Source organism: Sulfurospirillum halorespirans DSM 13726 (genome assembly GCF_001723605.1).
GTDB lineage: Bacteria > Campylobacterota > Campylobacteria > Campylobacterales > Sulfurospirillaceae > Sulfurospirillum > Sulfurospirillum halorespirans.
On record NZ_CP017111.1, the window covers coordinates 1,035,489 to 1,093,159 of the forward strand.

The following is a 57,671-nucleotide window of genomic DNA, read 5'->3' on the forward strand; positions in this document are numbered from 1 at the left end:
TCAAACTCTTTGAATGCTTCTACGTGGTCCTTCATGGTTTTTCCTTTTGGGTTGTAACCCTTTAACCTAATACCTCTAAACTAGTGCTCTATAGGTATTTTTCGCTGTAACCCTTTAACGTAATACCTGCTAACTAGTCACCTAAAAAGCAGATCGTAACCTTCTAAACATTTACGTTCTACGTATACATACCAAACTAGTAACCTTGTTTGGTACTTTTTGTTCTTGGATGGTTTAGGAAGTGGTGAAGTAAATAGTCATAAAAACTCCTTGTAATTTTGGTGTATATGACTATTCGTTTTATTTTGGAGGTGTTTTAAAAAAATGAGGGGGATTTACTTTTCAAGAGTGATTTTTTACGTTCTAAAACCGCCATTCGACTAAACCTGAATTTGAAAGTGACGGTGATTGAGAAAATGAAAACGGTGATGTTTTACTGAAGGGCTGATTGTGAGTTTATTCCTAGAGCAAGAGTCATCTGAATTTGAGAGTTTATATGCGACTTTAAATAACTTATCGTTTTGCTAGGCAAAGATAAATTACAAAATACGTGTGATAAATAGGAATTATTAAAATAAAACTCTCATTTTTAATAATCAATATTTGTCCCTAATATTGATTATTTGTCCCAATGTGGGTATAATTTATTATCAAATAGAAGAAGAATGTAAAAATTAAAAGTCGTAACATTTGATTAACAAGTAGAGTGCTTTAAAGCTAGGTTATTTATTTAATTAAAGACCTAAGAAGGGATAAATATTATGAAGAAAAAAAATGTTTTAAATTTAATAAAATATTATGCAGAAAAAAATGATGCTGGATTTAGAACCGAAGCTTATGAAATAGCTCGCTATTTCGATAGTATTGGAAATTACCAGCTTTCAGAGTATATCATGGCACTATTATCTGATGCCAATACGTTTTCACCACAAATGAATGAAGAGGAATCAGCTTTTTTTAAAAAAGTAGAAATATCCAATGAGTCATTACCTCTTCCCGAAAAAATAAAAGACAATATTATTGGAATTGTCAATGCGGTTGGACACAATGCAGGTGTAAACAAATTCTTGTTCGAGGGTCCACCAGGAACAGGAAAAACGGAAAGTGTTAAGCAAATTGCACGAATACTTGAACGTGAACTTTTCATGGTTGAATTTAGTGCGATTGTCGATAGTAAGCTTGGACAGACATCAAAGAACATATCAATTCTATTTGATGAAATACGCAATTTAAGAAACCCAAAAAAGGCTATTATTCTATTTGATGAAATTGATGCTATTGCCATTGATAGGATTAATTCTAATGATTTAAGAGAAATGGGAAGAGCAACATCTGCAGTGTTAAAAGGCTTGGATAACCTTAACGATAATGTCATCTTGATAGCTACTACAAATTTATATAATGCCTTTGATAAGGCACTTGTTCGCAGATTCGATTCTATTATTGATTTTAGTCAATACACAAAAGAAGATTTACTCGAGATTGGCGAAATTATATTGAACGAATTTCTAAACAAATTTCACTTTGCAGGTAGAAATATGCGGTTATTTAAAAAAATACTTGGACTTTTAGATCCTATTCCTTATCCCGGAGAACTGAAAAATCTAATTAAATCTTCGTTGGCTTTTAGCGACCCTAATAGTGAGTACAACTATTTAAAAAGGTTGTATAAAACAGTAACAAAAAATCTTAATGAAAATAATTTAAAAGAGATACAAGATAAAGGGTTCACTGTTAGAGAGCTGGAAATATTAACTGGCATCTCAAAAAGCCAAATATCGAGAGAATTAAAGGGAGGATTGTCAAATGAATAGCCTTTTACAATTAAAAGGGACTTTTGAGCAAGAAAATAGAAGTCCTAGCTTTAGGAAGGCAATTCTTCCGGCAAATGGAATTGTTACCAGTTCACATTTGGAAAGTTTAAAGAAAAATTTGACTAATTTAAAGCAATTTTGGATAAAAGAAACTATATGCAACGGAGCATTAGTAAGTGCATATTATAATAAAGTTGCTGCGAAAAGCAATCGCATTAGTTGGTTGCTTTCAGATGGAAAAAATAAAGCCAATAAAACCATTGTAGGTGCTAGATTTACTGATGATGGTTCCAAACATATTATTACACATTATGTACAGCATGAAGTTTTAAATACATCCATATCCCAACTTGACTTATGTATAAATGTACTCAACCGCGATTTTGATGGTATTATGACAAAAGAGAAAAATGAAAGTATTAACGCACAAGAAAGTAAATATGAACCGGATGGAATTCTCAAATCTAACTTTACTCAAATAATTGTAGATGCGTACTATATTGAAAAATTTGATACTTTTGTCGCAAATGATGAATCTATTGGCAATGCAATTATTACCTTATTCAAAACAGATAATGAAGCAATAACTTTATTAAAAAAAATTGGAATAGATTTACAATACACTAGTGTATTAGACGAGACTACGATCTTATTGCAACCCGATGATCTTGAATTACTCAAAAAGAAAGCTCCTTATTTAATATCAATGGCAGTAAGCGATTTATCATTGATAGACAGCTGTGATTTTGATTTTGTTAATGAAAAGGTTTTTTCTATTCCAAATCCAACTAATGAACCAGTTATAGGGGTGATCGATACCTTATTTGATAATAATGTTTACTTTGCTGAATGGGTTGAGTATCATGATATGTTGTCTGCCGATATACCGAAGCAACCAGTTGACTACAAGCATGGAACAGCAATTTCTTCAATAATCGTAGATGGGCATAATTCGAATCCTAAGTTGGATGACGGTTGTGGGAGATTTCGAGTACGCCACTTTGGTGTTGCAAGTGCAAGGCAATTCAGCTCATTTTCTATTATGAAAAATATCGAAGAGATTATTATAAAAAATAAAGATATAAAAGTTTGGAACTTATCACTAGGATCAAAACTTGAGGTTAATAAAAATTTTATTTCTCCTGAAGCTGCTATCCTTGATAGAATCCAATATGAAAATAATATAATATTTATCATTGCAGGCACTAATAGAACAGTAAGTGATCCTAAAATAATGAGAATAGGCACTCCCGCTGATTCGATTAACTCTATTGTCGTTAACTCAGTATCAAATGACAACAAACCGACAGAATATTCAAGATGTGGTCCTGTATTATCTTTTTTTACAAAGCCAGATATTAGTTTTTATGGTGGCGATGATAAGTCTCCAGTACGAGTTTGTACTTCTACTGGTGAAGGGCTTGTAAGTGGGACATCCTATGCTGCACCTTGGATTGCGCGAAAAATGTGTTATCTGATCAATATATTAGGATTAAGTCGAGAAGTTGCGAAAGCTCTAATAATACATGCATCAACAGGCTGGGAAAAGCAAAAAATAAGTTCTACATTAATTGGCCATGGCATCGTTCCAAAGAGAATTGAAGATATTGTTCAATCACCAGATGATGAAATACAATTTATTTTGTCAGGTGTTTCAGAAAAATACAATACTTACAATTACAATATTCCTGTACCAATAAATAAAGAACAACATCCTTTTATAGCCAAAGCAACACTATGCTATTTTCCTTATTGTTCTAGAACCCAAGGAGTCGATTACACAAATACTGAACTTGATATTTCACTTGGACGAATCAATGGTACAAAAATAAAAACGATCAACAATAATTACCAAATTGATGCTGCTGATCATTTTACATCAGAAGAAGAAGCAAGAAAAAATTTTAGGAAATGGGATAATATTAAACATATCCGTGAAGTCTCTACAAAAGGAGTTCGTGACAAAAAAGCTTATGATACTAAAGGATTATGGGGCGTTAGTTTAAAAACAAAAGAGCGTCTTGATGAAAAATATGGTGAAGGAATAAATTTTGGCTTAATTGTAAGCCTAAAAGAAATACATGGCATAAATAGAATTGAAGAATTTATCAGACACTGTTCTTTGCGTGGTTGGTTAGTGAATAAAATTGAAATTAATACCCGAATTGATATTTATAATATTTCAGAGGAAACAATCGATTTTGATGACAAGTTTTAATTAAATTGAAGGGCAACTAAAGCTGTATTTTACTTGGTGCTAATGGAGAAGCGCCTAATAAATGAAGAAAAGCTTCTCGGGAAACGACATCTTCATTGAAAAGCTCATTGAGATCGCGCTCTTCACATTCACGAACAATTTTTGCAAATGCAACTCTCTCACGTGCTGTTAATTTGGCATAGCTTTTTTTAGAGAAGAGTTTAAAAATTTCATTGTCATTGAAATGCTCTTCTTGTTTGATATTACGGTTAAGAATAACCATAATTCGTTTAGGTGCTTTTTGGGTAATATTGGACTCTGCAAACTTTGCATCGATATGTTTCAAAAGTAAATAGAGCTTATGCTTCTTATGTGAAGGATTGCTCCACTCTTTGAATGTACTACGAGGGATATCTAAAAGATTCAGTACTTGTGTTTCATGCATGGCAAACTCCTCAGTGAAATTATAGCCGAATATCGTCTATAAAGTAAAGAATTTTAATATAACTTTGCATTTGCATTCTCCAGCGCCTTATCCAACTCTTGATTAGAATATTTCAAATAGATCAAAGTGCTCTTAATACTCTTATGACCAAGGGCATTGCTAACCAAAACGATATTAGCGCCTGAGTCCAAAAGGTGAATGGCACGAGAGTGACGTAAGGTATGTGGATGCGCTCGCTCTCTTTCGATATTTGCTTGAGTGGCATATCTGATAAACGCATAGTTGTAGGTTGTTCTATCACGATTTTTGAGGATAAAGTTATCTTTGTTGGCATTACGTGAGAGTTGCTCTTGTAATATCAAAGACTTCAGCCTATCGCTGATTTTAATGAGGCGAAAGCTGTTTTTCTTGCGCTGCTTGAGGTTGATAACTTTCAATCGATTGGTCTCTAAATTGAGATCACCAAACGTAAGCTTGAGTGCTTCAGAGATACGGCTTGCTGTTTCATAACATACAAGCCATGCTAAGCGGTAGGATGAATCACTGATGGATAGCAAAGTGTTTAACTCTGCAACGGAGAGGTATTTGATGTCATCTTCAGCATCCTCTTGCTGAATAGGTACAATCTCTTGTTTGCCTCTTTTGATAGGCAACGTCTCAATAATTTCTGCTTCAATAAGTTCGTGTGTCATAGTTTGCTCCAAAACAAATAGATTTAATACTATTCGTTTTAGAATTGCTCTAATATGACATTATTTAGTTCAAAGCAAATGAAGTTACTAATGTTAAAAGTGTTATATCTTCCACCTAGTTGTTATACTGACGCCTAGGCTTTCCCTCATATTGTTTCAAATGTCATTGCTTTAATTTTATCTGCCAATATTTTAATATCTTCATGATTTTGAATTTCCAAAATTGGCTTGTATCTTATCTTCGCTTTGATAAAATAATTTTCCCATGCTGGGTAATCTCTTTTTTCTTCAATTTCTTTGGTCCACTCTTTGGATTCGACTAAAATTTCAATATTTTTCTCAATTTTTTGAATATCAAAATTAGTCCAATCATACTCTTCATCTTCATCCGAAGTTAACCCAATACAAGCGCTCATCATAGATACAGTATTATCTAAACTTTGACTGATACTTACAACAGGCATAAAACATCCATACACAAGAAGAAGCGGAATGTTTTTATCAATGTCCAGTTTTTCCGTTATATCTTGATAACGCCCGCACCCATCTATCTCCTCAGCAGCGACTATTAGTCTAAATCCAATAATGGTATTATTGTTTGATGCAACATAAAATTCATAATCTAATGCACCTTTATTTTTATCAAAAAAGAAATTTTCACGAATGGAGTCATCGTATTTTAAAAGATTTTTACTCTCAAACTCTAAACAAAGGTCTTCAAAGATATGCTTGGCATCACGAGAAAAATTTGCTGCTTCTTTGAGCATAGTAACAATATTAGCTGTGTTTATTTCATTTTCCACTATAAAATCCTCCATATGGATAATTTATTTTTCCAAGATTCTTGCTCCACCCATCCCAAATAGAACCAAATTTATATTCAAGATAGTGTAATAGATGTGAAATGAGTGCTGATTCAATCACTGAGTTTGATTTTGGGATATCTCGCAGTAAACTATAAAATTCTCTCCATGTAAGTAAATATATTTTCTCATGATACAAGTACTTCTCTTTGGCTCTTTTATGATGCTCATGAAAAAAAGTTAAATAGATGAGATAATCACAATGTTCGGCATAATCTATGAGTTGATTCTCATCACTTTCGCCACTTAGATATTTGACTTCAACGATAATTTTTTTACCATTGTCGAGCTCAAAATAGACATCGGGTTCATCTCTGTTTTTGTCTGTTTTTTCATTTTTATTTTGAAATATTTTCCATAATTCAAAACTATTGGAAGTGATTGACAATTCGCTTATTTGAGTTAATTTTTCATTTTCTCTAATATGCTTTGCATTAGCAAGAATTTTTATAAGATGATGAGGGATCATACGCATTAATCCAAATATATTAGAGGTAAGAACATCTTCTAACTGACTAACAGCTGTACCTTGTCGAATCTTTTTTCTTATCTCTGCATCAATCATAAAATCCCTTCTTGATTAGCTTTTTAATAATAAAGAAAATTTAAAATAACTAAATCTCTAAAAATATGCTTTTCAACATTTTATACAAATGTTGAATTTTAACACAAGAAGACAATGTTTGATGGATTAATTTAGAGGCCCACGAATCAATGGATCATGTCATATTCCACAAAATGGGCTATTTTGTTGAATTGTTTACTTTAAAAAGTTTCGATAGAATATTCTTAGAATAAATTAGGATTGGTACTACAAATAATGATAAAACAAATCCTCAAATATTGTTTAATAATAAGCGTTTTTTTTCTACCATCGCTTGCAAATGAAAAAATCAATCAATGCCTAAAAAATAATAATTGTGCATTTATTGTATGGGGTGGAATGACCTCAAATACTGCAATGTCTTTTGTTGTGTTGAAACAGACTTGGATAACTTTTTCACAGCAAGATAAAGATGAGTTAAAAACTATTCTACAAGCAAAAATCATTGAAGCAAAAAACAACCCTGATAAATTTAATAATTTACCTCCTAATGCTCCAATTTATAAAAAAGTTAATGACAATATTTCAAGCATACGATCATATTCTGTTATTTTATCTGGTACAAAAAATAATAGTGGAGTTCTTATGCTCGATAATGAAATTATAAAAAATTGGTAATTAGCAAGCGCCGTGCAGAAAGAGATATACCTAATAATTTAACCCTTATAATTTAACTTTCACTTCGCTTAACATACAAAGGAGCTAATCTCTTTTTGAAATAGCTTTAATGGAAATACAAAAGGGCTATCTGCACGTGTATAGTTTTTCGTTTATGTATAAGATAGATCCAAAGTATTTACATGCAGAATTAGTCAGGTATTAAATGGCGTTCGTTTTGGTGATTTTAAAACTGAAGAAAGAAAGAAACGCTCGAACCGGGCAATCCGAGCGTTCATCTTAAAAATTGGTAGGTTATTCACAAAAAGGAGGTAGTGTCTTGGTACTGAAAGTATAGAAGAATAGATTAAATGCTTTCGTAATCCTTTGTTAATCAAAAGCCAACAAGCTCAAAAATAACGATTGAGCCAATTTTTAAGCCAAAAACTCTTTGAATATTTTCCAATAAAGCATGACAGAATCCCGATCATGACTAAAAACCAGCACAACACTGTACCTTTCCATGAAATGTCGATCACGCTGACAAGCAACGCTGCAACCAGGAGAAAAATACCATAGGTATATTTAGCAATGCTCATGAGGATTTGTTTTTCCTTTCATGGAGCAGCTTACCCAATGCCAAGAAGCCTGCGAATACCAGTAAAATCATTAAAATGTTTTCTAACGTCATTTTTTTTCTCCTCTAATCTCCATAGCTTTATCCTTCCGTTTCTGCTTGCCAACGTTTTTTAACTGCTAGGCTAATTTTTTCTTTATAGGATAATCGTTGATTTTTAATACGATTTTTTCTCACATCGTTCCCTAGTTTTGTAAGAAATAATGTCGCCATCAGACCTAAAATACTTAGTATTAATGCGATAGTTGGACCATCAATTTTCATAGCTTTATCTTTTCTTCTGTAGTATCTTGCACTGGTGATACATACTCAAGAAGTTTTTCGTATCGCTCAATTGGTATCATCACTGCTACAAGCTTATCATCCTTCATAATAGCAATTTTTTCCATTTCCTTTGATTTTAAGGCATCAAGGTACTGATTTATATTGTTTGCAATGCTATCAACGCATTTAATCTCAGCCAGCGTGAAAGGGACATGCACTTGCGCTATATCTTCACTTTGTTCTTGATTGGAATAGTCCTGAAGCGCACGTTTCGCTTGCTTTCGATCGATATACCATATTGCTATTTTGAGATTCATAGCCGTAATGAGTATGAGAACTCCAGCTAAAACAGTGAGTTGGATTGGTGACATGTAAAAACTCCTTTTTGAGACTATTCGGTTTGAATAGAGCTCTTCATTTGATTTAGATAAATGAAGTTAAGAAGTTTTTTGGAAGTTTGTTTTTGAAAGATAAAAAGCATTCTACTACTTTGGTTGAAAAAATCAAGAGATTTTGAGAAAAATAGCGTAATTTCATGAAACGATTGCCTTTTAATACTTCAGTGAAGTGCTTCTTGCTACAAAATACGTAAAATATTGCATTTCTAAATAGTTTATTACTTAAATAAACTATTTTCATGGTCATTTATTTAACTAAAGCTAGACTCCATAGTATATAATGTTCGTTGAATAAATAGTTAGGCAATAAGGAAAACAATGAAATTTGAATTTGGTGATTTATATAAATTTATAGTTTCTTTAGGTGTAGTCTTGGTTACATTATCCATAATTGTTCCATGGCTTTTTTTAAAAGAATCATTTGATCTATTTAGAACTCAACAATATTTAGAAACAATAACTGAAGTAGCAAAGATAGTTATAATTGAACGTCAAAATACAACAGCTTTTATAATTAAATATATACCATTTTTCTCAATTACTACTGCATTAATTGGTATTTTATTAATGTTATATGGATTAATAAAATGGTATCAAAATCAATTATTAATTGATGAACAAAATAGATTAGAATTAGAAATTAAAAAACAGTCATTTCGTGACGCCACAAAAGATGAAATTGAAAATCCTATTGAAAATGAATTTAAACAAAATGATAATCAATCATCTAATCTTTCCACTTTTATAAATAGATATATAGAAATTGAAAATAAAGTTTACAAACAACTTTTTGATATTTATAAAAATAATTATACTGTTGTTCAAAATAAAATAATTGCTGGAATTGAATTAGATATTCTTCTTGAAGGAAATAGTATGTTTAGCAAAGACTATTTAATAGAAGTTAAATATATTAAAAAAGGCTTTAACTATGGATGGTTAAAGGAATCTTTCCTAAAAAATATTTATGCTAAGAGTGTTTATTCTCAATTTACAAATAGATTACCTAATACATTATTACTTATTATAATCGAAGACTCAGCTTATGACAAAGAAAAATATAATAATTTAATTGAAAGAATACAAAGTGAAAGAATAGGTAGAAAAGGAAAAGATTTAATTTATATTGCTACTAAGCAAGAGTTTTTCAATTACAATAAAGATGAGATTCAAGAAAAAATAAACATAAGTGCCTAACAAAAGTTTAGAGAGAAATAAGTTACTCTAGCGGCTGAACTCTCAAGTCAACCGTTATGTAAAAGGAAACTAAATGAATGTATATGATGATTTTTTTAGACACATATCACCAGAAGATTGGGAATTTTTTGCAATAGATTTTTTAGTATCTAATGGCTTTTTAATTATTAATTATCCTTCAAGAGGATCTGATGGTGGAAGTGATGGTATTGTAGAATATAATAATATAAAGTATATAGTTAGCTGCAAGCATTACTTGAACTCAGGTAAATCTATAGGTACAGATATTGAACAATCAATTTTAGATAGGACATATCAACATGGAGCTAATGGATTTATTGGGTTTTATTCTACTCTTGTTTCAAGTTCTCTGCAAAATAGGCTGAACCAGTTAAAAGACAAAATTAATATATTAATCTATGATAGAAACATAATAAGTAATTATCTACCAAAAATCTCAAGTTCTATATTACAGAAATATGGTTTACCTAATCAATTTCAATATATTTTAAATGTTGCAAAAAAAGATTATAAACCTTTAAATTGTTTGATATGTAGTAAAGATATTCTACAAGATGAAAATATTAGTTTTTCTATGGCACTTATTACAAAAAATAAAAATGATGAATTTGAATACCTATATGGATGTAAAAATTGTATAAGAGATATTCCTGATAGGGGTTGGTGTGAAATTAATCAAGTTTTACATTTAGAACAACTTAATGGATGGTTATATTATGTTGATGAATTAGTCAAAAATGCAAACGTATCAAATCAATTTTATAAAAATAAAAATGATTTTGAAAGTAGATTACAACAAAAGCTATTTCCATCAAATTGGGGTCAATGGTTGCCACTATAAACAATTATATAATAAAATGTAGTAACTAATAAATTATCTAACGGTAATTTATTGAACATATTCAACCATTAGAGTAAAGGGGTTTAATGATTACTGATAGCTTCACAATATATGAAAGATCTTATTTTTCGATTAGTCATATTGCAACAGCATCGCTTTTTGCAAAAAAATCCCTTAATATAGAGATGAACAATGAGCAAGGGAGTTTTTTCAAGATGTACCGTTACAATATGAATACAGAGGTTACGTCGTTTCATCTATTTTACAATCTATAGCCTTTTTAGAAGCAACAATAAATGAAATTTTTTCTGATTGCGCTGAAAACTCGTTCTCAAAACTTAGGCAAGAACAGGTAGCCTTACTTGGAAGGATGTGGATGAGAGGAATACCAAGAACAGCAAAATATTCAATCATAGAAAAGTATGAAATCTTACTAGATCTCTTAAATTTAGAAAAATTCAACACTGGGACAAGCCCATATCAAGACGTTACATTACTTGTAGAATTGAGAAATGCGTTGATTCATTATGAACCTAAAAATATCATGAGTTCAAGTTCAGATAACTACAGTTTCAAAAATGCTCATAAGTTTGAAAAAAAACTTCATAATAAGTTTGACGAAAACAAGTTTTACAAAGGTACAGGTACCGCATACTTTCCAAATAAATTGCTTGGAGCACATTGTGCTGCGTGGGCTGTAAAATCTGCAGTAGCATATACTGATACATTCTTTGATAAATTAAATATAATTGCTACATATGATCATGTACGTTCTAAATTACTCTAACAAATCAAAGGAGACAAATCAAAAATCTTGGGATAGCTTTTTGATTGCTCATTTAAAACGTTAGACACTTAAAATTAAAATGAGGCTTTAATGAAGTTAGCGATATATTTAAAAAAATATGGAACTGAGTTAGAAGATTGGTGTATTTCAGGAACTGGATCACTAAACTATCAACCTCCAAATAAGTCAGATATATTTCTTGATAATGCAGAAAATGATTTAGCTGTAAATACTGACTCTGGCAATGTGAATGCACTTGCTAATGCAAAGAGAGCGATAGATTGCCAAATTGAGCAACTCATTAAGCTTTTAGGGTTAAAAAAAGCGAAACAATTCCCAAAAAAAATTGAATATATTAACGAGATTGGACTCTTCGCTCCTCGGATACTTATCAAAGTGAATCAAATCAGAAATTTATTGGAACATGAATTTATAAGCCCTGAACGTCATCAAGCAGAAGATGCTGTTGATATTGCAACCCTATTTGTAAAACTAAGCAATACAGTTTTTTATCATTTTTCCCATGATTTTCAAGCATCAGAATCAATTCAAAACTTTTCAGGAAATCATTATGAGCTAGGAACTACTGCATCTGGTTTACATATTGTATTTGCGGAAGAAAAGAATCCTTATTTTCAGGTTACCGGTTATTTAAAGGATACAATACTTATGGACTATCAATTAACTAAAGATCATAATGAATATATCCCTGTAATGAAAATGTTTGTGTCACATATCATTACTGACAATCATCCAATGGACTTATATGAAACGATGATTAGCGAAGTCTTGTCTAATAAAAATGAGGAGACCAATACTAATTCACAAGCGGTTTAGTATTCCTTGTGAAGCAAAGCGCAAATTCAGTCATATGAAATTCTCTGAAAAGCCTAGAACGCGACTATATTTTCAAAATGTATGTCTAATTTAAATGTTCGTTTGACACCTCTATTGCTTTTTTATAGGTGTCTTCAAAATCGTTCATTATAACTACTCCTCAGGTATAGTTTCAAAATGCGAACAGGTAATATTAGTGACAACAGGCAATAGTAGGAGTTCTCATATTTTTGCATTGCATTGCTCCTTTCACTTAATTTTCTGCATCTGCACATAACGATCAAAATGAGAGCAATCGAAAATATGTCTTTCTGTTTATGTCCTTCTGTTTTTGATTAGTTCCCTTGGGGTTTTTAAACATTTTTGATCCGTTCTTTCATTAAATCTATATGCTCTGTGGTGAATTTTTCATTAATGAGTTCTGCCTGCCCACGGGATAATATAAATTCATAGTTTTTCTTTGCATTATGATCTGGATTGATAATAAAAATTTTTCTTCCTTCAACACCAGAAAAATCATCAATATATGGTAAGTTTGACAAGAATAAGCTTCGTATAAAAAAATCATCAGGGGCTAGACTAAGACCAATAATATAAACGTCATGGGTAAATCCAAATGCAAACTCAGGTTTGTACCATAAGACTGCATTGGAGCGAACATCAAAGGCTTTACCATATCCTGGCAATACAAGAAATGGTTCTAGTTCACCTAAAGGTGAGAACTGATGCCATACTTTATAATCTAGAATAATTGATGTATGGAACAGTTCATTTGTCATCATCCCTTCCGTAAATCGTAGAGATTTCCACTGTATTATGTTGGTTTGCTTTCCTATATAGCGTGGTTCGTTAAGACGCCAATTTACTGACCCGTGCATTTTACATATTTTAATTGCTTGAGCATCATCCCAATTATATGTATATGTTTTACCAACCTTCAATAGTGCAATTTCTAATAAGCAATCCCAGTTAAAGGAAAGAACAATGTCATGCTCATGAAGTTGACTTGCAAAATCTAGATAGATTTTGGGAATATTCTCTATGGCAGGTGTCTTCTCTGCAATTGTTTTTGAGAGATAAAACCTTAATGCAAGTTTTTCTCTTGAACCTTCTTCTTTCCATCTTTCACCGCCCCCATATTCTCTTAACTCAATGTATTCAAGAAATGTGCATAATTCTGAAAAGTCAACTTTAGCGTAGTCAAGACAACCTTCGTCATAATCTTGAAAACATTCGTGGGCATACATATCAACTCGTTGAAATAGTTCTGGACATTCTTGAGAAAATTTCTGCATTGTTAACTTTAGAAGTTCAGCAGTTAGCGGTATTCCAGCACTTGCGGAGAATCCAGCACCTAAAATAAAAACACGATTTTTCTTAATGTATGACTCGATTTTTTTACCTTTGTATGTTTAGCTATTTATTCAACGAATATTATATATTGCAGAGCTTGGATTTAGATAAATAAACGACCATAAAATAGTTGATTTCAGTGATAGAAATATTTCAAAACATCATTTAATTTTGTAAAGTTTATGATAAAAAAACTACTTGATATAGCAAGAGGTGAAATTAGATTCCAACATTATGATCAAATGAAGTGCTTTTCATATCCATAGAATTGTGCTACATCTAACTCCTTATCGTATTATGTATTTAATACCATATTTTTTTAGCAAAATATACTATTATGTTTATAATAGTATATTGATTTTGCGGCGAAAACCTCCGATAGCTATTTAGGGTATTATATTAGGTTAGTTTTTTGATTTATGTGCTGATTAATACGTTTGGTGATGCATGGTTATCAGATCTGCAAAATCACTCTGATCTGCTTTTTTAAGTGCTTGTATGTAATCACTGCGTTTTGGATTTTCTTTTGCCAATAAATCCTCTTGCCACTTAACAGGCATAAGTCCATTTTGACGTAAATAGATATTAGCAAGCATACGACTCCATCTACCATTCCCATTAGAAAAAGGGTGAATGAAAACGGCTCTGTGATGAATACGTGCAGCAATTTCATAATGATCATACGTTTTATGTTTAACCCAAAAGGCTAAATCATCTACTAACTTTTTAAGTTCCATTGGTACGAGATAAGCTTTGATACCAATTGATAGTTCATTATGACGAAGCTTCCCTGCCCAATCCCATACATTGCAAAACATCTCCTCATGGAGCTTTAACATCCAATCATAAGAGAATGGGGCTTCTTTTTTGGAAGGTGGTGCTGATAAATACTTTAGGGTTGCAATAGCAATATTTTCAGCCTCTTTAATATAAATATCGCTTAACATATAGGTCTTATTTTTGGGGAGCTTTAATCCTGAGAGATCATGATAGGGTGTCGCATCATCAATGGGTTTTGTACTATCAATCATTAAGCTACCCACAATCTTTTTTTATATTCACCGCTCAAAAATGCTTGTTCAAACCCAGCAATCATCTTCTCAAGGACTTCTTTTTCTAACCCTTGCATTTCAAGTGCCGAGGTACTTTGAACCAGTGATGCCATGAATTGTGCTTTTTGATGAGCTCTATTTTTTTGTAGCTGTTCGAAAGGAACAACTTCATTACCTGCAAAATCAAGTCCTAAAATATTGGTAATGCTTTCAACTGTGCTTAACTTTACATCATCGCCTGCAAAGAAACGATTAACAGTTCTCATACCTAGTTGACTTAGCTTAGCAAGGTTTTCTAAACTGATTTTGAGCTGTTTGCGTCGTTGTTCAATTTTTTCAACCAGTTGATTTCTCATCATAATTCATCCTTTATAAAATTATGCCATAAATGGCATAATAAATCAAAGTATAAAGTCATTAATAATGGAGTAGGGTGTCACCTAAAGTGTCACCAAAAATGCGTAAATTAGTAGGTATTAGCGTTATTTGTCAGTGCTAAAATCCCCATAAATACGATATTGTCAATTTTCAAGCTTTCCTCATAAGCCGGAGGTCGAGGGTTCGAGCCCCTCTCTTGACACCACTTATTCTTCACAAATCCTTATACTATCGAACTTTCCAACAACTCATCTATAACTTTTAATTATTGTTTCTGGAGTCGGAGGTCTTAAATTTTGACTCATTTTTGGCTCAAAAAAGACTCAGCTTTTATTTTCACCTTTTGTTTAGCATCATTGAAGCATGTAATAGAAAACTTTTTTTAAGATTTTTGTAACCCGTCCAACCCGTGATATAGCGATAATCTTTGAGCGAAATTTTCCTACCATCATTAATCCGTTTACATAACCTCTGTGTACTATTTGAAAATAGTATAATTTGACTTTAATTTTGTGTCTACAAACTTAGATTATTCCAACAAAGGAATTTAATGAGTAGAATGAAACATCTCTTGGAGCCAGATATGGTTGAAAAAATCATTTCGCTCAATGGCTATATTGAAATTAATAATTTAAGACAGTTAAAGTTGTTGGATGCTAAGACCTTGTCTAAAAAAATGAATGACTATAAACTACCTACATTTTCTGAGTCTGACATTTATAACTTGTGGTATCTTGGCTTTATTAATGCAGAGGCAATTTATGCTAAATACTCTGTCAATATTCCCAATTTAAAATATGTTGGCGAAAATGACGATGGCTTTAAAGTATATGTTGATCAGAGAAAGCCTATTGTTTTAGAAAAATATTTGAGTGCTTTTCTCAATATTCCAAAAAATGATGAATCTCTCATGCTTTATTTTCATCCTTATAGATGCTTTGTACTATATGAACTTGCAACAAAATATTTTAGTTCAGGGGCTGTACCATCATATTTAATGCAAAATTCTGAAGGCTACATTCAAGTGATTCAAGGTCACCTAGAACGTTTTGAAAAAAATATGCAAAATAGTATTGCAAAAGATATTCTGTATTATTTAAACACTTTAGTTTCTTTGTCTGCAATTATTGAGCCTACAACACATCGCATCGTTTATGAAAAAATATCAATACGCTATCCTCATTCCTTTGAACAAATGGTAGTAGAGCTAGAAAAACTTCGAGACCGAGTGGTTGAATTACTTCTAGAGATTGGAGAAGATAGGCTTGTGTATTACAAAAATGAGTTTTGTCAAGCGGTAGATTCTCTAGATAGCAATAATAACTTGCACCTCTTAATTCGCTTAATGAGAAGTGATAGACGCAGCAAGTTAAAAGGACAGATTGCTGCAGCTATGCAATTGAAAGAAGCTTCTGAAGGTTTTAGGAGACTCATGGAATTTATGTATGAAAAAAATTTTCCAGAAGAAGATGCTTGTGGCTATGCAACAGTGAATCAAGAACATAAAAAAAAGATATATGGTAATACTAAAATTTTAGATGGCGAAAGGAACACATCAAATTTATTTATCCGTAGTTTAGGGCTGGATTTTGGACTTAAAGTCAATGTCTATGTTGAAGGTGAAACAGAGTTTGGTGCTATAAAATCTATTTTTGAAAATGAAAACCGTGTAGCGATTATCAATTTAGGTGGCAATTTTGTTGAAAAGAGAGTCGTAGCATTTAGAGAAAGTTTGCGAAAGGATATTAGCATGCAGATATATAGCTTCATTATGTTGGATGGAGACCGAAAAGATAATATTAGAGTTGTGAAAAAAGCAGCTGAAGATGGAGATTTATTTGGTGAATTTATTGTATCTGACCCTGATTTCGAGTATGGCAATTTATCAATAAATGAATTATGTGAGGTTGTTTCTATTGAAACTGGTGAGAGGCTGAATGTCATAAAAGAGGCATTCATTGATGTAGTAACAACGTGTAAGTCAGGAAAAAAATTCTTTGAAGTTTTACATGAACAATATCCCGATTTGAAAAAAATTGACAAAGGCGAAGCATGGGGAAAGGCTCTTGCGGAGTATATATTAGAATATCACTGCGAAAAAAATGAAAAACCTTTTGTTCATTTGGTTCAGATGATTCGTCGTGTATTGAATTCGAGTTCATATAAATACGATTTTGAAAGTTTAAAACCTGATAGTATTACAGGACGATTGGTTAATAAATCACAGTGAGGGATAAATTTTTAACTCTCTTAACTCAACAAAATTTCCAGTGCAACATTAGAAATCTATTTAAAATAATAATGGTGCGGACAAATAGCTATATTCAAGCCAAGTTTGATACAGTGATGTTAAAATAACCCATTTCGGAGTCGTAGTGGCATCAAGTAAACGGTAAAATTAAGCAAGTATTCTTACAAAGTATAGTTTGTTTTAGGCTTGCAACATAATCAACATAAGGAATTCAAAATGAGTGATAATACAAAAAAAATGGTTCGTTTAGCGATGGCTTTCATCTGTTTTGGCTCATCCGTTTTAGCAGAAGAGATTGGCTCGGTCAATACGGCTTTTGTGTTACTCGGGGCTAATCATAAAATTGTGATAGAAGCGTTTGATGACCCCAAAATACCAGGTGTTTCGTGTCATCTTTCGCGTGCAAAAACGGGCGGTATCAAAGGCTCTTTTGGTATCGCGGAAGATACGGCGGATGCTTCTATCGCGTGCAGGCAAACAGGCGTTATTGCATTGTCTGCGGAGATTCAGTCCAAAAAGAGTGATGGCGAACGTGTCTTTAAAGAGTCAACATCGTTACTGTTCAAGCATGTGCAAGTCGTTCGATTTTACGATGCAAAACGCAATACGCTTATCTACCTGACGTACTCCGACAAACTCATTGATGGCTCACCCAAAAATGCGATTTCAACGGTACAGATCACCAATAGTATTTTTGAAAAATAACCATATACGCGTCTAAAAAAGCGTGATTGAAGAAGAAAAAACACTCAGAATGGGGGCAATCTGAGTGTTGAAATTTAACTTTGGAAGATCATTACAAAACAAATTGGCGTTTTTGTTTTGCAATGAAAGTATAAGCACGAAGTTTGAATGGTTTGATAACCTAGTGTGAACCGAATGTTAATCACGCTTACATGTAAAGAGGTCGAATGGCTAGTTAATGGTTCTTAAAGAAGAGAAGGAGGGGTTGGTTTGCTGAAAAGATAGCCTTGGAAGTAACGACATCCCATGTCACGCAATCTTTGGTACTGTTCTTCTGTTTCGACACCTTCTGCCACGACATCTAAACCAAATCGTTTGCCAATGCCTAAAATCGTCTGTACTAAAATAACATCGGCGTGATCGGATGCTAAATCGCGTATGAAAGATTTGTCTATTTTTAATTCATGAATGGGCAGTCGTTTTAAGTAGGCTAAGGATGAATATCCCGTACCAAAGTCATCAATAGAGAGTGAAATACCAAGCTTGGTGAGTGCATAAATTTTTCGCAAGGAACTTTTCAAATCGTTGATCAAAAGGCTCTCTGTCAGTTCAAAGCGAATCTTGGTTGCATCACATTGAAACGATTGCAGTAATTCTTGAACCATAGATATAAAATCGTCTCGTTCAAATTGTTTAATGCTGATGTTAATAGAAAGTTGCCAATGGCGTTTTTGAGGGTCATCTTGCCACGATTTTAATTGCGTAAACGCCTCTTTGAGTATCCACTCCCCTAAGGGAATAATAGACCCGCTCTTTTCGGCTAAAGGGATGAATTTATCGGGTGTGATCATGCCATGCACGGGGTCAATCCAGCGAATCAGGGCTTCAGCACCTATCTCGTGAACGTCCTGAGTAAGCGGATTGAGCGCCCACTGTTTTTGATAATGAAGCGACATCTGCTGCTGATGAATCGCATGGTGCAAACGCTCTAGCATCACGGCTTCTTCTTCTAGTTTTTGTTGGAGTAGGGGACTGAAAAAATGCAGGGTATTGCGTCCTGATTTTTTTGCTTCGTATAGCGCGCTATCTGCGTATTGCACCATTTTTTCATGGGAATATTCATGTGCCAAAAAGAGCACAATTCCCATACTGGCTGTAAGCCTGATGGAATGGTGTGCCATCACAAAAGGCTCTTGCAACGCTTTTAAGATCATGTAAGCGAGCGCTTTCATCCCCTCTTTGGCGTGGTCGTAACATGAAGAAGTTGTACACAGCGTTATGGCGTATTCATCGCCCTGCAAATAGTTTACATGTAAAGGTGAAACGGTGTGGGATAAACGTTGATAGATTTGATGTAAAACTTCATTGCCAAGGGCATGACCTTTGGTGTGATTGAGCGTTTTAAAGTCATCTATATCTAGGAGTAAAAGCGCTCCGTACCGAGAGGTTTTATGGCTTTTAGCGATGATCTTATCGATCTTTTTAGATAACGACACCAAACGCTTTGAAAAGGGCGTTTGGCGAGAGTACGCTAAAGAGGTAGCATCCTCATGAAAACAGTGTGACATCGCATTAAACGGTTTTAAAGATGGCAAGGGTTGCGCTCAGTCCCTCGGAGAGCCGTGCGAGGTGTTCAGCAGCGGATGCGACCTCTTCGACACTGCGCGCATTGGTATTTGAGAGTTGGCTAATGTTTTGAATGCGCTCTATGACCTCTGAGGTTTTGACTCGGCCTGCTTTGGTGTCTTGCGCCGTTTGACTTGCCATCTCTTGAGCTTGGTTCATATTGTCCACCGTTGTGCGCATTAAGGTTTGGGTGACTTGCGCGCGCTGTCCTAGGTCTTGGATTTGATGCGCACTTGTTTTCATCATCTCTGCGGTGGTGTTGACCGACTGGACGATGACCGCAACCGTGGCATTGCTCTCTATAAGGCTTTTTTGCGTCCGCTCTGCCAGTTTACGCACTTCATCCGCAACAACGGCAAACCCTCGTCCATGTTCCCCCGCGCGTGCTGCTTCAATGGCGGCATTGAGCGCTAAAAGGTTGGTTTGCTCTGCAATATCAGCAATGACGGCTAAGATTTGTTTGACTTGTTCCACATCTTGATCCAGTTGAACCAACCTTGTTGAAAGTTCTGTTTGCTGAATCACCACCTCTTGCAAGTCTGAGGAAACAACCAAAACCTCTTCAGCAGCGCCGTTTAACTCTGTCGCAACTTGAGAAATAAGAAGACCTGATTGGTTGGAGCTCACTTCGCTTTTATGTAAAATTTCGGCAACGATTTGGGTCGTTTGGGTAGTCTCTTCAACCTCTTTGGCAGCATTTTCGATGCGAATACCAATTTGCATCGAAGTACTCGATAGCTCTTCAGAAACTGCCGCATTTTCGATGGCTGTCTTTTTAGCATCATCGAGTGCTTGTGCCAACTGGGCAAGCAGTCCGTTCATCACATGGGTGATTTGCGCGATCTCATCGTGGCTTCCTGTTTGAATGACGTAGTGCAGATCTTTATGTTCTGAGATGTATTGGCATCCGATGATGGCTTTATGAATGGCATTACGAATGGATTGGTTGATGAATATAAAGATACCAACAGCAAGGATAAAAATCACCGCTGCAAGCAGTAATCCTGTCATTTTTGCTTTTTCAAGCATCGCAAATTCATGGCTTTCCAGTGTTTCGGTAAGCGTGCTCACCAACGATTCAATTTGAAAATAATTTTTGGTGGCTTCTGCGTTTAACTGTGCTAATTTTTGACCATCGCTAGAGTTTTTAAATTCAGGCGAGACAATCGCCTCTTTGTGGTGTTTGAGTATATCAAAACGTGCAACGCTAGCAGTATGGTACGCCTCAATTTCCCTAAACGCTTGCTCCAACAAGACTCTGCTCTCTTCCGTTTTTAAAACGGGGCGTAGCTCGGTGATCAGCTTGGAGATGGTTGTGTACGTTGTAAAGTAACTCTCCAAGATGCGCGGATCAAAGAAAAGCTGATAGCCTCTTGTATGGACACCCAGTTGAGAGCTGAGTGAACGGATGTGACCTGCATTTTTAATTTGATTGGCAGCATTTTTGGCATCATTGGTGTTAATGGTGAGCAGATACCCAAGTCCTATAATGGCGAAAAGAAACACACACAATAAGAAGAGTAATTTAGCACGAATGGTCTGTAACATGAGAATCCTTTATTTGAAGCGTAGGCTGATGGTATTTTTAAATGAAAAGGCTTATTTTAAGGCTGTTGTTAACAGAGTTTCATAATCGAAACATATCGTGAGTATTTTACATGTAAGGTTAGATTTTGAAGGTCATATCCTTAGGCTTAGAATATGACTTTGATATGACCATGGCATGCTATAATTTAGTCCTTTCCTCCTATAATAACTTCACAATATTTGCCTTTAAGGACTTCAATTGAATAGTAGCCTTTTGGTTTTAAAAAGTAAGTGCATCTTGTTTGCTGAAGATGACACCATCACGCGAACGCAAATTACCAGTACGCTGAAGCTACTGTTTAAAGCGGTCTATTGTGCAAAAGACGGAGAAGAGGCGTTTAGTGTGTATGAAGATGAACATCCTGATATTATTCTCACCGATATACGCATGCCTAAAAAAGATGGCATCAAATTAACACGCCAAATTAGACAACTTGATTATGCGATACCTATTATTATCTTGACCAGTTTTGATGATAGAAATTCACTCTTAAATGCCGCGAATTTAGCGATTGATGGGTATTTGCTGAAACCCATTGAGTTTCACGCATTGGTTCAAATATTGTCCAAAGCGATTCGTAGAACCCATAGCACACCCAATTTAATTACCTTCAATAAAAACTTGGTTTTTAACTACGATACCAAAGAGTTTTACCATTACAATCAGATCAAAACCTTAGGCAATAAAGAGTTGGAGTTGATTGAGCTTTTGCTCGATAATTGCCATAAAACCATCTCAAAAGAGCTCATTGAAGCGAAATTATGGAATTATGAGATACAGTGTAATTCAGCCGTAAAAAATCTTGTGCTTCGCATTCGTAAAAAGCTTGGAGACTCGATTATCTCGTCCATCAGAGGGGTTGGGTATCGTATTAACATTGATGATCTGTCTTTAAAAAATTGCACAGGAGCTAGGGACATACCGTCACTATTACATTTGGGATAAAATAAAATGAGGTGTTTTATTTTTCTCTTCTTTTTTGCTTCTTTCTCATGTGCTGTTGACTCCTTGCGCCTTTCGCCTTCGCTTGATTCCTTTATCCTTCTTGATCAAGCCAAAGTGTTCAAAGACAGACACAGTGTAACGCTTGAGCAAGCCTACGCACTGCTAAAAGAAGGTCGTTTTGAACCTCTCTCTCCTCGCGTTAAAAGTTTTGGGGTCAGTGATGCGACGTATTGGATGGCGTTGAAGCTTCAAAATACCGCACATGAGAAGCTCTTTTTAGAATTTCAATACGATCAACTGGCTTACGTCGATTGCTATATTTTTCACAAAGATCAGCTTTTAGATGTAATGCATAATGGCAATGCGGTTGCCTTTAAAAAAAGAGAGGTAGAGCATTTTTTCGTTCGATTTGCGCTGTTACACTCCGATGAGCCGCTAACGTATCTGTTTAAAATCGTCTCCGATCGTCCTATTTTGATTGCAATGAATATAGGAACAAAATCCGAACTTGATTACGATAAGCTCATGACGATTCTACCAACTACGTTTTTTACAGGCTTCTTACTGCTTCTTTTGGTGTTGAATATGATGATTTACGGACTCTTTAAAAGTAGGGAATATCTTTATTATAGTATGTATTTAGTGAGTTTTTTTGTTTTTATTATGTATATCAATAATTACATCTTTTTTCTAACACAAGAGCATTTAGGAATCAACACCTTCATCAAAGTCGTAAGCGCGCAAGGATTTCATATTGCACTTTTACTCTTTACGCTTTCATGCTTAGAGATTCACCGTTTTTCACTGTTTTTAGTGCATTTAACCTACTGTCTCTGTGTTTGTTGCTTTGTTGCTTTTTTATGTTTAAGTCTTCACGGTGCGTATCAAACCATTGCGATTCTAGCAGGGCTGATCGTTCCTTTGTATTGCCTTTTTTTGTCGTTTTATGCGTGGAGGAAAAAAGTTGAGTATGCGAGATTATACGCTGTAGGGTTGGTGGGTTTTTGCATAGGATCGCTGCTGTTTTGGTTGATGCAATTAGGTCTTATCGATGTTCTTGATATGGGTAAAAACACCCTTTTAGTGGGAAGTTTATGGGAAATGATTCTTTTTGCAGCGATTTTACTTTTAAAAATCAAATCAATCAAAACCCAATACAGCGTGATGAAATTTCATATGGATGAGAATGAACAAGAGCGATTGCATCAGTCCAAATACATCTCAATAGGCAGAAGCATCGGAAATGTTGCACACCAATGGAAGCAGCCTCTTAACGCGCTTGGCGCCATTTTGACGCACATGAAAGGCACACTGCTTTTGGAGCAGAGAATTCGAAAGAGTAACTTGGTGAAATCTTTGGATATGAGTTTTGATATTTTAAAGCATCTCTCCGAAACCATTGATACTTTTTACAATTTTCTGTTAAAACCGTATGCGCACAAAAGTCAGTTCAATGTTATGGAGGAGTTAGAATCGATCCAAAAAATGTTAGCGTTCTCTTTCAAAAATTCTGGCATTACGCTACGGTTTTTTACGAATACTAATAGTAGCATTGTTGGAAATCCCAATGAGTTTATACAGGTTGTTTTAAATATCTTGCTCAATGCCCAAGATCAGTTCAATACATGCGATCACTCCAACGCGTTGATAGATATTTCTATCAATGAAGTCAACGATACGTGCATCATTACGATCCAAGACAATGCGGGTGGCGTTACAATAGAACCTATTGAGCAGATATTTGATTTACATGTAAGCACCAAAAGTGCAGGGGCTGGTATAGGGTTGTTTATCTGTAAAAGTATCATTGAGAAACGTTTTAATGGCACAATCGAAGTTCTAAATCAACACAATGGAGCCTGTTTTAAGATTTTTATACCTTTAAATGTGGCTTAAAGGGAAGTAGAAAAGACAAAATTAGGTAAGATAGTAACGTTTTTGTGGGCGACAAAATAGCGAAATAAGACCTAGTTTAAAAAGAGATTTAAATCATCTTTTAATAAAAATAGTGAAGAATATTACAAAAAGATTACAGCATTATTTTTATTTGCAAAAGGCTTTAAATAGGGCTTTCGGCAGAGAATTGTCACACATAAATACTTTTAAGACTTATAATCCTCATTTTCTATTGCACTTGGAAAAATAATATGATACAATTGCTCAATCGATGAATAGGGTTCTGTATTATTTTGGTAAGATCAAACAAAGGGGGAGATTATGAATCTCACAAAAGTATTATCTTTGGCAACTATTTGTTTTCCAGTGTTCGCTTTTTCTTTAACATTAGAAGAAGGCGCAACATCTATCCTTTCTTCCAACCCTACGTTTAAAGAGAGTGTTGAAGTTTATAATGGTGTACTTAAAGAGTACAATATAGCAGAAAATGGCTACCTTCCAACATTGGATTTAGTGGGTTCATACGGGTACCAAGATGTCAAGACTCCATCTACCAATCAAGATAGAGTTGATGGTGCCATGAATGAGACCTCTTTGGTGCTAACGGAGAATATCTTCAACGGGTTTTTAACGGAAAATACCATCAAACAACAAAAAAATAGACTCGATGCGGCTGCATTTGGTGTTGCTGAAAGGGCTGATCGAACCCTTTTAAAATACGTCAATGCGTATATTATGCTTCTGAAACAAAAAGAACTTCTCGTGTTATCTCAAGAAAATGTCAAAACACATGAAGCCATTTTTAAACAGATTAAAGAGCGTTCAGATTCAGGGTTCGGTAGACTTTCTGAAACGCAACAAGCAGGGAGTAGGTACACTCTAGCGCAATCAAACATGATTGCACAAGAAAACGACTATAAAGATGCGGTTTCAACGTTTGAAAAACTATACGGTCAAAAACTGGATGCTGATGATTTGGCAAAACCTCTGTTTACATCAACACTCCCTGTTAACTTTGATAAAATCAAAGACAAGAGCCTTTCATGCAATCCGTCTGTCAGAGTTCAACAAGCCAATGTGCTCTTAGCCGATGCGCTGTATGAAGGTAGTAAAGCCGCTTTTTATCCAAAAATCGACGCTGAACTTGCAGCGACAAAGGGAAATGATCTTGATGGTATTGATGGAAGAACAGAAAAATATACGGCACTTATAAAACTTCGCTATAATCTTTACAACAAAGGGTCTGACCTTTTAACCAAAGAGAAATACAGTGTTTTAAAACTTAAAGAGAATGAGACATTGGGAAATATCGAGCGTGAATTGAACGAGAGTATAAAATTCTCTTGGGAAAATTACCAATCAACCCAACAACGTATCAAGCTTTTAAAAGAGCATACGGATTACAGTAAAAAAACATTGGATTCATATCAACAAGAGTTTTCTATTGGTAAACGTGATCTAATTAACTTGCTCGATGCTGAGGGTGAATACTACTCTGCACGACAAGCGTTAGCAACAGCAGAAGCAACGTTACTGTATGCAAAATATCGTCTTTTGGATAACATGGGTGTCTTGACAGACTCTTTTGATCCTGATTTTGCGCAAAATTACCATGTTCAAACATGTTCAAGTAAAAGTGTTGAATTTTAGTTAGTTACTTTAACGTCATGAGGGATTGAGCTGAGAAGAATGCGTAAAAAAATAGTTATTTTCATAACGCTAATAGCTCTAGCTCTTTATGCTGGGCAAGAGTTTTTTACGCAGGAAATACTCAAAAAAGTTGAAACAAAGTATGGAGGAGCTGCGAAGCGAAGAGTTGAGGTATTAAATACGCTGATGCTCTCGCTTCAAACCTCTGGGGAATCTGAAAAGCTTGAAAAAGTGAATGCCTTTTTTAATCAGATGCGATTTGCCTCCGATGAAGAGATTTGGCACCAAAAAGATTATTGGGCAACGCGTATGGAGTTCATTGGTATGGGTGCTGGAGATTGTGAAGATTTTGTCATTGCAAAATATTTTACATTGAAGCAACTGGGCATTTCCACTGACAAGCTTTTTTTTACCTATGTTAAAGCGATTAAGTATCAACAGGCGCATATGGTCTTGACCTATTTTGAGACACCCACTTCTGTTCCTCTTGTTTTAGATAATATCAATTTTAAAATTTTACCAGCAACATACAGGAACGATCTCGTTCCTGTATACAGCTTTAATGGTGATGCATTGTACCTTGCCAAACAGCAAGGGCTGGGCCAAGTTGTCCCTTCGGGGATGCAGAAAAATAAAAAATGGTTTGATCTGATAGATAAAATTAGGAGAGAAGAGCAATGACGCTTTTTAAACAGATAATTATTGTTTTGTCCATTTTTCAGACAGTGATTTTTGGTGCTGTTATGTGGTTCAATTTTAACAGCTCGAATGAATATGTCAAGCAACAAGCCTACACAGATGCCCTTCACACTGCAAATTCACTGGGGTTATCTATTAGTTCTGTCGCAACGGAAGATGACACTTCTATGGCTGAAACAATGATTAATTCTGTCTTTGACAGTGGGTATTATGAAAAAATCACGCTCGAAGACATGCACAAAGAGGTTCTTGTTGAAAAAGTACAAGAGGTTGTTGTAGCAGATGTGCCTGCGTGGTTTGTTAAAAATATCAAAGTCGAAACGCCTGTTGCTAGTTCGCAAATTATGTTAGGCTGGACACCGTATGGTGTTATCTCAGTACAGCTCAACAGTGGACATGCTTACCGCCAATTATGGACGATTTTTAAAGAGGTTTTATCTGTTTTTATCGTCGCATCTTTTATCGGCTTCTTTTGTCTGCAACTCATCTTAAGTATCATTTTGCAACCCCTCAAACGGGTTAAAGAGCAAGCGGAAGCCATTTTGGAGAGTGATTTTATCATTCAGCATGACATTCCCTTTACCAAAGAGCTCAAAAACGTTGTGTTTGCGATGAACAGTATGGTGAAAAAAGTGAAAGAGATTTTTGAAAAAGAGGCGGATGCGGTTCGTCGTTACCATGAAATTCTTTACCAAGACACGGTCACGAAGATGTACAACCGTCGCTATTTTAACATCAAACTCCAAGAGTACCTCTCCAGCGAAGCTAAAAATGCGCAAGGGGCGTTGATTTTAGTCTCTTTGAATGATTTTGAACGTCTGAAAGGAAAGTTGGGCTATCAAAAAAGTGAAGCGTTTATCAAAGAAATTGCTTCGTGCATCACAACCGCCATTGATAACCAAAAAGAGTATGTCAGTGCAAAACTGAGTGACACGGACTTTGCGATTCTTGCACCCGCCACATCGCAACGCTCTTTTGAGCTTTTATGCGAAGAGATCAATGCGATGGTTAAAAGCTTGACTAAAAATTATGACCTCAATGAAAAAGAGCATTTTATCAATATCGGTTATGCCAAATATTTTGCCAAATCTGACTCCAAAGAGCTCTTTTCCAAAGCCGATTTTGCGCTTACTTCCTCTAAAGCAAAAGGTGCGTTTAGCATTAACAGCTTTGTTGAGCAAACAGGCGATTCTCAGCTTGTTCTTGGCAAAGAGGCGTGGACACAAGAGCTTAAAAATGCCATGGAGCAAAAACGTTTCAAACTTGCGTATCAAAATGTGGTCTCGATTAATGCCCTCACCTCTGAGTTTCACAGTGAACTCTTCTTGCGCTTGGAAGATTACAATGGGCATCTGCACAATGCAGGCTATTTTATGCCAATGGTCATGGAGCTTAAACTCGGTGCCCAGTTGGATCATTATGTTATCCAACGCATCATTGAAATTTTGGGTGAAAAACACTTTACATGTAAAGCGGTTTGTATCAATCTTGGAAAAGATATTTTTATGCAAAGTAACGACTGGGCGTGGTTAGAAGATAGTGTTGAAAGCTTTAAAAAACTGAGCATTGAAGGGCTTTATTTCGAGATGCCAAGTTCACTTGACATGCCGATTGAAATTCTGATCAAATTTTCTAAGTATTTGAGAAGTTTTGGATACGGCTTTGGTATTGATAATTTTGCGATCAACAGCGAGAGCTTAGCCGCAATTCAGCAGATCAATCCTGATTACATTAAAATACAAGCTTCCTATATGATTGACCTTTTTGGCGACAATGGACTGGATGCTCCAAACCGAAGCCTTGGAATTATCACCGATAGTATGGAGATCAAGATAATTGCAACCAATGTTGAAAATGGCGCGCAAAAAGAGAAGTTAGAGAAAATGGGCATTAAATACATCCAAGGCAGTTTCATTGCCGAACCTAAGATTATAGGATAATTATGCAAACAGATACGATTTATCGCTTATCGGAAGATCCACTCTTATCATGTTTGGTTCTTTTTACAAAGCTTTATAATATTCCTTACAGTGCCGAAGCCCTGGTTGCTGGACTTCCGATTGAAAAAGGAGTTGGTTCAGTAGAGCTCTTCTCCTTGAAAGGTGGATCAAAATCGCTCTTCTCGCGTGCGGCGAAACGAGCAGGATTCATTACTAAACTTTCGCACAAATCTTTGAGCGAACTCTCCCCTTTAGTCTTGCCCTGTATTATCATTCTTAAAGATCGTTCGGCGTGTATTTTGGAGAGTTTTGTGGATGATCGTAGAAAAGAAGTCAAGATTATTCACCCTGATATTCCTGATGGTGAACATATTATCACGTTAGAAGAGCTTGAAAAAGAGTACATCGGTTACTGTTTTTTACTCAAAAAAGAGTTTATCGCCGATACCAATCGAAATCAAATACTTGAAAACAGTGGTTCTAGCTGGTTTTGGGGAACGGTGAAACGCTCAAAACAGATCTATATCGATGTTATTCTTGCCTCATTGGTTGTCAATCTTTTTGTGCTTGCAAGTCCACTGTTTACGATGAATGTCTACGATCGCGTTATCCCCAATAATGCCGTTGAGACCTTATGGGTTTTAGCTCTAGGTCTTTTTGTCGTCTATGTGTTAGACATTGTGTTGAAATTTTTGCGTTCCTATTTTCTTGAAATCGCGGGTAAAAAGAGTGATGTCATTATGTCATCGATCATTTTTGAAAAAGTGATGGATCTCAAAATGGCAGTGCGCCCCAAATCTGTTGGCTCTTTTGCCAGCAATTTACGCGATTTTGACTCCATTCGCAATTTCTTGACCTCTTCGACGTTGGCAACATTGATTGATTTACCGTTTGCTTTTATTTTCTTAATCACGATACATTTTATCGCAAGCTACATGGTTTTGGTTCCCTTTGTGCTGATGCTCGCTATTTTGGCGTATACGCTCAGCATTAAAAAGTCTTTGCAAGAGAGCATTGAAAGCACCTACCAAGCCTCTGCGATTAAAAATGGTATTTTGATCGAAAGCCTTAATGCCATGGAGACGATCAAAACGCTCTCCGCAGGAGGACATGCGCAGTGGAAATGGGAAGAGGCGAGCGGTGAAATCGCCCAACGAAGTTTAAAATCGAAAATTTTATCGAACTCTATTACCACAATTACCTCTTTTTTCGTTCAACTCAATACCATTGTTGTCGTGGTTTTGGGTGTGTACATGATCAAAGAGATGGAGTTGACGATGGGTGGATTGATCGCTGCGGTCATTCTCTCTTCACGTGCGATTGCGCCTATGGGACAAGTGGCTGCGCTGATCGCGAGCTTTGAGCAGACCCGTACGGCTTACAAAGCTATCGATGATATTATGAAACTGCCCAGCGAGCGTCCTAGCGGTAAAAAATTTGTGAGGCGTGAGCACTTTTTAGGGAAAATAGAGTTTAAAAATGTCACCTTTTCTTATCCTGAGAGCAACAAAAAAGCATTGGATAATGTCTCTTTTGTCATCAAAGCAGGCGAGCGAGTCGGTGTTTTGGGACGCAATGGCTCTGGTAAAACGACCATTGAAAAACTCATCTTAGGACTTTATGCTCCCGATGATGGCTCGGTGCTCATTGATGGGATCGATATCAACCAAATTGATCCGGTGGATTTGCGTAAAAACATTGGATATGTTCCTCAAGATGTTGTACTTTTTCAAGGAAGCGTGAGAGATAACATCGTCTACAAAGCGCCGTATGTGGATGATGAAACGATTTTAAAAGCGGCTAAAATGGGAGGTGTCGACGAATTTGTTGATAGCCATCCTTTGGGCTATGATATGCCAGTACTTGAACGAGGAGATGGTGTTTCAGGTGGACAGAGGCAAAGCATTGCTATTTCGAGGGCTTTTTTGGTTGATGCGCCTATTATGCTTCTGGATGAGCCGACCAATTCTTTGGACAATACGTCAGAAAACCATATTAAAAAGCTTTTAGAAGCGAGTATTGAAGGAAGGACAACGCTTTTGGTTACGCATAAAATGTCACTTTTGGATATGGTAGAGCGCTTGCTTGTTATCGATAACGGGCGGGTTATTTTAGATGGAAAAAAAGAAGATGTTCTTGCAACATTACAAGGTGTGCGACCCCAATGAAACACAATTACACTGAAAAAGATTTAGCTTTTATGTCCAGCCTCAGTGAGGCAGTACTTCAAAAAGTTCCAAACTCATCGCGTAGAATGCTCTGGGTGATTGTTATAGCGATGTTTTGGTTGATTGTCTGGGCGAGTGTTGCCGAAATTGATGAATTAACACGCGGTGAGGGTAAAGTCATTCCTTCGCAACAGCTCCAAGTGATTCAGAATTTGGAAGGTGGCATTGTCTCTGAAATCATGGTTAAAGAGGGTGCACATGTTACAAAAGGGCAAGTACTCCTCAAAATCGATGACAAAGGGTTTGCAAGCTCTTTTGGTGAGAGCCGCCTAAGGTATATTGAGCTCAAAGCCAAATCGCTAAGACTTGCAGCAGAGTCCAGTGGACAGCCTTTTGATAGTACGGAAACCACCAACGAAGATATGAAGCGTCAAATTGTCTATGAGAAGAGTTTGCATGAATCCAATCAAGAGCAACTCAAGCAAACCCTTCAAGTGTTTCAAGAACAACTCTACCAAAAAAGCAATGAGCTTAAAGAGCTGACCTCTAAAGTGGCTCAATTGCAAAATGGGAATGATTTGGTTAAAAAAGAGCTTGATATCATGGGTCCTTTAGCCAAAAAAGGGTTGGTTTCTGAAATGGAACTTCTCCAACTCAAACGCCAATCCAGTTCCATTCAAGGGGATTTAGATGCCGCAAGGCTTTCCATTCCTCGTGTGCAGTCTGCGATTCAAGAGGCAAAAAATAAATTATCGGGTGCCGAGCTTGATTTTCAAAATAAAGCCAAAAAAGACCTGAATGAAGCGGTTGCAGAGATGTCCAGACTTCAAGAGGTACAAACAAGCCTTGAAGATCGCGTGCAGCGAACACTGGTTCGAGCCCCAGTGGATGGTACGATTAAACAGCTTTTGGTCAACACTGTCTCAGGTGTTGTTAAGCCGGGTATGGACATTTTAGAGATTGTTCCAACCGAAGATACGCTCCTTATTGAAGCGAAAGTCAAACCCTCCGATGTGGCTTTTTTGCGTTTAGGGTTGGATTCAATGGTTAAATTTACCGCATACGATTTTTCCATCTATGGCGGACTCAAAGGAAAACTGGTCTTTATTAGTGCCGATACTATCACAAATGAAAAAGGGGAGAGTTACTATTTGGTGCATATCAAAACCGATAAAAACCACTTAGGAACGGTTGAAAAACCTCTAGAACTTATGGTGGGAATGACAACTACCGTTGATATTTTAACAGGAAAGAAAACGGTTCTTGATTATCTACTCAAACCTATTTTGAAAGCAAAAAATAACGCATTTAGGGAGCGCTGATATGATTATTCTCTACGCATCGAATAGCGAAATTTTTGAACATTGGCATAGTAGTTTACAAGCAGAAGAGATTCATCGTTGTCGCCATGAAAAAGAGCTTTTGAGCTTTTTAAATTCTTTACATGTAAAGAGTGTTTTGCTGTTTGATGAGCACTGTTGTGGCGATGCAATTGAAGGTTTTCTAGATCTTTTGCAGAGTGAGTATTCGCTTGTTCGCATCATACTTTTGAGTCAAAAACCAAGTTTTGTCCAAGGCTCACTCTTTTTAAAATACGGCGTTAAAGCCTATGGCAATACCTATATGGATCCCATCCATCTTCAAGAGGCATTAGAGGTTGTAAAACACGGTGATACATGGCTTTACCCTGAGTTTATTCAAACGATGATCCAGACACTTCTGACACCTAAAACATCGTTACATGTAAAGAGTAATTTGCTTGAAAAACTCTCAACAAAAGAGCGCGATGTTGCCCTGTTAATCAGAGAAGGTCTCAGCAATAAAGAGATCGCCTTGCGTGTTGGAACCACGGAGCGCACCGTCAAAGCACACCTCAGTTCCATTTATGAAAAAATAGGCGTTAAAGACCGCCTCACTTTAGCCATTCTGCTTTAGTGGATTGAGGCATTTAGACGCGTCAAACCACACTTTCCTCTCTTTACATGTAACCATAATTTCACACTACTTTTTTCATTAGTACCAAAGTACAATAGTCACGCTTTTGTAATTGCGTTATGATCACATCATAAAATTCTAATAGGAGCATCATCATGGCACATTCAATCGGAACAATCAGAGAAGTCAGTGGTATTGTTATTGCGCGAAACGCAACAGGCGAAGAGCGAGTCTTACATGTAGGCGATAAAGTCAACTTTGAAGACACGATCAGCACTATCGGTGCAGGCTCTCACGTCACGCTATCTTTGGCAGATGGCAGAGAGATCGTTCTCGCGGGCAATGATGGTGTTCTTTTAGATCAAAGTGTCTATGCCGCAGGTGCAGGATTTGGACACGACGCGGTTGTCGCAGGACAGACAATGGACGCGCTAAACTCCAATCAAAGTGTTGAAGACATTCAAGCCGCCTTGCTTGCCGGTAAAGACATCAACCAATTAGAAGCCACTGCCGCTGGTGATACCGCAGCTGGTGGTGCGGGTGGAGGCAATCTCATCTCAGGTTTTGCAACCGCTCAGTATGCGACAGGTGGTGATGAAAGTACCGTTCTTGCCGATCAACGTGCGCTTGATGATGGTGGAGCTGAGACAGCCTTGTTTGCTGCAACCAATGCAGCCCTTAATCCAAATGATTCACCAGTTATTAGCGATGTTGCCGCTTTACAACTCGAAGCACTTGATGGTCAAAACACGTTTAATGGAAGCCTTGTCACTGCAACCGATGCAGATGGCGATACCGTTACATACGCACTTGTCACAGATAGCGTCAGTGTAAATACTGAACTTGCATCAGGCGTAACCGTTACCGTTAACGCTGATGGCACCTACACCGTTACCGGCGACTTCAACGCCCTTGCTGCAGGCGAGAGCGCAACTATCACCTTCCAATATACGGCGAATGATGGACAAGGTTTTGATGGCACCGATGGCAATAATGCAAGTTCTACGAGCGCACCTGCCGCAGTTACCCTTACGATTACAGGAACGAATGACCAACCGGTAGTCAGTGACGTTACCGTTGGAAGTGATGAGAGTGTTACATCATGGTTACTCGGTACATCTGTTAATTCAAATAATGATGATGAAAGTAAGATGAGTAGTACAGATGGTGTTGACCTAGCTACAATCAATGCGTTTATCAGTCCAGAAGGTCTGGTTGAAATCGGAAATCTCTTTACAGAAGGAGATGGTACTAACCCAACTGATGGTTCTGCGATTAAATTTACCGTTAATACCATTGCCGGTGAGACTGTAACCTTTAACTGGATCTTTAACGATGAAGAAGGCGATGAAGCTCCTTATAATGACTTTTCATTTGTTGTCATTGATGGACAAACAATTTCGCTCCTTGCTAGCGTTTCTGATGAAGGCGATACGAATAGTGGCGTCTTTACCTACACATTTACAACAGCAGGAGCCCATGAAATCACATTTGGCGTCATGAACGATGATGACACTGATGTGGATTCAAACTTACAAATTACCTATGTGTCGGGTGGTGAAATTACGAATGTTGAAACCATCGGATATGTAGAACCGCTTGCAACAAATGCTGTTTATGAGTCAACAGACGCAGTAACATCTGTAGAAGATGTGACAACACTCTTTGAAGGTACCCTTCCTGAGGTTCAAGATGACGATGTCAGTGATAGCCATACTTACGCACTAGCACCCGATAGCAATGTAACACTATCTTCTACCGATATTGATACGACTAAAATTACAAATCTTGGAGTTAGCATTGACCCAACGACAGGTGATTATTCCGTCAGTGGAAATTTCAATGCCCTTGCTGCAGGTGAAACTGTCACGATTACATTCCAATATGTGGCGATAGATGATAGCATCAACCAAACCAATGGTGAGTCCAACACGTCTGCCCCTGCAACCGTTACGCTTACCATTACAGGAACCAATGACCAACCTGTTGTAAGCGCTGTTGAAGTGAGTGCAACAGAAACAAATGGTACAGAAACCTTTACATTTGAAGGTGATCTCAAACTTGTAGCAACGGATGCTGACGTCAATGATGGACATAAGTTCTATGCCGTAACTGGCGGTGGCGATATGGGAGACCACGTTATCTACAATGTGGAATCCGATGCGGAGATTACTATCGAGAACATTAGTGTCAATCCCAATGGAACTTACAGTATCACGGGTGACTTCAATGCCTTAGCCGTAGGCGAAACCGCAATAATTACATTCCAATACTATGCCGTTGATGATAGTTCCACACAAGCCAATGGCGAATCCAATACCTCTGAAATTAAAAAGGTCACGATTACGGTCACAGGCACCAATGATGCTGTTCTCATTACAGATGCGACTATTACAGGTAGTGTTATAGAGGATGCTGAAGTAACGACAGCGACAGGAAACGTAGCCTTCTCAGATTTAGATTCAAGTGATACCCATACGGTATCTGTTACTTCACCATCAGCACCAACGTTAGGAACATTAACCGCTGTTATCTCTGATGACAGTACAGATGATGGCGCTGGTAGTGTTACATGGACATACAGTCTGGATAATGCTTCTGCTCAATACCTTGCAGTAGGTCAAATTGTTACAGAAACATATACTATTATGCTTAATGATGGTAAGGGAAGTACTGTAACCCAAGATGTTACGATTACGATTACAGGAACAAACGATAACGTTATCATCGCAACTGCGGATACTGTAGGTAGTGTTACAGAAGATGCTGCAGTAACAACAGCAACAGGAAGCGTAGCGTTTACAGATGTAGACTTAACCGATGAACATAGTGTAACTTCTACTCTCAAATCAACAGACAATTCTAGTACTATATTTGGCACATTTACAGTAGTCGCAACAGCAGACACAACAGGAAGTGGCACAGGTGGCTCCGTTAGTTGGACATATACCATTGATAATACAGCAGCACAACAACTTGCAGCAAATGAGACTGTTACCGAAGTTTATACCATCACCATTAATGATGGTAATAGTACTGTAACCCAAGATGTTACGATTACGATCACAGGAACCAACGACGCGCCTGTAGCAGTTGCCGATACAAACAGTGTCACAGAGCTCGGGGATGATATCTCGAAAATTTTTGCAACAGGAAATCTCCTTGCCAATGATACCGATGTCGACAATGGTGCAGATTTGGACGTTGTTTCTATTAATGGCGTTCAAACACCGGGCGGACACATTTACGTTGCGGGAGAGTATGGTTATTTATCTGTAAATAAAGAGACGGGTGACTATACCTATACATTGTATAAACTATTCGATGAAAATGCCAACACGAAAATTGAAGGTCTTGATGATGGTGAAACGTTGACAGATACGTTTAACTATACCATTAAAGATGAGTATGGAGCTACCTCGACATCAACACTGACTATTACAGTTAATGGAACAAACGATGCTCCAACCATTTCTATTAATACAGGGAATTGGTTTAATGCCAATGATACGGTGTATGAAGCAGGATTACCTAACGGAACGAATGCGTCTTCTAGCTCAGAAATTGCAAAAGGAACCTTTACAATTGGTGATGCAGATGGCTTAGATGATATTAAATCGATTCAAATAGTCACTCAAATATTTGTCATCGATGAAACACATCCTCTATCCTCTCTTATGAATCAAACAATTGATACAACCTATGGCGAAGTAACAATTACAGGCTATAGCAATGGCACTTTTAGTTATACGTATACATTAAAGGACCCTGTAAACAATGTTTTTCCAGTCGATGATAAAACTGGTAAAGACTCTTTTATAGTTACCGTTTCCGATGGTGATAAAACAGATAGTGCAACGGTTACAATTAATATTAAGGATGATGCCCCAATTGCAAAAGCAGATGCTCAAACTGTCAACGAAGATGTCCTAGAAGGATACATTACTGGCAATGTTCTTGGTAATGACAAAGTGGGTGCGGATGGCATCGGTTCTGTAACGTTTAAAGATGCAACAAATAATGAAGTTGTTGGAACATACGGCACACTCTCTTACGACAGTGCAACAGGCGCTTATACCTATACGCTTAATGAGAATGCTCAAACATTAACGCCAAATGACCATCCACAAGAAATATTTACCTATAGCATTACAGATAAAGATGGCGATACCAGTAAGACGTCTACTTTGACCATTACCGTTGATGGCATCAACGACGCACCTGTTGCTACGGTAGAAGATAATTTGAGCGTACATGAAGATGATAGCACTGTTCATGGTCAATTGGTTGCAGATGATATCGACAATGACGATAACAGCGCAACACTTATCTACTCATTGGTCGATGGAAAATCTGTACCCGCAGGATTTATGCTTAATCCAGATGGAAGTTACACCTTTGATGCAACCAATAGCGCGTATCAATCACTCGCTGCTGGTGATAAACAAGATGTTACATTTACATGGATCGCTACAGATAGCCATGGTGCAATGACAACAGAACAAACAGTCACTATTACTGTCACCGGAACCAATGACGCGCCAGTAGCAGTTGCAGATGTCAACAGTGTTAAAGAAGCTCTTTCTGGCGATCATACTACCAAAACAGGTATCGAGGGAAATGTCATTACAGGAACGAATGGTGCAGGCGCTGATAGCGATGTTGACAATGGCACAACCCTTACGATCATCAAATTGGTCGATGAAAATACGGGCACAACCCTTACTGACACGAACTATACATGGAAGGGCGAAGGTTTCCACATCGAAGGTGAATATGGCAATATCATGCTATGGCCAGATGGAAAATATCTCTACAACCTCTATAACGACAGAGATGCTACCAATGAGCTAAAAGAAGGTGAAGAAGTCACCGAAACATTTACCTACACCGTTTCAGATGGAGATGGTAGTAAAGCAGAGACAACGCTTACTATTACCATTACAGGAACCAATGATGCGCCAGTGTTGACCTCTTCTGATGCCCTTGACTTTAGTGTTGCAGAAGATGCCGCTGAAGCGGATGCGGATAAAACTTATAATGGCGATATTGGCATTGCTTCTTTAGCAACCGATGTTGATCATAATGCCGTACTTCATATCAGTCAAGTCAACGATGAAGCTGTTTCGACAAGCGGTTATGACACAACCGTAACATTTAAGTACATCGATAAAGATGAAAATGAAGCAAGCTTTGAATCAAGCTTACATGTAAACCAAGATGGTACCTACACCATTACCAATGAGAGCGATCTCAATCCTCTTCCAGGCGGTGTTAATGCAACTGCAACCTTGAACTTTACGATTGCCGATGAGTATGGCGCAGAAACAGCAGCTAAAATAGTCAATTTGACAATTACGGGCAATAATGATGCTCCAGTAGCAACACCAAGCACATCAAGTGGCAATGAAGATACTTCCATTGCAGTAAGCTTAGGAGGAACCGACGTAGATGGTACGATTGTCTCTGTGAGCGTAACTACTTTACCAACGGCAGATCAAGGCGTACTTTACTTTATGAATGGTACAACACTAACAGAGGTTTCTACTACCACAGTGTTGACACCAGAGCAAGCAGCAAACTTGACCTTTGTGCCAACAGCAAATTTCAATGGTGAAGTGACTATAAGTTTTACAGTAACGGACGATACAGGGGCAACTTCAATATCTGCTAATGAGGTTATTACGGTTATCCCTGTGAATGATGCACCTATTACATCCACAGTCACGCTAACTCCTATTGCAGAAGACAGTGGGGCATATATTATTACCCAAGCCAACTTACTTGCCAAGGCAAGTGATCCTGTGGAGCATGATTCTTTAGTTGCAACCGATCTCGTGATTTCCAGTGGAAAAGGTACATTGGTTGATAATCATAATGGTACATGGACGTATACACCAGCGGCTAATGATGATACGGGCGTAACTTTCAGCTATAAAATCACAGACAATGGTACTACCAATGGTGTATCCGATCCAAAATCGGTCACAGGCACGGCAACACTAGACGTCACTTCAGTCAATGATGCTCCTGACGCAGTGGACAATACCTATGTCCTTAGCGGACTTAGCGGGCAATACTATGCTTATCATGAAGGTACGACCCTTGATGGCTCTAACTTACTTCATGTTAGTCAAGTGGAAAGCTTTATTGCTAAAACAACGCCTGATGCAACCTTTACTGCAACAACACTTAGCTATGGATTGGCAAGTAATGGGGTCTCATCGTTGTTTAGTAATAGTTTGGGAACCACTGGCAATCTAGCGAAATTTTTAGGTACCAATGCGAGTGATTTAAGTGTTAATAGTGACAAAGGTTCGGATGCCATTATTAAACTTAGCGGTTCTATTGAACTTGAAGCCGGTAGCACGTATAAATTTAAAGTCTATTCTGATGATGGCTATGCGATTTATATTGATGGTCATTTGGTCTCCTCTTATGATAATATTCGAGCTCCAGGTTCAACGACCAGTGCAAGTTTTACCGTTGCAACAAGCGGTACACACGATATTAGCATTGTGTACTGGGATCAAGGTGGACAAGCCGTCTTAAAAGTGGAACTCAGCAATGACAATGGCGCTACATACCATGTCCTTTCAGGAACATCCGATGGTCTCTCTTCTTTAGTTACCAATGAAGACACACCGTTGATTATTGCTCCAAGTACACTGCTTGCCAATGACAGCGATGTCGATGGCGATACTCTAAGCATTGTTAGTGTGGCAACAACTGATAACACCCATGGTACGGTAGAGATTGTAAATGGTCAAATCGTCTTTACACCTGATGCAAATTACAATGGTGATGCAACGTTCACTTATACTATTAGCGATGAAAGCCTTACCGATACGGCAACGGTAACATTACATGTAAACTCTGTTAATGATGCACCCGTTGCTATTAATGATATCCTTTCTGCATCAGAAGATACCCCAATTATCTACACTGCATCTCAATTGTTGGGGAATGATACTGATGCCGATAGTACCTCTTTGAGTATTGCAAGCGTTACAAGCGGTAGTAATGGTACCGTTGTACTTAATCCTGATGGTACAGTAACCTTTACACCGAATGCAAACTTTAGTGGGACGGCAGATTTTACCTATACTACGACGGATGGCACAGCGACGTCAAATTCAGCGACTGTTACTGTTAATGTCACCGCAGTAGCTGATACACCAACGGTAAGCATTTCAGGAACAGGTGTTGTTTCTCAAACCATTGATACCACTAATGCTACAACAATAGGAAATGGTTTCACGATTACGGCGCTCCATGCGGATGGTACGGCTAGCACTATTAGCACCAATAGTTCACCTAATGGATTTGGTGTTGCGGGTGCTTCTTCGGGTGCTGACAGTGAAATTGGTTACTTGAATGGAACAGGATCTGAAAAATTGGATGTCTTATTTGATAATGCTGTGACATCCATTAGCGTTTCCATTGCGTATTTAAATTCGACTGAAACGTATGGTGTTTATTTTTACCTCAATGGTGTTCTTGTGGGTTCGACGACACATACGGGGGGAAGTGATAGTGTTGAGGCTGCTGTTACGCTTTCTCCTTCTTCTGGCTCTGCATTTGATGAAGTCGTGTTCTATGCACCTAGCGCGAATGATGATTATTTGATTAATTCTATTACCTTTGATAAAGAGGTTGCTTCCTCAACGGTCACAGTCGATGATACGACAAGGTCAACCGAACTTCATGTCTCTTCTGCTTTGAGCGATACTGATGGTTCAGAAACATTGAACACAAGCATTAGTGGTTTAGGCGAAGGATTTGTCTTAACCGATGGTACCCATACAGCTACAGCGGGAAGTACAGGAATCGTCGATGTTACTGGGTGGACGCTAAGCTCATTAACGCTCACCGCTCCGATTTTAGCTGAGGGAAATTATGTCTTGACAGTGACTGCAACATCGACAGAGGGGTCTAATAATGCTCAGGCTTCTGCAAGAGCAACAATCACAGTATCAGTTCCAGATAGCAGTGAAGTAACCGCAGTCGACGATACGGTGGCAGTTGTTACGACAACATCGACATCAATTGCGGAAGTATCGAAAACATGGAATGATAATGATGGCAATGGCAGTCATGTAAAACTTTCTTCTAGTGATTCAAAAGTAACGTTGTACACAGATGACTCGGGTATCAATAAGACTGTAAAAACAACTTCAAAGAGCTTTAGTGTAGAAGATGACAGTAGTGCAAGTGTCAGCGTTAAAATTACTCAACACAATGCAGAAACGGGAGATACCTATACTGTTAAATTGCTCAACACTGTAGGGGATACAGTAGCATTTGTTACAATTAATAAGTCCTTAAATGTAACGGCTTCTTCGGGTGATTATAGTTGGGATAGCTATACAAAAACCCTATCGTTTACAAATGTTGGCTCAGGAACGTATAACTTAGAAGTTTCTGCAACGAATGTATATAACCAGAATAGCAGCAGTGCGATATCCGTTGATTTTTCGGGTTTAACTATCAAATCTACAACAACAGTTACATCTACTGAAGCTTGGAATACTGTAGGCGCAGAAATAGCAACGCTTGCGGCAGGTGTTGTTGCTATTGTTGGTAGTGTTCTCACCAATGATGCAGTAGGCTCAGAAGGTGCGACGATCACACAAGTAGGTGCTGAAACTTCTAGTGTCAATAATATAATGACACTAGTGGGAGCTCATGGAACATTAGAAATTAACACTGTATCAGGAGATTATACCTATAAGGTGACAGATACTACCGTTCCAACAACTGGAAGTGAGACCTTTTGTTATACCCTTGCACAAGCTGATGGCGATACTGCGACCGCTAATTTGACCTTCAATTTTGCAAGTGGTAGCACTGCAACGACAGGTACACATGGTACAACAGGTGCCGATACCTTGGTCGCAGCGTCTGATGATGGTGTTACACTTTACGGTGGAAAAGGCAACGACACACTTTACGGTGGCGCTGGCAATGATACGCTTTATGGTGAAGATGGCAATGATAAGCTTTATGGCGGAGCAGGCAATGACACGCTTTACGGCGGAAAAAGCGATGACTATCTCAATGGTGGAACAGGCTCTGATAAGCTTTATGGTGACGCAGGTAACGATACCCTTGTTTACGATGCAAATGATAGCATCATCGATGGAGGAGCGGGTACCGATACGCTTCTTATCAACACCGATAGCTCTGTAGATTTGAGCAATGTTGCAGCCATTGCAACGAGCATCGAAGTGATTGACCTTACCCAAGCGAGTGTTGCAGTCACCAATATTAACGTGGATGATGTCATTAGTTTAACGGAAGATAGCACAACGCATGTTCTTAAAATTACAGGCGATGCGAATGATAGCGTCTCAGGTACAGGATTGACAGCATCATCCGATACAACCAATCTCGATGCTGGCTACACACGTTATGAAGGTACCGCCACCGATGGTACAAAAGCGTATGTTGATGTACAAGACACCATTGTGCATACTGACTTTCATTAATGGTTTTTAAAGTCATCCTTGGCTTTATGCTTTTACATGTAAGCCTTTTTGGAGGGGAGTTTAAGCTCTCCTCCTCTTTTTTTGCTTCCCTTCACACTGCCAAATCCAAAGCAATTCTTCACGATTACGAGCGTTTTATGAATGAAACCAGCTCCAAACCGTTACATGTAAAGCTTGACGCGGTCAATTTTTACATTAATGCCTTTGTGGGTGCGTATGATGAACAGACCTATCGCAGCGAAGATTATTGGGCGAGTCGTTGGGAATTTTTGGAAAATGGTGGAGGGGATTGCGAAGATTATGTGATTGCCAAGTTTTACACGCTTAAAGATTTGGGCATCGACCCTAAAAAAATGGCACTCTGCATTGTTCAAGACATGGACAATGGAAGTTACCATATGGTGCTTCTCTTTTTTGAAAAACCCCATACTGAGCCACTCGTGCTTGATAATCTCAGCTTCAAGATCTTGCCACTTAGCAAACGTTATGATTTGAAAGTGAAAGAATGCATGAACGAAGAGGGCTATTTTAAACTCGAAAACAGTGAACTTGTGCGCAATCCATCACGCAGAGGGATTAAAAATTATGTTGAGATGCTCACGCGAAACCAAAAAGAGTCGCTTTGGCAGCATTAATGCTTACATGTAAAGTACCCACGCGTTAAAGCAAGACTGAAGAATACTGCTTAATACATAGCCAAACTCCTCACTCAAACCCCTCACTTCATGCTATAATATTTTTACATGTAAAGATTTTTACTTTCTGTTTTAAAGGATTAGTATGTCACTTAAAGTTGTTCTCTCGCATAAAACAGAATACCACTACGACCGCTACGTAGCGCTCTCACCGCACATCATCCGTTTGCGCCCTGCACCGCATAGTCGCACACCCATCGAGGCGTACTCCCTTAAAATAAAACCTGACAACCATTTTATCAACTGGCAGCAAGACCCGTTTGGCAATTACCTCGCGCGCATCGTGTTTCCTGAAAAAACGAAAGAGTTGTGCATCGATGTCGAGATCATCGCTGATCTCATTACGATCAATCCGTTTGATTTTTTTGTCGATGAGTACGCCAGTGAGTTTCCTTTCTTTTACACCAAAGAGCTTCAAAAAGAGCTGATACCCTACCTCGAAGAGAGCGAAGATGGTGAGCTGTTGCGCTCTTTTGTACGCTCACTCGATTGCAAAAAACGCCCCATCATTGACTTTTTGGTCTATCTCAACTCTGCGATCAATCAACATTTAAACTACACCATAAGGTTAGAGCCGGGTGTGCAAAGCTGCGAAGTGACGCTGGGCAATAAACTGGGCAGTTGTCGCGATTTCGCGTGGTTGTTTGTGCAAGTGCTTCGTCATTTGGGGCTTGCGGCACGCTTTGTCTCTGGCTATTTGGTGCAACTCAAAGCCGATGTCACCTCTCTCGATGGCCCCAGTGGTCCTGAAGCGGACTTTACCGACCTTCACGCGTGGACAGAAGTCTACATTCCCGGAGCTGGCTGGGTTGGACTGGATTCGACCAGTGGACTGTTTGCAGGCGAAGGGCACATACCGCTTGCCTGCACGCCTTCATATGAAAGTGCGTACGCGATAGAGGGGCTGAGCGACCAATGCGAAACTGAATTTGTGTACGACAACACCGTCACACGCATCTTTGAGTCACCGCGCGTCACCAAACCGTACCGTGATGACCAGTGGAATGCTATTTATAACTTGGGCTTTGCAGTGGACAAAGCCTTGGAAGAGGGCGATGTACGGCTTTCCATGGGTGGCGAGCCGACCTTTGTCTCCATCGACGACATGGAAGGCGATGAGTGGAACACCACAGCCGATGGCGAGCACAAACGCGCCCTTGCTGACACCCTTTCACGAAAATTACTGAACTCGTTTGCCAAAGGCGGCATGCTCCATTACGCCCAAGGAAAATGGTACCCCGGAGAGCCGCTTCCAAGATGGCAAACCTCCATCATTTGGCGTAAAGATGACAAACCCATCTGGTACAATCCTGAGCTTTTTGCCGATATGAACGAAACGTATACCTACACCAACGAAGACGCCAAACGCTTTTTAGCCAAGCTTTCACTCACCCTTGGCATCAGCGATCAAAACATCGTCGAAGCTTATGAAGATCCACTCTATTACATCGTCAAAGAGTCTGAACTGCCCATCGACATTGACCCGATGAAGTCTGATCTCTCTGATTCGTTAGAGCGAAGAACCATCGCTAAAGTACTCTCACAAGGGCTCAACAAGCCTGTGGGTTATGTGCTTCCACTCAATTATGGCGAGCGTGAATGGATGACATCAACATGGGAATTGCGTAGAGGTTATGTCTATCTGAGTGCAGGAAATTCACCGATGGGACTGAGACTTCCGCTGAGCTCCTTGCCTGAAAAACCCATAGATGCGTTGGCATTGCACCTTGAGCCAGACCTTTTCGCCCCGTATGCAGAGCTTAGTGACTACACAGAAGCGGCAAAAAAGCGTTGTGCAGGAGCAGGAAAAACGAGCATTGAAGCGACGCATCACCGTGAGAAGTTTGTACGCACCGCCCTTTGTACGGAAGTACGCGATGGAAAGCTTTATGTTTTCCTTCCACCGCTCAATCATACAGAATCTTTTTTAGAGCTGATTGCAAGCATTGAAGCCGTGGCGGAATCTTTACATGTAAAGGTTGTTTTGGAAGGCTATGAACCTGCGCATGACCTCAGACTCGATCGCATCAAAGTCACACCAGACCCGGGCGTCATCGAGGTGAACATCCAACCAGCAACCTCATGGAAAATGCTCAGCGATAATCTTTTACTACTCTACAAAGACGCGCGAGAGTCACGTTTGGGCACCGAAAAATTTATGCTAGATGGCAAGCATACGGGCACAGGTGGGGGTAATCACGTCACCATCGGAGCGCTCAAACCCGAAGACAGTCCACTGCTTCGCCGTCCTGATCTGCTTCGCAGTCTCATCACCTTTTGGCAACATCATCCGGGGCTTTCATACCTTTTTTCAGGTGCGTTTATCGGTCCAACTTCGCAAGCACCACGCGTGGATGAGGGGAGAGTGGAAAATCTTTACGAGCTTGAGATCGCTTTTTCGCAAATTGGTGATGATGAAGAGGTGCCATTTTGGCTGACCGATCGCCTTTTTCGTCATATGCTGACCGACATCACAGGCAACACGCACCGAAGTGAATTTTGCATCGACAAGCTTTACTCCCCTGATTCGTCCAGTGGACGACTAGGTATCTTAGAACTTCGAGCGTTTGATATGCCACCTCATGCCCAAATGGCGCTGTTGCAGATGCTTTTAGTACGAACCTTAATCGCAGTATTTTGGAAAAAACCGTACAAACACAAGCTGGTTCGTTGGGGCACACAGCTTCACGATAAATTTTTGCTAGAGCATTACGTCAAAGAAGATTTGCGTGACATCGTAGAATTCTTACAAGCGGAAGGCTATGCGTTTGAGTTAAACTGGTTTGATCCTTTCTTTGAGTTTCGTTTTCCACTCTACGGCATGACGACGATCGCAAATATGAACTTAGAGCTTCGTGCCGCCATCGAGCCATGGAATGTCTTGGGCGAGGAGAGCAGTTCGCAAGGCACAGCGCGTTATGTGGACTCTTCCTTGGAGCGCGTGCAGGTCAAAGTGCAAAACTTTACACCCGAACGCTACACGCTTACATGTAACGCAGTGGCGATTCCTCTAGCACCTACAGGCATGGAAGGTGAGTTTGTCGCTGGCGTGAAGTACAAAGCGTGGGAGCCATACTCCGCGCTTCATCCAACCATCGGTGCGGACACGCCTTTGGTCTTTGATGTGGTCGATACATGGAATAAACGTTCCATCGGGGGGATGACCTACTTTGTAGCGCATCCAGGTGGGCGCAATTACGACACTTTCCCTGTGAACAGCTACGAAGCAGAATCGCGTCGCATCAACCGTTTTTGGGACTTCAACCACACCCAAGGTGAGGTCGAGTACCAAAGCAGTTCGGTAGTTACGCAACACGCAAATTCAGCAGAAGGCAGTGAGCGCACGGTTGTTGTGCATAAACCCAAAGCGCTTAAACAGTTTGTGTTTCAAGAACTGCCGATCAGCAGTGAATTTCCACATACACTCGATCTTAGACGAAAACGGAATACGAAATAGATGAATTTTTTAGATAATTACAGTTCGGCTTCCCAGTTTGATGAGATGCTCGATGAGCAGTTGAGGGTTAGGGAACATTGGCAACCGCTTCTTGCACGCCTTGAATCGATCAGCGCTGAAGAACTTGCCAATAAACAAGCCGAAATCACGTGGCATTTAGAAGACAACGGTGTGACGTACAACGTTTACAACGACCCAGAGGGTAATGGTAACCGTCCTTGGAGTTTAGACCCGATTCCGTTTGTCATCACCAAAACGGAATGGAAAACGATCAAACAAGGGATTAAACAGCGCGCTAAACTGTTCAATCTGATCTTAAAAGACCTCTACGGCGAGCAGAAACTCTTAAAAGAGAACATCATCCCTGCCGAGGTGATTTACGGGCATAAAGGGTTTATTCCTGCTGTTCACTCGTTGGGCTTGATGGAGGATTTTCAGCTCCACTTTTACGCGCTTGACATGGCAAGGGGTCCTGATGGAAAAATGTGGGTCATCAATGATCGCACTCAAGCGCCCTCTGGTCTTGGCTACGCCGTTGAAAATCGCTTGACGATGAACATCGTCTCCAAAGATCTCTATCCCGAACACGCAATCAAAAAATTGCTTCCGTTCATCGATGAGTTTAAAAAATTGTTGAAAAAACTCTCCAAAGGCGACATCACCAAAGCAGCACTGCTAACTCCCGGACCTTTGAGCGAGACCTACTTTGAACATGCCTATTTGAGCTCGTTTTTGGAGATCAACTTGGTCGAAGGCGATGATTTGCTCTCCAAAAATGGTGCGTTATGGCTGAAAAGTTTGAGTGGGCTGAAGCCTATTAACACTCTTTTAAGACGTTTGGATGACCGATTTTGTGACCCACTTGAACTTCGCAGTGACTCAAAACTGGGCGTTGCAGGCTTGGTCGATAGCTTAAGGCAAGGCAATCTTGCGATGATCAATCCCATCGGCAGTGCCATTGTTGAAAACATCGGGCTGAACCCTTTTATGGAGCGCATCTGTCACTATTTTTTAAACGAAGAGCTTTTGCTGCCACAGATCGCGACATGGTGGTGTGGACAGAGCCATGAACTGGAGTATGTGTTGGAGCATTTTGACACGCTCATCATCAAAAAGATTGACCGCACGGAAGCGATTCAGACGCATTTGGTGAAAAAACTCTCCAATGAGATGAAGCAGCAACTTAAAAATAGTATCCTGCAAAACCCTCACCAGTACGTCGCGCAAGAGGAGATCAGCTTTTCAACGACTCCTTTTTACGCCAACGGAAGAATCGAGCCTCGCAACGCCGTTGTGCGTGCGTATGCCTTGAAAAAAAGTGAGAATTACACGGTGATGAACGGAGGACTGGTTCGCGTTTCTGCCTCCAAAGATGCACTCTTGGTCTCCTCACAAAAGGGTGGAACGAGTAAAGATTTGTGGATTTTGGGTGAAGATGACACGGTCGATATGAGCTCTATTTTTAACACATTGCCGTATGTGGATGTCTCGATTCAGACGATGCCCACGCGCAAAGCGGAAAACCTTTTTTGGTTGGGACGCTACCTTTGCCGTACCATCACAACCATTCGCCTTATTCGTTATGTGGTGAAAAAAATGACCAATTTTAGCCGTTATGAAGGGGCTTTGTCGCAGGAATCGCAACTGATTTTAGAAAAATCCTTGACCCATTTAACGATGACGTATCCGGGCTTTTTAGATGAAAAAATTGCGTACAATCAAATGAGTGAAATCGAGTCGCTCATCAAAGACAAGAGCAAACAAGGCGGACTCTCCTTTACGATGGAGATGCTTTTTAGCGCGAATGTCTCGATCAAAAGTCTGCTTGCGATCGAGGCATGGAAACTCTTTGATAAGATGCAAAAGGAGTGGAAAGTGTTTAATCGTAAAATCAACTCTCCGACACAAACGATTTTAAGCGAGCTCGATAAATTTTTGCTCTACCTCGTTGCGTACAAAGAGTTGGTTGAAGAGAGCATGTACAAAGAGCAGGGGTTGATTTTGTATGACATCGGCTACAAGCTGGAATCGGCTCTTTTGACGATTTCCAAAGCGCGCTCGATGCTTTGTGTCAAACATGAAAAGTCCGCAAGCTACGACATTTTAGAAGGCATGCTCAATTCGTGTGAGAGTTTTAATGCGTATAGGACGCAGTATAAAAGCTCACTCCAACTGGACAATGTTTTGGAGTTTTTGATTTTAAGCCCGCAATTTCCAAAGTCGATTGCGTACCTGACGAACGAGCTTTTGGAAGATCTCAAAGCGCTTCCTAAAAGCAAAAAGTATCTCAGTAGCTACGAAGAACCAGCGTTTCAAGCGTTTTCATCGCTTAAACTGACCAATGTTGCAAGCCTAATGCAGATAGAAGAGGGTGGAACGGTGTATCAAAAACTCGATGAATTTTTAGCAAAACTGACGGCGCATTTTTCGCTCTGTTCGATGGAGCTTTCCAAAACCTATTTTTCACACTACGATGAGTAAGTCATGATGTACGAAATCTACCACAAAACCGCCTTCAAATACGAAAGTATCGTCACGTTTAGCCACAACATCGCACGCCTAAAACCCAAAGACACGCCTTTTCAACGCGTGATGGATTTTGGCATGGAGATCACGCCCATGCCGTATGAACAAAGCGAATTTGATGATATGTTTGGCAACCACACGACGCACCTTTTAATCCGAGAAGCGCATGAGTCACTTTCCGTCATCGGTAAGTCTCATGTTGATCTCAATGGTGACGCAATGCGTTTACATGTAAACAATCTTCGCGCGCAAAGCACCTCGTACGAGGCATCTTTAGGCTTGTTGCAACAGTTTGACCTGAACGATCTGGTTGCGAAGCCATTTATGTTTGACTCAGCACTCATTCCCAAAGCGTCTCGTGGCATTGTCGAGTATGCAAAGCGTTCATTCACACCACAACGTAACCTTGTGGACGCCGCACAAGAATTCATGAACCGCATTTTTCAAGACTTCCAATTTGTCGCAGGTTTTAGCGATGTGACCACGCCGATTGAAGAGATTTTCGAGGCGAAAAAGGGTGTCTGTCAAGACTTCGCACAGTTCGCCATCGCTGCCCTTCGCTCCATCGGTCTACCTGCAAAATACATGAGCGGCTACATCGAAACCATCCCAGCAGTGGGCATGCCCAAACTCTTTGGTGCCGACGCATCCCACGCATGGTTTGCACTCCACATTCCTCGCCTTGGCTGGCTAGAACTCGACCCCACCAACAATATCATCCCTGAAGATCAACACATTTTACTAGGGAGTGGCAGAGACTACAACGACGTCGCACCCCTTAAAGGTGTCGTATTAAGCAGCGGACAGAGTGAACTCTCCATCGAAGTGAACGTGCAAAAGATGTTTTAAGAGCTTTACATGTAAAGCCCTTCCTTCATTTCTCCAAGTGTTGCATCGTATGCAACACTGTGCTATAATTCTCTCATGATAAAGTCATTTAAACATAAAGGTCTTCAACTTTTTTTTGAATCAGGGAGTCTCAAAGGTATTCAGGCTGATCATGCAAAAAAACTGAAAATGAGATTAGCGGCACTTGATACGGCAATGCTTATTGAAGATTTAAAGTTGCCTGGATTTGATTTGCATGAACTTGAGGGCACTAAAAAAGGGATTTGGTCTATTTGGGTCAATGGAAATTGGAGACTCACGTTTACCTTTGAAAATGGCGATGTCTGTATTTTAAATTACGAGGATTAGCACTAATGACCATGCACAATCCGCCCCATCCTGGGCAATTTATCAAAGAGGTTTACCTTGATGACCTTCATATCAGTGAGCGAGAAGTAGCGCATAAACTAAGCGTTGCACCTTCTACCTTTCATCGCCTTATTGCAGGCAAAACCAATGTAACGCCTGAAATGGCACTGCGTCTTTCGATAACGTTAGGGCGAACGCCTGAGAGTTGGCTTGTGATGCAGGATAAATACAGTCTATGGATTCTTGGACGCTCGCTTAATCTTGATGCTGTTGAAAAGCTGGATGTACCTGCATAAGCTAAGCAAGGAAAATAAAGGACGATTATTGAAAAAGTATCTGCTCAGAGGATTTGGATTTTTGGGGATTTTGGTGTTTGTTCCTCTTTTTCTTTTGACATTTTCCGATTCTCAAATGGTTGAAAAATCAGCCAAGCATTTTATAGAGTGGAAGCTTCAAAATGAAATCAATACAAAAATAGATTCGATTCAACTGCCTCAATCAAAAATAGTTGAAAAAGTTTTTGGTGCCAAAAGTGAGATGTTGGCGGTCGTTAAACAGAAGCTCAAAGAGGATGCTCCAACCATTTTGACAACGCAACTGGCAAAAATGGCCGATCTGAATTGTGAGTGTCGAACCAAATGGAAAGAACGCTTAAGCGCTTTTGTTGAAGTTGAAATGGCATCATTGGAAAAAGCAAAAGAAAAACTGACTGATTTTATGAGCGGAAAATACATGGAAACCGTTGAAAAACTCACACGAGACATGAGAATTTTCCTCGGACTGAATGGGCTTTGCTTTATCTTTTTATTGCTCATATCGTTTTTGAAACCGCAAGCAACAGAGCATCTCTTTTTACCCAGTTCTCTTCTGTTACTTTCTTCTGCAATATGCTCTTATGTTTATCTTTTTCAGCAAAATTGGTTTTATACCATACTTTATAATGATTATATGGGATTTGGGTATTTAGCCTATTTTATCATCGTTTTTGCACTTTTATGCGACATTGTTTTCAATAGGGCAAAAGTGACAAGCAGGATTGTAAATTTCTTGGCAAATGCGCTAGGAAGCGCATTTACTCTCCCAACATGCTAAGCAATCAAGCTTTACATGTAAACCAAAAACGTTTACATGTAAGCTTTAAAGAGTGTTCTGTGCGGATTCGACTTTGACGATGCGGTAGGCGATGGCGTTTTGGAAGATGAGCGAATAGTCGTATTTACAGGAGATGATGCCATCGCACGGTGAGATGATCGTCTGGATGAGTGTGCCATCGAGTGAGTTAAAAATGCGCGCTAAGGGTTGACCATGCACGACAGAGTCACCGATGTTGGCGAGGGTGTCAAAGAGTCCTGCAGCACTACTTTTGATCGCTTCGATGTCGTTTGGCATGACAAGATTGCCATGTGAGCCTTCAAAGGTTGAGAAGTCGATGAGCTCTTTTTTGACTAAAAAGCGCACGATTGCGTCAAACACTTTGTTCGCTTCATGCTTGCGCAAGACACCTTTTTTGCCTGATATAAGAGAAAATGCTTTGGCATTCCAAACATTCCAGTTATACGTTAAAGAGACCGTGTCATTGGGCGTCTCTTCTTTGACGTGAATAAAATCAAGCCCAAAAGCTCTTGCATCCTCGATGTAGCTCATACCCGATTCGAGCACCTCGACATAAGGAATGCACTCGACGTGATCTTTTCTCGCTTCGAGTAAAATCGCGTAGTCGTAGTTATTGGTTTTTTCAAACAAGCGTGAAGCGATGCGTTGAGTTGTTTCACCTTTGTCATAGCCTGGGAACATCACATCGATGTCGGTGTTATCGAGCGGCCAGAAGTTTTTCCCCATGTTAAAGGAGTAGGGATTGACGGTGGGGATGACGAGAATTTCACCTTTGACAAAGGCGGCATTGGCAAGTTCGTGTTGACGTAAAAAGCGCACCAATTGCGATGCTATCCAAAGCTGATCGATAGCCGTGCCCATCATAGGTCCTACGATGACGCAACTAGGCGTCGTGCCCTCTCTTCCAAAACGAAACCCTTTGACTTTGAGAGGATTGCGACTGAGCGAGCTGATCTCAAATAAAACTTCTTCTTTCATAGGGCGGTGTCCTCTTTGGGGTCTTCAAGTATGCGCGCAAGAAGGGAGCCTTCGTACACGACGGGGTATTCGCGAATGGTAAATAACAAGCCATTGCAGGGGCTAATGAGTGTTTCTTGAATGCGCCCTGAAAGCGGATCGATGATTTCCCCGAGTTTTTCACCTTTTAAAACAGTGACATTGTGCTCTAAAATAGGAATGAAAATCCCTGATTTGGAAGCGTTAACAAAAAAGACTTCCGAATGCAGGTTTGAAACGGTCGTTTTGGTTGTCGGCAGTACGGCTCTTTCGATGATGCCCACGTGTGCGAGCAGGTTTAAAATACCTTTGGTGAGGCTTTGCCCATACTCTTTAGTAATACGCATTCCAACACCCATCTCCACGACCAGCGTTTTGGTGCCAAGGGAGTTCATCGCATGCGCAAAGGTAGACTCCAAAACAGTCACTGCGTCGTGCACCCAAATAAACTCAATGTCGAGTTTTTCCGCTAAGGGGATGAGTTCATCAGCGGTTGAACGACTGATGCGCACTTGGGGAAGTTCACGTAAAAAAATGTTGCTTGCATGAATATCGATGGCAAAGTCACTGCCTCTGACGGTATCGACGATAGCATTTGCCACTTGTGAAGGCAAAAAATCAGCGGTATTGCCAGGGAAATTGCGGTTGAGATCGACATCGTAAAAAGGAAAGCCCCTTGTGATGCTGTCGATGCCCATCGGATTCATAGAGGGGTAAATGTCCACAATGCCTTTGATGCAGTGTTGGTTAGCGTTCAGCCATTTTGCAAGCAGATAACAGACGTATTGTCCTTCGATCTCATCGCCGTGAATGCCCGTGACGATCGAGATGCGTTTGGTTGAGGTGGCAATGTCCTCAGGCGAAAAGCGGTTGCGTCTGAGCGTTAAGGTTTCATTGACAGGTAAGTTGACGTTAAAGACCTCTTCAATCATTGTTCATTCCTCTCAATTCTACCCATGATTTCTAAAATATGCTGACGCTTACCGATGTAACTGCCTCTGTGAATCTGACACTCTGAAAAATCACGCCCATGAGCGATCTTGATGTAAGGCTCATCATGGATGAAGATGCCGCTTTGCGGATCAAGTCCTCTCCAATCTCCATCCATAAACGCTTCCACCCAAGTATGTGTTTTATTGACACCATCAATAAAGCCATTGACAAAACGTGCAGGAATGCCGTTGCTGCGCAGGAGTGCAATCAGCAAATGGCTAAAATCTTGACTGATGCCCTCTTTGTAGAGCAAAAACGTCTCAAGGCCTTTGGCTTTAGGCTCTTCTATGGGTTTAAATTGCTCATAGAGCAGTTGGGTTAAAAAATGTGCTTTGCGAAAGTCCGTTATAGGAAGCTTGAGTGAACGGGAAAAGTCGCGCACATCTTCGCACAAAGGTGCCAATGTAGAGTGTGGCAGATAAAGCTCCACGGGCTCTTTGTCGTGATACACATAAGGAGAGAGTTCTATCTCACCTTCGATGTTGGCTTTAAGCGCACGGTGCGGTTTCCCAAAATAGCCATACACCAAATGGTTTTCAAATCCATCACGTGTTTGGTAATAGGGTATGCCATCGTTAAGACTGAGTTTCCACTCAAGAAGCGTTTGTATGGCATTGGTGTACGGTACCATGCGCAGACAAAAGTGATGGTTGCGTACGGGCTCATCAAACGTGAGCGTAAAATCGTAAGAAAAATTAACTTTCATGCTTTGTGGTCAATGCCTCGAATACTGAATTTATGGTTTGTAATGTTTTAGGTTTATTGCTTGACGAGAGTGTAACACGTTTATGATTTGGGCGAACTTTTTCAGCAATACTGTTAAGCTTTTCCACATCCATCAAAGCCGCTTCAATGCTGTCATAAAGGCGAATATTAAGATCCATTCGCTCTACCACTTTGCCCAATTGAATCAAGGGAGACTCTTTGGCTTCAACGAGTGAAAGCTCCAAATTGCCCCAAATCGCATCAAGCTCTTTGAGCGTACTCTCTAACCAATAGAGCGAAACAGTGCGTTCCTCTTTAGCTTCTTGGTAGGCTAAATAGAGCGCATTGATACGGCTAAACATACGGTTTGAAAGGTGTGAGCGTGTCAAAATGGCATTTTCACGCGCTGCGTTGATCGTGTTGCATAAGCTCGCATATTCTAAATTAAAGACACTTTCTCTCAAAAACATTTGTGCAGAGTCGTACGCAAGTTCGATGCCAAGTTTGGCGTAAAACGCCTTTGCATCATCAAAATCTTCATCTAAAATTTTGTCAAAAAGAGCAATGACCAGACGTGTCATACTCTCGGAGCGTTGAATGTACCTGCCCATCCAGTAAAGATGTTCTGCCGCTTGTGGTGGTATGAGAATCATCTGTGCTCCTTTAAAACCCATGTATCTTTAAATCCGCCACCTTGGGAAGAATTGACGATGTAACTGGTCGGGTCCATCGCAAAACGTGTAAGACCTCCAGGCCAGACAAAAATATCTTCACCGTAAATCGAGAACATCCGAAGGTCGGCTTTGCGAGGTGAAAAGGTACCTGCTTCATCCAAACATTCGATGTCGTAAAACTCAATTACCTCTTGCGCGATGAAGCGTCTAGGCTCTGCGATAATAGCATCTTTGAGCTTTTCACGTTCACTCTTAGTCAGTTGTGAGCCAAACACAACGCCATACCCTCCCGCTTCGGCAACATCTTTGATGACGAGGGTTCGCATATTTTGTAAAATATGGTTGCGATCTTTCTCAAAAAACGCTAAGAAGGTTGGTGCATTTTGCAAGATCGGCTCTTCATTCATGTAATACTTAATCATTGCAGGCACGAAGTAGTAAATGCCCTTATCGTCTGCGATGCCGTTTCCAATGCTGTTCATGAGTGCTACATTACCTGCACGGTACGCTTGCGTGATGTTGGAAACTCCGATCAAAGAGTCTGGATGAAACTCGACTGGATCAAGCGCATCATCATCCAAACGACGGTAAATAGCGCCCACGCGTGCTTTTTTGCCATTGTACGTTTTAAGATAGACTTTGTCTTTCTCCACCACCAAGTCTTCACCATTGGCAAGAATCGCGCCGCTCTCTTTGGCTAAGTAAGAGTGCTCGTAAAACGCAGAATTATAACGACCCGGTGTTAAGATGACATTGATGCCACCCGTGTTGACGTAGTTCATCGCCGCTTCGAGTTTTTTCGGGTAATCTCTTACGTCTTGAATCGGCAGTTTCTCAAAAAATTCAGGAAACACTTTGCGTGTCAGCATACGAAGTGAAAGTGGATAACTCACGCCACTGGGCACTCGTATGTTGTCTTCAAGCACAACCCAACCATCTCCAACGCTGTTTTTCACAAGGTCGATACCGCTGATGTGCACGCGAATGTTTTTCGCCACAGGCGTGTTGGCAAATGCGGGCAGATAAGCTTTGGATGAGAAGACGAATTCACTAGGGATGATGCCATCTTTGAGAATTTTCTGTGCTCCGTAAATGTCTTCTAAAAAAAGATTGAGTGCGTAGATGCGCTGTTGTATCCCTTTTTCAAGGTAGGCAAATTCTGAGGGTGAGACGATTCTAGGAATAATGTCAAAGGGAAATTTGCGCTCTATAAAAGCGTTGTTTTTAAAAAGGTTGAAGTTGATCGCTTCGGTATTCATGTAAGTGAGCAACTCTTGGACGCGGTTTTTATCGATCGTGTTTAAGATGCCTTTAAACGCATCATAGAATGGACTGTTTGACTCAATCATAGTGTACCTTTTGCCCTTTCACCTAAATGTGATGTAAGCAGTTTAGCACAAAATTAAGCATAGGAAGAGGATAAAAGCGTAATTTTTTGATTATTTTTTAAACACCAACAAAAGTGTGACAAAAGTTTAATCTTACCCCTGCCAAAGATAGGCAAAAACCAGCCCTTCAACCAGAAAGAGACTGCAAAAAAGTAGGTTCCATTTCAAAGAGACTTCCAACGGTGTTACATGTAAAAATTTGGCGGTCATCAGTGACATGCCCGCAAACGGTGAGATGATAAAGGAGATAGCCGCCGATAGAAGCAAAATAAGCGCGATAGAAACGGAGGAGAGTGGAAGTGAAACGGAGAGTAAAATCTTGCCAAACATCACTGCTAGCACCAAAGGATGGATGCCGCATAAAGCGATAAAGATAAATAAAAGAGGAATGACAAGGATGGAGAAAATGCCAAGGTGATTGACGCTCTCTTGCAAAAGAGGTTGAATGTAGCTCAAAATACCACTATGATCGACCGCACCTGCAAACAGCCCCACCGCAATGAAAAAAACTGAAAAATCGGTCGCTTGCATAATGCCACTCTCCCCGTAGTTTTTCAACACCGTTTTGAATTCTGGTTTTTTTCGGTAATAAGCGATCCAAATCGTTGAGACGATGAGTCCTGCGAGTAAAATTCGCCCTGTTCCTGTTGCAATCGAAAACCTTTCCAAAAATCCTATACCCACAATAAGGCTGATAATCACAAGGATAATATGCGCGGTCTGTTTGGGTGCGTTTTTAGCGATACTTGAAGAGGTAGACAGCATCTCAGACATCGTAACGATGGGTTTGTTCAGGCGTGTAAAGTGCTCTAAGGCATACGACGTCAACATCCCTATGAGACTCAAAAGAAGACCCGGCACAAACAGCTGTGACCACGAAACATGGGTCACTTGCATCACCAAAAGAATGATAATCGCCCCCGGCGCCCAAAAGAGGGCAAGGGTGTACCCTCGCATAATGGCGGTTGCAAAAAAGCGCTGGTACTGCGAGACGCTGTTTTTGAGCGCTTTGTTAAAGAGTGAAACCATCACAGGAACCGTTCCAAAGAGCAAAAAACTCGCAAAAAGATTGGTCACAATCATGGCAAAAAGGTAGAGCGAACTCTCTTTTTTAAAGAGCTTTTTGAGCCAATACTCAACGGTATCGCTGTAATGCCCAACTTCGATCGGAATGGAGAAAAGCTGCATCACCACGATGATCGCGATGATGTTGGTCATGGAAGTGAGTGATTGCATCCCAATGGAAAAGGGAAGTTTATAGTAGATAAGTATGAGCGTACCCAACGTAAAAAAGAACAGAGTGATGGTGCGAAAACCACTCTTTTGTATAAAAAGACCCACACCAAACAAAAGCGCTGTAAAAAACGTTAAAAGCTCCAAACTCACGGGCATAAAAAGCTGCGTTACATGTAAAAGTGTAATGACCAAAAGCGCCATTTTACAGATGTTGTTCATCTAAATTCCAAAATTAAAGTGTGCTATTGTAGCGAAAGGAAGGTTAGAAATATAAAAAGGTTTGGAAGGTAACTCTTTACATGTAAAGAGTTTTAGATGGAATTTAGCTAATATTTTATATTTGAAATAGGTGTTCTAGCGGGGAAAAGTTAAAAATTTAGCCCTATATCCTATAGAAAATAATCAAAAACTAAAGAGTTAAAATGTTAAGTTATGTAGGAGCAAATCCATTTGAGTTATTTGAAAATTTGAATGATGATGTAGTAAAAAGCTTACAAATGTTAGAAGATGATAAAGAAAGTCAATTTTTAAGACGATGCTTTGTAAAGAGTGCTTTTTCTTATATTGAATCTATTCCGTATTATTTAAAATATCATTTAAGAAGAAAATTGCATAAAGTATCCTATGAATTAAATGAAAAAGAAAGAACATTATTATATGAGGATAACGATTATAAAATAACTCTCCTAGATAATTTTAAACAAACATTTAAATTAGCAAAAAAAATGTTGAATAAAGAAAAATTTGATTTAAAGACTTCAGGAAAAGAATTTAAATTATTAAGGGAATCAATTTATGTTAGAGACAGAATAACTCATCCAAAAAGATTTAGAGATATTCA

General features: G+C 39.1%; 44 protein-coding genes (2 of these 44 cut by a window edge). 26 read left to right on the top strand and 18 right to left on the bottom strand.

Annotation, left to right across the window (positions count from 1 at the left end; translation table 11 throughout):
• A protein-coding gene (locus SHALO_RS05105; protein ID WP_069477641.1) for a hypothetical protein crosses the window boundary here: on the bottom strand, nucleotides 1-35 show its 5' portion. The gene continues 460 nt to the left of window position 1, outside the view; 35 of the gene's 495 nt are visible here — the first part of the coding sequence; the start codon lies at nucleotides 33-35; the stop codon falls past the left edge of the window.
• A gap of 726 nt (nucleotides 36-761) precedes the next feature.
• Here SHALO_RS05105 and SHALO_RS05110 point away from each other — a divergent pair.
• Both SHALO_RS05110 and SHALO_RS05115 read left to right on the top strand, forming a co-directional pair.
• The gene (locus SHALO_RS05110) at nucleotides 762-1,814 is read left to right on the top strand and encodes an ATP-binding protein (protein WP_069477642.1); all 1,053 of its coding nucleotides are present in this window, start codon (nucleotides 762-764) and stop codon (nucleotides 1,812-1,814) included.
• Nucleotides 1,807-4,032 (top strand): S8 family peptidase, encoded by a 2,226-nt coding sequence (locus SHALO_RS05115; protein ID WP_069477643.1) that lies wholly within the window; start codon nucleotides 1,807-1,809, stop codon nucleotides 4,030-4,032. Before SHALO_RS05110 ends, SHALO_RS05115 begins: the two co-directional genes overlap by 8 nt.
• A 16-nt stretch (nucleotides 4,033-4,048) precedes the next feature.
• On the opposite strand, the gene SHALO_RS05120 is transcribed toward SHALO_RS05115, so the two are convergent.
• The 4 genes from SHALO_RS05120 to SHALO_RS05135 all read right to left on the bottom strand — a co-directional run bounded on the left by SHALO_RS05120 (nucleotide 4,049) and on the right by SHALO_RS05135 (nucleotide 6,576).
• The gene (locus tag SHALO_RS05120; protein ID WP_069477644.1) at nucleotides 4,049-4,456 is read right to left on the bottom strand and encodes a hypothetical protein; all 408 of its coding nucleotides are present in this window, start codon (nucleotides 4,454-4,456) and stop codon (nucleotides 4,049-4,051) included.
• 53 nt (nucleotides 4,457-4,509) lie between these two features.
• On the bottom strand, nucleotides 4,510-5,148 hold the full coding sequence (locus SHALO_RS05125; RefSeq protein ID WP_069477645.1) for a tyrosine-type recombinase/integrase: 639 nt from the start codon (nucleotides 5,146-5,148) through the stop codon (nucleotides 4,510-4,512).
• A 146-nt stretch (nucleotides 5,149-5,294) separates the two neighbouring features.
• Nucleotides 5,295-5,951, bottom strand: a complete 657-nt coding sequence (locus SHALO_RS05130; protein WP_069477646.1) for a hypothetical protein — start codon at nucleotides 5,949-5,951, stop codon at nucleotides 5,295-5,297.
• Nucleotides 5,941-6,576 carry a hypothetical protein gene (locus SHALO_RS05135; RefSeq protein WP_069477647.1) on the bottom strand — a complete coding sequence of 212 codons (636 nt, stop codon included), beginning with the start codon at nucleotides 6,574-6,576 and terminating at the stop codon, nucleotides 5,941-5,943. Before SHALO_RS05135 ends, SHALO_RS05130 begins: the two co-directional genes overlap by 11 nt.
• Before the next feature lie 255 nt (nucleotides 6,577-6,831).
• On the opposite strand from SHALO_RS05135, the gene SHALO_RS05140 reads away from it, so the two are divergent.
• Complete coding sequence (locus SHALO_RS05140) at nucleotides 6,832-7,233, top strand: hypothetical protein (RefSeq protein WP_069477648.1); 402 nt, start codon at nucleotides 6,832-6,834, stop codon at nucleotides 7,231-7,233.
• Nucleotides 7,234-7,930: 697 nt separating this feature from the next.
• Here the strand turns inward: SHALO_RS05140 and SHALO_RS05150 are convergent.
• Together SHALO_RS05150 and SHALO_RS05155 are read right to left on the bottom strand one after the other, a co-directional pair.
• Nucleotides 7,931-8,113: a hypothetical protein gene (locus SHALO_RS05150; protein ID WP_069477650.1), complete on the bottom strand. Its 183-nt coding sequence runs from the start codon at nucleotides 8,111-8,113 to the stop codon at nucleotides 7,931-7,933.
• The gene (locus SHALO_RS05155; protein WP_069477651.1) at nucleotides 8,110-8,484 is read right to left on the bottom strand and encodes a hypothetical protein; all 375 of its coding nucleotides are present in this window, start codon (nucleotides 8,482-8,484) and stop codon (nucleotides 8,110-8,112) included. Before SHALO_RS05155 ends, SHALO_RS05150 begins: the two co-directional genes overlap by 4 nt.
• Before the next feature lie 345 nt (nucleotides 8,485-8,829).
• Between SHALO_RS05155 and SHALO_RS05160 the strand changes: the two genes are divergently transcribed.
• The 4 genes from SHALO_RS05160 (at nucleotide 8,830) to SHALO_RS05180 (ending at nucleotide 12,194) form a co-directional block, all read left to right on the top strand.
• Nucleotides 8,830-9,708: a hypothetical protein gene (locus SHALO_RS05160; protein ID WP_069477652.1), complete on the top strand. Its 879-nt coding sequence runs from the start codon at nucleotides 8,830-8,832 to the stop codon at nucleotides 9,706-9,708.
• A gap of 73 nt (nucleotides 9,709-9,781) precedes the next feature.
• Complete coding sequence (locus SHALO_RS05165) at nucleotides 9,782-10,570, top strand: PDDEXK family nuclease (RefSeq protein WP_069477653.1); 789 nt, start codon at nucleotides 9,782-9,784, stop codon at nucleotides 10,568-10,570.
• A 376-nt stretch (nucleotides 10,571-10,946) separates the two neighbouring features.
• Nucleotides 10,947-11,357: a hypothetical protein gene (locus tag SHALO_RS05175; protein WP_084010740.1), complete on the top strand. Its 411-nt coding sequence runs from the start codon at nucleotides 10,947-10,949 to the stop codon at nucleotides 11,355-11,357.
• A gap of 90 nt (nucleotides 11,358-11,447) precedes the next feature.
• Nucleotides 11,448-12,194 (top strand): hypothetical protein, encoded by a 747-nt coding sequence (locus SHALO_RS05180; RefSeq protein WP_069477655.1) that lies wholly within the window; start codon nucleotides 11,448-11,450, stop codon nucleotides 12,192-12,194.
• Between the two features lie 353 nt (nucleotides 12,195-12,547).
• Here the strand turns inward: SHALO_RS05180 and SHALO_RS05185 are convergent, their stop codons facing one another.
• The 3 genes from SHALO_RS05185 to SHALO_RS05195 all read right to left on the bottom strand — a co-directional run bounded on the left by SHALO_RS05185 (nucleotide 12,548) and on the right by SHALO_RS05195 (nucleotide 14,958).
• Nucleotides 12,548-13,489 (bottom strand): hypothetical protein, encoded by a 942-nt coding sequence (locus SHALO_RS05185; protein ID WP_069477656.1) that lies wholly within the window; start codon nucleotides 13,487-13,489, stop codon nucleotides 12,548-12,550.
• Nucleotides 13,490-13,975: 486 nt separating this feature from the next.
• On the bottom strand, nucleotides 13,976-14,578 hold the full coding sequence (locus SHALO_RS05190) for a mobile mystery protein B (protein ID WP_069477657.1): 603 nt from the start codon (nucleotides 14,576-14,578) through the stop codon (nucleotides 13,976-13,978).
• Nucleotides 14,578-14,958 (bottom strand): helix-turn-helix domain-containing protein, encoded by a 381-nt coding sequence (locus SHALO_RS05195; RefSeq protein WP_069477658.1) that lies wholly within the window; start codon nucleotides 14,956-14,958, stop codon nucleotides 14,578-14,580. The genes SHALO_RS05190 and SHALO_RS05195 overlap by 1 nt, the downstream gene beginning before the upstream one ends.
• A gap of 569 nt (nucleotides 14,959-15,527) precedes the next feature.
• Between SHALO_RS05195 and SHALO_RS05200 the strand changes: the two genes are divergently transcribed.
• Both SHALO_RS05200 and SHALO_RS05205 read left to right on the top strand, forming a co-directional pair.
• The gene (locus tag SHALO_RS05200; RefSeq protein WP_069477659.1) at nucleotides 15,528-17,207 is read left to right on the top strand and encodes a hypothetical protein; all 1,680 of its coding nucleotides are present in this window, start codon (nucleotides 15,528-15,530) and stop codon (nucleotides 17,205-17,207) included.
• 237 nt (nucleotides 17,208-17,444) lie between these two features.
• Nucleotides 17,445-17,933 carry a CreA family protein gene (locus SHALO_RS05205; protein WP_174543302.1) on the top strand — a complete coding sequence of 163 codons (489 nt, stop codon included), beginning with the start codon at nucleotides 17,445-17,447 and terminating at the stop codon, nucleotides 17,931-17,933.
• Nucleotides 17,934-18,157: 224 nt separating this feature from the next.
• On the opposite strand, the gene SHALO_RS05210 is transcribed toward SHALO_RS05205, so the two are convergent.
• Together SHALO_RS05210 and SHALO_RS15620 are read right to left on the bottom strand one after the other, a co-directional pair.
• Nucleotides 18,158-19,408: a putative bifunctional diguanylate cyclase/phosphodiesterase gene (locus SHALO_RS05210; protein WP_158513715.1), complete on the bottom strand. Its 1,251-nt coding sequence runs from the start codon at nucleotides 19,406-19,408 to the stop codon at nucleotides 18,158-18,160.
• A gap of 76 nt (nucleotides 19,409-19,484) precedes the next feature.
• On the bottom strand, nucleotides 19,485-21,086 hold the full coding sequence (locus SHALO_RS15620; protein WP_069477661.1) for a methyl-accepting chemotaxis protein: 1,602 nt from the start codon (nucleotides 21,084-21,086) through the stop codon (nucleotides 19,485-19,487).
• Between the two features lie 238 nt (nucleotides 21,087-21,324).
• Here SHALO_RS15620 and SHALO_RS05220 point away from each other — a divergent pair, with 238 nt between their 5' ends.
• The 16 genes from SHALO_RS05220 to SHALO_RS05295 all read left to right on the top strand — a co-directional run bounded on the left by SHALO_RS05220 (nucleotide 21,325) and on the right by SHALO_RS05295 (nucleotide 50,817).
• Complete coding sequence (locus SHALO_RS05220) at nucleotides 21,325-22,071, top strand: response regulator transcription factor (protein ID WP_069477662.1); 747 nt, start codon at nucleotides 21,325-21,327, stop codon at nucleotides 22,069-22,071.
• A 6-nt stretch (nucleotides 22,072-22,077) separates the two neighbouring features.
• A complete protein-coding gene (locus SHALO_RS05225) occupies nucleotides 22,078-23,967 on the top strand; it encodes a sensor histidine kinase (RefSeq protein ID WP_069477663.1) in 1,890 nt (629 codons plus the stop codon).
• 321 nt (nucleotides 23,968-24,288) lie between these two features.
• A complete protein-coding gene (locus SHALO_RS05230) occupies nucleotides 24,289-25,617 on the top strand; it encodes a TolC family outer membrane protein (protein WP_069477664.1) in 1,329 nt (442 codons plus the stop codon).
• 39 nt (nucleotides 25,618-25,656) lie between these two features.
• Nucleotides 25,657-26,298, top strand: a complete 642-nt coding sequence (locus SHALO_RS05235) for a transglutaminase-like cysteine peptidase (protein WP_069477665.1) — start codon at nucleotides 25,657-25,659, stop codon at nucleotides 26,296-26,298.
• The gene (locus tag SHALO_RS05240; protein ID WP_069477666.1) at nucleotides 26,295-28,256 is read left to right on the top strand and encodes a bifunctional diguanylate cyclase/phosphodiesterase; all 1,962 of its coding nucleotides are present in this window, start codon (nucleotides 26,295-26,297) and stop codon (nucleotides 28,254-28,256) included. Before SHALO_RS05235 ends, SHALO_RS05240 begins: the two co-directional genes overlap by 4 nt.
• 2 nt (nucleotides 28,257-28,258) lie before the next feature.
• Complete coding sequence (locus SHALO_RS05245; RefSeq protein ID WP_069477667.1) at nucleotides 28,259-30,424, top strand: type I secretion system permease/ATPase; 2,166 nt, start codon at nucleotides 28,259-28,261, stop codon at nucleotides 30,422-30,424.
• Complete coding sequence (locus SHALO_RS05250; protein ID WP_069477668.1) at nucleotides 30,421-31,746, top strand: HlyD family type I secretion periplasmic adaptor subunit; 1,326 nt, start codon at nucleotides 30,421-30,423, stop codon at nucleotides 31,744-31,746. Before SHALO_RS05245 ends, SHALO_RS05250 begins: the two co-directional genes overlap by 4 nt.
• Before the next feature lies 1 nt (nucleotide 31,747).
• Complete coding sequence (locus tag SHALO_RS05255; RefSeq protein ID WP_069477669.1) at nucleotides 31,748-32,359, top strand: response regulator transcription factor; 612 nt, start codon at nucleotides 31,748-31,750, stop codon at nucleotides 32,357-32,359.
• 155 nt (nucleotides 32,360-32,514) lie between these two features.
• Entirely contained in the window at nucleotides 32,515-41,850 is a 9,336-nt protein-coding gene (locus SHALO_RS05260) for a beta strand repeat-containing protein (RefSeq protein ID WP_069477670.1), read from the top strand.
• Nucleotides 41,850-42,485, top strand: coding sequence for a transglutaminase-like cysteine peptidase (locus tag SHALO_RS05265; RefSeq protein WP_069477671.1), 636 nt, complete (start codon nucleotides 41,850-41,852; stop codon nucleotides 42,483-42,485). Before SHALO_RS05260 ends, SHALO_RS05265 begins: the two co-directional genes overlap by 1 nt.
• A gap of 145 nt (nucleotides 42,486-42,630) precedes the next feature.
• The gene (locus SHALO_RS05270; RefSeq protein WP_069477672.1) at nucleotides 42,631-46,002 is read left to right on the top strand and encodes a transglutaminase family protein; all 3,372 of its coding nucleotides are present in this window, start codon (nucleotides 42,631-42,633) and stop codon (nucleotides 46,000-46,002) included.
• The gene (locus tag SHALO_RS05275) at nucleotides 46,003-48,483 is read left to right on the top strand and encodes a circularly permuted type 2 ATP-grasp protein (RefSeq protein ID WP_069477673.1); all 2,481 of its coding nucleotides are present in this window, start codon (nucleotides 46,003-46,005) and stop codon (nucleotides 48,481-48,483) included. It abuts the gene before it with no gap.
• A 3-nt stretch (nucleotides 48,484-48,486) separates the two neighbouring features.
• A complete protein-coding gene (locus SHALO_RS05280) occupies nucleotides 48,487-49,377 on the top strand; it encodes a transglutaminase family protein (RefSeq protein ID WP_069477674.1) in 891 nt (296 codons plus the stop codon).
• 75 nt (nucleotides 49,378-49,452) lie between these two features.
• Nucleotides 49,453-49,725, top strand: a complete 273-nt coding sequence (locus SHALO_RS05285; protein WP_069477675.1) for a type II toxin-antitoxin system RelE/ParE family toxin — start codon at nucleotides 49,453-49,455, stop codon at nucleotides 49,723-49,725.
• Between the two features lie 5 nt (nucleotides 49,726-49,730).
• Nucleotides 49,731-50,021, top strand: coding sequence for a HigA family addiction module antitoxin (locus SHALO_RS05290; protein WP_069477676.1), 291 nt, complete (start codon nucleotides 49,731-49,733; stop codon nucleotides 50,019-50,021).
• A gap of 28 nt (nucleotides 50,022-50,049) precedes the next feature.
• Complete coding sequence (locus SHALO_RS05295) at nucleotides 50,050-50,817, top strand: hypothetical protein (RefSeq protein ID WP_069477677.1); 768 nt, start codon at nucleotides 50,050-50,052, stop codon at nucleotides 50,815-50,817.
• Between the two features lie 45 nt (nucleotides 50,818-50,862).
• Here SHALO_RS05295 and SHALO_RS05300 read toward each other — a convergent pair whose 3' ends face one another.
• The 6 genes from SHALO_RS05300 to SHALO_RS05325 all read right to left on the bottom strand — a co-directional run bounded on the left by SHALO_RS05300 (nucleotide 50,863) and on the right by SHALO_RS05325 (nucleotide 57,049).
• Entirely contained in the window at nucleotides 50,863-51,816 is a 954-nt protein-coding gene (locus tag SHALO_RS05300) for a M14 family metallopeptidase (RefSeq protein WP_069477678.1), read from the bottom strand.
• Nucleotides 51,813-52,766 (bottom strand): M14 family metallopeptidase, encoded by a 954-nt coding sequence (locus SHALO_RS05305; protein ID WP_069477679.1) that lies wholly within the window; start codon nucleotides 52,764-52,766, stop codon nucleotides 51,813-51,815. The genes SHALO_RS05300 and SHALO_RS05305 overlap by 4 nt, the downstream gene beginning before the upstream one ends.
• A complete protein-coding gene (locus SHALO_RS05310) occupies nucleotides 52,763-53,533 on the bottom strand; it encodes a transglutaminase family protein (RefSeq protein WP_069477680.1) in 771 nt (256 codons plus the stop codon). Before SHALO_RS05310 ends, SHALO_RS05305 begins: the two co-directional genes overlap by 4 nt.
• Complete coding sequence (locus tag SHALO_RS05315; protein ID WP_069477681.1) at nucleotides 53,523-54,185, bottom strand: alpha-E domain-containing protein; 663 nt, start codon at nucleotides 54,183-54,185, stop codon at nucleotides 53,523-53,525. The genes SHALO_RS05310 and SHALO_RS05315 overlap by 11 nt, the downstream gene beginning before the upstream one ends.
• A complete protein-coding gene (locus SHALO_RS05320; RefSeq protein ID WP_069477682.1) occupies nucleotides 54,182-55,555 on the bottom strand; it encodes a circularly permuted type 2 ATP-grasp protein in 1,374 nt (457 codons plus the stop codon). The genes SHALO_RS05315 and SHALO_RS05320 overlap by 4 nt, the downstream gene beginning before the upstream one ends.
• A gap of 132 nt (nucleotides 55,556-55,687) precedes the next feature.
• On the bottom strand, nucleotides 55,688-57,049 hold the full coding sequence (locus SHALO_RS05325) for a hypothetical protein (RefSeq protein WP_069477683.1): 1,362 nt from the start codon (nucleotides 57,047-57,049) through the stop codon (nucleotides 55,688-55,690).
• A gap of 203 nt (nucleotides 57,050-57,252) precedes the next feature.
• On the opposite strand from SHALO_RS05325, the gene SHALO_RS05330 reads away from it, so the two are divergent.
• Nucleotides 57,253-57,671, top strand: the 5' portion of a protein-coding gene (locus SHALO_RS05330; RefSeq protein ID WP_069477684.1) for a hypothetical protein. 103 nt of this gene lie beyond the right edge of the window; 419 of the gene's 522 nt are visible here — the first part of the coding sequence; the start codon lies at nucleotides 57,253-57,255; its stop codon lies off the right edge, out of view.

Excerpts from the sequence above, each read along its gene's own strand:
- SHALO_RS05110 (WP_069477642.1), top strand. The coding sequence starts at position 762 with ATGAAGAAAAAAAATGTTTTAAATTTAATAAAATATTATGCAGAAAAA.
- SHALO_RS05115 (WP_069477643.1), top strand. The coding sequence starts at position 1,807 with ATGAATAGCCTTTTACAATTAAAAGGGACTTTTGAGCAAGAAAATAGA.
- SHALO_RS05120 (WP_069477644.1), bottom strand. The coding sequence starts at position 4,456 with ATGCATGAAACACAAGTACTGAATCTTTTAGATATCCCTCGTAGTACA.
- SHALO_RS05125 (WP_069477645.1), bottom strand. The coding sequence starts at position 5,148 with ATGACACACGAACTTATTGAAGCAGAAATTATTGAGACGTTGCCTATC.
- SHALO_RS05135 (WP_069477647.1), bottom strand. The coding sequence starts at position 6,576 with ATGATTGATGCAGAGATAAGAAAAAAGATTCGACAAGGTACAGCTGTT.
- SHALO_RS05140 (WP_069477648.1), top strand. The coding sequence starts at position 6,832 with ATGATAAAACAAATCCTCAAATATTGTTTAATAATAAGCGTTTTTTTT.
- SHALO_RS05150 (WP_069477650.1), bottom strand. The coding sequence starts at position 8,113 with ATGAAAATTGATGGTCCAACTATCGCATTAATACTAAGTATTTTAGGT.
- SHALO_RS05155 (WP_069477651.1), bottom strand. The coding sequence starts at position 8,484 with ATGTCACCAATCCAACTCACTGTTTTAGCTGGAGTTCTCATACTCATT.
- SHALO_RS05160 (WP_069477652.1), top strand. The coding sequence starts at position 8,830 with ATGAAATTTGAATTTGGTGATTTATATAAATTTATAGTTTCTTTAGGT.
- SHALO_RS05165 (WP_069477653.1), top strand. The coding sequence starts at position 9,782 with ATGAATGTATATGATGATTTTTTTAGACACATATCACCAGAAGATTGG.
- SHALO_RS05175 (WP_084010740.1), top strand. The coding sequence starts at position 10,947 with ATGAGAGGAATACCAAGAACAGCAAAATATTCAATCATAGAAAAGTAT.
- SHALO_RS05180 (WP_069477655.1), top strand. The coding sequence starts at position 11,448 with ATGAAGTTAGCGATATATTTAAAAAAATATGGAACTGAGTTAGAAGAT.
- SHALO_RS05185 (WP_069477656.1), bottom strand. The coding sequence starts at position 13,489 with ATGCAGAAATTTTCTCAAGAATGTCCAGAACTATTTCAACGAGTTGAT.
- SHALO_RS05190 (WP_069477657.1), bottom strand. The coding sequence starts at position 14,578 with ATGATTGATAGTACAAAACCCATTGATGATGCGACACCCTATCATGAT.
- SHALO_RS05195 (WP_069477658.1), bottom strand. The coding sequence starts at position 14,958 with ATGATGAGAAATCAACTGGTTGAAAAAATTGAACAACGACGCAAACAG.
- SHALO_RS05200 (WP_069477659.1), top strand. The coding sequence starts at position 15,528 with ATGAGTAGAATGAAACATCTCTTGGAGCCAGATATGGTTGAAAAAATC.
- SHALO_RS05205 (WP_174543302.1), top strand. The coding sequence starts at position 17,445 with ATGAGTGATAATACAAAAAAAATGGTTCGTTTAGCGATGGCTTTCATC.
- SHALO_RS15620 (WP_069477661.1), bottom strand. The coding sequence starts at position 21,086 with ATGTTACAGACCATTCGTGCTAAATTACTCTTCTTATTGTGTGTGTTT.
- SHALO_RS05225 (WP_069477663.1), top strand. The coding sequence starts at position 22,078 with ATGAGGTGTTTTATTTTTCTCTTCTTTTTTGCTTCTTTCTCATGTGCT.
- SHALO_RS05230 (WP_069477664.1), top strand. The coding sequence starts at position 24,289 with ATGAATCTCACAAAAGTATTATCTTTGGCAACTATTTGTTTTCCAGTG.
- SHALO_RS05235 (WP_069477665.1), top strand. The coding sequence starts at position 25,657 with ATGCGTAAAAAAATAGTTATTTTCATAACGCTAATAGCTCTAGCTCTT.
- SHALO_RS05240 (WP_069477666.1), top strand. The coding sequence starts at position 26,295 with ATGACGCTTTTTAAACAGATAATTATTGTTTTGTCCATTTTTCAGACA.
- SHALO_RS05245 (WP_069477667.1), top strand. The coding sequence starts at position 28,259 with ATGCAAACAGATACGATTTATCGCTTATCGGAAGATCCACTCTTATCA.
- SHALO_RS05250 (WP_069477668.1), top strand. The coding sequence starts at position 30,421 with ATGAAACACAATTACACTGAAAAAGATTTAGCTTTTATGTCCAGCCTC.
- SHALO_RS05255 (WP_069477669.1), top strand. The coding sequence starts at position 31,748 with ATGATTATTCTCTACGCATCGAATAGCGAAATTTTTGAACATTGGCAT.
- SHALO_RS05260 (WP_069477670.1), top strand. The coding sequence starts at position 32,515 with ATGGCACATTCAATCGGAACAATCAGAGAAGTCAGTGGTATTGTTATT.
- SHALO_RS05265 (WP_069477671.1), top strand. The coding sequence starts at position 41,850 with ATGGTTTTTAAAGTCATCCTTGGCTTTATGCTTTTACATGTAAGCCTT.
- SHALO_RS05270 (WP_069477672.1), top strand. The coding sequence starts at position 42,631 with ATGTCACTTAAAGTTGTTCTCTCGCATAAAACAGAATACCACTACGAC.
- SHALO_RS05275 (WP_069477673.1), top strand. The coding sequence starts at position 46,003 with ATGAATTTTTTAGATAATTACAGTTCGGCTTCCCAGTTTGATGAGATG.
- SHALO_RS05280 (WP_069477674.1), top strand. The coding sequence starts at position 48,487 with ATGATGTACGAAATCTACCACAAAACCGCCTTCAAATACGAAAGTATC.
- SHALO_RS05285 (WP_069477675.1), top strand. The coding sequence starts at position 49,453 with ATGATAAAGTCATTTAAACATAAAGGTCTTCAACTTTTTTTTGAATCA.
- SHALO_RS05290 (WP_069477676.1), top strand. The coding sequence starts at position 49,731 with ATGACCATGCACAATCCGCCCCATCCTGGGCAATTTATCAAAGAGGTT.
- SHALO_RS05300 (WP_069477678.1), bottom strand. The coding sequence starts at position 51,816 with ATGAAAGAAGAAGTTTTATTTGAGATCAGCTCGCTCAGTCGCAATCCT.
- SHALO_RS05305 (WP_069477679.1), bottom strand. The coding sequence starts at position 52,766 with ATGATTGAAGAGGTCTTTAACGTCAACTTACCTGTCAATGAAACCTTA.
- SHALO_RS05310 (WP_069477680.1), bottom strand. The coding sequence starts at position 53,533 with ATGAAAGTTAATTTTTCTTACGATTTTACGCTCACGTTTGATGAGCCC.
- SHALO_RS05315 (WP_069477681.1), bottom strand. The coding sequence starts at position 54,185 with ATGATTCTCATACCACCACAAGCGGCAGAACATCTTTACTGGATGGGC.
- SHALO_RS05320 (WP_069477682.1), bottom strand. The coding sequence starts at position 55,555 with ATGATTGAGTCAAACAGTCCATTCTATGATGCGTTTAAAGGCATCTTA.
- SHALO_RS05325 (WP_069477683.1), bottom strand. The coding sequence starts at position 57,049 with ATGAACAACATCTGTAAAATGGCGCTTTTGGTCATTACACTTTTACAT.